Source organism: Lentzea sp. CC55, assembly GCF_021056325.1.
Lineage (GTDB): Bacteria > Actinomycetota > Actinomycetes > Mycobacteriales > Pseudonocardiaceae > Lentzea > Lentzea jiangxiensis.
This window is the reverse complement of sequence record NZ_JAJCXE010000027.1, coordinates 55,437-111,751: the sequence shown is the minus strand read 5'-3', so window position 1 is coordinate 111,751 and position 56,315 is coordinate 55,437. Positions and strand designations below refer to the sequence as shown.

Here is a 56,315-nt window from a genome sequence, read left to right as displayed (position 1 = left end):
CGCACCGCTGATCCCGGCCGCGCCGGCGGCGGAGCTGGGCAGGCGGACCGCGCCGAGGCGGCGGGACGAGCGCACGGGCGGATCGGTCGTGCAGCAGGCGTTGCGGGACATCCCGCGGCTGACCGCGGAGCGGTTGCTCGGTGCGCTGGAACTGGCGGTGGCGGAGCTCGACGTCGTCGCCCCGCACGAGCTCGTAGCCGGACTGCGGCCGGTCCCGGCCGGGCACACGTTCTCGTACCTGACCTCGGGCGGCGAGAGCGCGATGCAGGTCCCGATGACCCTCGTGGAGGGGATGCACCCCGGTGCGAGCGATCTCGTCGTCGACCAGGTGCTCGCGCTGCTACCCGACCTGAGCGGGCTCGACGGCGACGAGGCCGCCATCGCCACCCGGCGCGGCGCGGTGCACCTCTCGACCGCCGTAGCGGTGTCCAGGGCGGTCCTCACCGCGCTCGGCTCCACGACGGCGGCCGACCCGGCGGCGGTCGTCGGGATCGCGCTCGGCGCGGCTTCGGAGGTCCTGGCGGAGAGCCCCCTGCCGCACGCCTACGAGCAGGCGTTGCTGGACAAGCGGCGCGCGGAGTACCGGGGCTCGTCCTGGAGCACGGTCGTCCCGGTCTTCGACCACGAGTTCCTGCTGGTCGAGGAACTGGGGCCGAGCACGCCCGACTTCACCGCGACCGGTCTCGCCGCTCCGGTGGACACCGGGTTCGCGGTCCGCACCGGCATCGCGCGGGGCGAGGTCCCCGTGTCGGTGGCCGTCCTGCTGGAGGAACCTCCCGAGCCGCTGCCGGAGGGCTGGGACGAGATCGCCGAGATCAGCTACACCGCGGCGCGCGGCGGGGCGAGGTTCGGGCGCGGCTCCACCCCTCCCTGGGGAGGACCGTTCCGGGTGCGGGTCAGCGCGACCGGCCGCGACGAGGGAGACGAGCGCTACGAGCTGCTGATCTGGCCCGCGCCGATCGCGGACCCGGTGCTGCGCCTCAAGACCGACCGCGTCGGCCACCTCGTGCGAGGGGAGCCCGCTCCCCCGCCGATCGTCCGGCCGGAGGCCCCGCACCGCTGGCTGAAGCGGTTGCTGGAGGTGGCCGCGACCGTCACCGTCGCCCGGGGCGTCACCGACGTGGCGGGCGAGTTCGACGAGGACGCCGTCGTCGTGGAGATCGACGGCGGTGTGGTCGTGGTCGAGGACAACAACTACCGGGGCACACGACCGGAGGTGCTGGAACGCCTGTCCCGCAACGGGAAGGCCGCCAGCCACTTCTGGAACGTCAACAGCGACCGGCAGTTGTCGTTCGCCCGCGGCGGTCAGGTCCTGTGGAGCGGTGACGTGCTGGACGAGGACGACTTCGGCGACGACCCCGAGGTGCTGCGAGCCGTGGAGGGACTGGACTTCACCGACTGGCGCCACCTCGACGCCAAGGGGATCACGGCGGTGGCGCGGTTCACCGGCGCCGCGGTTCCCGAGGACGCCGTCCGCGCCGCCGTCGAGGAGCGGTATCAGTAGTCCGGGAGGTCGAGGCCGGTGACGACGGCGGCGAAGTCCTCCGCGGGCGCGCCGCCGTTCGCCTGGTTCTTCAGCGCCATGTCCTGGTTCGCCACGACGTACGGCCGCAGGATCTCCTCGTAGCGCCGGAAAGCGTGCGAACGGTCCTTGGCGAGCTCACCGGCGAGCACGTGGGCGCCGACGAGCGCCGTGCTGGTTCCCTGACCGGACAACGGTGATCCGCAGTAGCCGGCGTCACCCAGCAGCACGACGTTCCCGCTCGACCACGAGTCCATCCGGATCTGGCTCATCGAGTCGAAGTGGAAGTCCGGCGCCTCCCACATGTGCTCCAGCGCGGCCGGCCAGATCCAACCGGCGCCGGCGAACTTCTCGGCCACCAACCGGCGCTGCGCTTCGACGTCGCGGTGGTCGAACGACACCTCGCCGTAGAACCCCATGTAGACACGGCATTCCGCGTTGGACCGGGCGCTCATGACGCCACCTCCGACGACGTCTCCCTGCTGGAAGACCTGCCAGTGGTCGAGCCCCAGGAAGTTCGGCGCGGTGAAGACGGCGAGGTTCGTGCCGAGGTGCGTGGCGAACTCCGGCTCGGGCCCGAAGACCAGTCCGCGGACGTTCGAGTGCAGGCCGTCGGCACCGACGACGACGTCGAAGTCGCGCGGCGGCGCCTTCTCGAACGTCACGCGGGTGCCGTCGATCGACGTGATCGTGTCGCCGAACAGGTACTCCACACCGTCCACGGCGTCGAAGAGCAGACGAGCCAGGTCGTCGCGCAACAGCTCCACGTCGGGGCTCGCGAGGTCGCCCCCGCTGAGGGTGTGCGTGGTGGAGCGGAACAGCTCGGTGCCCTCGGCGTCGACGACGCTCATGCCGCGCATGTTCGTGCCGAACGACCGCAGCCGCTCGCCGAGGCCCATGCGCTCGACCACGTCCAGCGCGGGTCCGCGCACGTCGACGGCCTGGCCGCCGGGACGCGGGCCGCGCGCCGGCTCCACCACGGTGACGTCGAAGCCGTGGTGGCGCAGCCAGTACGCGAGCGCCGGTCCGCCGATGCCGGCGCCGGAGATCAGGACGTTCGTCATGGTGGTGCCCCCCTGTGGGTCGGTGTGCCCACAAGGTGCCGGGCGGCCCTGACCGTCGGCTGACCACCGGCAGCCCGGGTCTGTCAGCGCCTCCGGCCGGGTGCGGAGGTGAGCCGGTAGGACGAGGTCCCGATGCCGGACGGTCCCCGCCGGAACACCGGGAGCGCGCCCGCCTCGTCGTAGCGGCTGGTCTCCCGGTGCCAGTGGACGATCCCGGCGATCCAGTCCTCCAGCTCGTCGGCGTACCGGGTCAGCCCGGCCCGTGCGCCGGAGTCCAGCGACAGGTCGTCGAAGAGCTTCGGCAGGTCGGTGTCGACGGACCGGACGAACTGGCCCAGACGCGCGTCCATCAACTTGTAGGTGATCTCGAAGGCGCGGGCCTGCGGCACCTGCAGGAAGTTCTCGACCACGCGGACCATGTTGTGCACCTCGCCCTCGTGCTGGATCTCCTTCGAGTACGAGAAGACGTCGTTGAGCATCGTGCAGTAGTCCATGGCGGACCGTTCCATGGTCCGCACGACCCGCGTTCCCCACAGGTGCGCGGGAACGGTCGCGGAGTGCGAGAACCGCGACAACGACGTCGTGAGCTCGGAACCGAACGTGCTGCGCCGCATCTCCACGTAGTCGACCGGATCGGGGATGCGGTTGAAGTGCATGTTGACCACCTCCCACACCCACGCGTCGAGCATCGCGTCGACGGTCTCGCGGAACGTGGTGCGGAAGGCCGGGGTCATCGGTGCCGCGGTCCGCTGCCACAGGTCCGCCAGCGAGAGCTCCATGGCGTTGGCCGGGACGGCGGTCTGGACGAGGTCCAGCGGCATGCAGGCCTTGAGCCTGGCCGTCTGCGTCTTCAGCGCCGGGAGGGTGCGGGTCTGGCCGAACCACAGCGGGTAGACGTCGTCGGCGTAGGTGCCCCAGGTGAGCCAGCAGCCGGAGAGGAACAGCTCCTGCGGGGTCGCGTCCGGGTCGATGCCCGCCGAGCACAGCGGGAAGTCGAACCCGCGCACCTGGCGCTCGTCCCAGACGCCCTCACCCGTCATGCCGTGCTCGACGGCCCAGGCGACGACCTGCTCCCTCGTCTGGTCGAGGTGCGGGCTCAGGGTGAGCGTGAACGGGACGTCGAACTCCGGCAGCACGTACGGCTCGACGGTCTTGGGCGTGCTGGAGAACTGCCGGATCCGCTGCGGCAGGGTCCTGGCGAACGAGCCGAGGACGTTCGTGCCGCTCCGAGCGCCCTTGTTCATGTACCGCGACGACCGCAGGTGCCACTCGTGGCTGCCCGCCTGCCAGTCCTGCAGGCCCTTCACGTACCCGAGGACGGCCGCGCGGCCGATGGGGTCGACGGCCTGCTCGTCGAGCAGGACCGGCACCTCCGTGAGCGCCGTGTGCTCGAACTGGTGCAGGCGTGAGGTCAGCAGGTCGTTGACGGCCTCCGCGGCCTGCTGGGTGGGCAGGTCGAGGAACTTCTCGAACACCAGCACGCCGTTGGACAGCTCGCCCTCGTCGAGCACCTCGCGTTCGTACGAGAACAGGTCGTTGCGCAGGTGCACGGCGTCGCTGAAGGTGTCCCGGAGCACCCCGATCGGGCGGGACGGGGCGATCCGCGCCGGCACTTCGAGGCCGACGGCGTGCTCGACGAGGTTCGCGCTCCACGGCGCACCGCCGACCTTGCGCCGCATCTCGATGTACTCGACGGGGTTGCTCAGGCGGCGGGAGCTGATGTTGTGCAGTTCCCACATCGACTCGTCGAGCAGGTGCTTCGTGTTCGCGGCGAACCGCTCGCGCCAGTCCCGCGAGTGGGACGGGACGGTGCGGCGCCAGAGGTCCGCGAGGCCCTTCTCGACGGGGTTCCGCGGTGGCTCGGTGATGGCGCCGCCGACCGGCATGAACAACGGCAGCCGGTCGAGGTGCGCCTGTGCGCCCTGGAGGTCCGGGTCGCGCTTGTAGAGCTCGACGAAGTGGTCGTCGAAGTAGAAGACCCAGACGTACCAGTCGGTGATGAGGTCGAGCGCGTCACCGCCGCAGTCGGGGTGGGTGTAGGCGCAGAGCAGCGCGTAGTCGTGCGCTTCGAGGTCGTCACCGGTCCAGATGACGGTGCCGTGCTGCGGCACGTCGACCATGTCCATCTCACGCGCCCAGGCCCGCGCGTGGACGCGGGCGCGCTCGAGGTTCGGGTTCAGCCGGGCCGGGTGGGGCGTGTAGAACTCCGGCAGCTGGAACGGCTGCATGTGCTGTGGACCTCCGCGCGGTGGACTCGTACGCGGTGCACGCAACCAGCCGACCGGCGGGAGGCGCCAGGTGGTGAGACCTTGATCCACACGTTCGTAGAGCGGTGTCGCCCGTTCAGCTCAACTCGTGTCGCACGGTGAGCACTCAGCGCACGAGCCGGGCGGACCCCGGCGGTGCCATTGGACAAGACTGATCCGGTTCCCACGACTCGCAAGCCCCTTTTGGCCGACCTCGCACCACTGCGCGCGCTCGTCTCCGTCACCACCGTCCCGCAGGGTGAACGACGGCTGGTCCTACCGTGGACGGCACCACCCGGTCGGCGCAGCATCGTGGTCGCAATCAAACGATTGGCTGATTTTCGATCAATTTTCAGGCGATTTCCGGTAACGTGACGCGCCCTGCCAATTGCTCGCGAATGCGACCCCAAAGGAATCTTACGAGGCCGCCGAGCACTCCATTGGATCAATACCTCACGAATACCTCACCCTCCGGTGATCAAAACGCTTTCCGCGCATTCCCCTAAGAAAGTGTGTGATCGGGGTGGGGACGGCGTGGGGACGGGCTCCCCGACCCTCGGTGGCGACACCACCGAGGGGAGCAGGGGATGCGCAGGACCGGTGACAGGGTGCAGCAGTGGGTGGCGTTCGCCGTGCTGGTGGCGGCCGTGATCACGCTGGTGGCACTGGGGCTTTCGCTCTAGCGAGGGTCTGGCGCGCGAAGGCGAGGGTACGGGGCTGGTGGCCGCGTTCCGCGGCCTCCACCGCCTGCCGCGCGAACCGGAGGGCGCTCTCCCGGTCGCCGAGCTCCAGGTAGGCGGCGGCGAACTGCTGGAAGACGCGTTCGTCGCTCCACCAGCGGCGCACCTTCCCGAGACGCTGGAACCGCCGCAGGTAGCCGATCGCCTCGGCGGGCCTGCCATCCGTCAGGGCGTCGAGCGAGAGGGCGACGTACAACGTCATCTGGCCGACGTGGTCACGGACGTCGTTCATCGCCGCCAGCACGGCCTCGTCGTCGGGCAGGTTCGTGTACTCCCTGCAGAGCCTTGCGACGTCCCGGGCCTGCTCACCCGCGACGGCGAGGTGGCCCATCTCGTAGCGCCAGCGGGCGAAGTCGGCCAGGGCGAGCGCCTCGCCCCGCTTGTCGCCGCACTCCCGGTAGGCGGCGAGCGACCGTTGCATGTAGACCAAGCACTCGTCGTCGTTGAAGGAGTCGACGTGGACGTGGGCGATGTTGTGCAACGTCACCGCGAGTTCGCGGACATCACCCCGCTCCTCCACGATCGCGGCGGCCTCCCGCATGTACGCGAGGGCTTGCTCGGTCCGCCCCAGCTCCGCGTGGTTGATGCCGATGTTGTGCAGCGCGTTGGCCACTCCGGTGGGCGCGTCCGCCTGCCGCATGAGCACGAGCCCGCGTTCGAAGTGCTCCATCGACCTGTCGTACTCGCGTCGTTCGCGCGCGACCATGCCGAGCAGCCCCATCGCGGACGCCTCACCCCGCAGGTCACCGATCTGCCGCGTGAGGTCGACCGCTTCGCGCAGGTGCTCCTCGGCCTTCGGGTTGCCGTCGTCCATGTAGGCCGCGCCCAAGCCGCGCAACGCTTCCGCTCGCGCTTTCAGGTCACCGAGCGCGTGCGCGGCCGCGAGCGCGACGCTCTGCACCTCGACGCGTTCTCTCCCCGACCCGCTCAACCACAGGTAGTGCGCGAAGTGGGCTGGCAGCTGCCAGGCGTGCTGGTAGTGCCCCTCGTACGCCGCCAGGTACACGGCGGCCTTGAGGTTCGACCGCTCCGCCCCCTGCCACGCGAGAGCCTCGACCGGGGTGGCGAACACGGGCGGGTCGACCGGTTCGCGGGTGACGGCGGAGTGGAACCCCGGCCGGCCGGGGGCGATCTTGCGGGCGGAGTCCTCCGCGCCGCGCAGGTAGAAGTCGAGGATCCGGGTGATCGCCTCGCTGCGCTCCCCCGGTTCGACCGCCGCCTTCGCGTGGTCGGCCAGCAGGTCGTGCAGGCGGTAGCGGCCGTTGTCCTTCTGCTGCACCAGGTGCACGTCCAGCAGCTCGTCCAGCAGGCGTTCGGCCTCCACCCGCGTCGTGCCGGCGACCGCCGCCGCGAGGTGGGCGTCGAAGTCCTCTCCCGTGTGCAGGCCGATCCGCCGGAACAACCGCTGCTGGCCGGCCGTGAGTTGCCGGTAGGACAACGCGAACGCGCCCGCGACGCTGCGTTCTCCCGCCGTCAGCTCCGTCAGGCGTTGCCCGGTGAGGCGGCGGACGACGTCCCGCGCGGACCACGCCGGTCTCGTGCGCCAGCGGGCACCGACGATCCGCACGGCCAGCGGGAGGTACCCGCAGAGCCGCACGACCTCACGGCAGTCCTCGCCGTCCCTGCGGGCGGTGCTCGCGAGCAGGGCCAGCGCGTCCGCTTCGGACAGCACGTCGAGCGAGACGGTGTGGGCGGCGTCGAGGTCGACGAGCCGGCGCCTGCTGGTGACGAGCACCAGGCCCGTTCCGGGCAGCAGCGGGCGCACCTGGGCGGCGCTGCCCGCGTTGTCGAGCACCACGAGTGCTTTGCGGTGGGCCATTTCCGCGCGCCACCGGGCGGCGCGGGCGTCGAGGTCGTCCGGGATGTCCTGGGCGGGCACGCCGAGCGCGGTGAGCAACGTCAGCAGGGCGTCCGACGGTGTGCGGGGTTCGACGCCGTCGGTGTAGGAGTGCAGGTCGACGAACAGCTGGGCGTCCGGGAACCTGCCGGCGAGGCGGTGGGCCGCGCGGACGGCGAGCGTGGTCTTGCCGATGCCCGCCATGCCGTCGATGGCGGTGATCGCGACGCACCCGGACGGCACGGCGGCGAGGATCTCGTCCAGGTCCTCGGCACGGCCCGCGAAGTCGGCGATGTCGCCGGGCAGGTCGTTGCGGCTCTTGGGCCTGTTGTCGGCCGTGAGCACCTGCCGGTGGGCCTCCTGCAGGTCCCTGCCGGGGTCGAGGCCGAGCTCCTCGGCGAGCCGGCGGCGGATGTCGTCGTACGCCTGCAACGCCTCGGTCTGCCGGTCGCAGCGGTGCAGCGCGACGACCAGCTGCGCCCACAGCCGTTCCCTAGCCGGGTGCTGCCGGGTGAGCGAGCGCAGCTCGGGGACGAGCCGGTCGTGCTCCCCGGCCGCGAGGTCGGCTTCGATCCGCGCTTCCAGCGCCGTCAGGTACTTCTCGGTCAGCGCGGGCACGTGGTCGCGTTCGAGCGCGTCGCTGCCGATGTCCGCGAACGGACGGCCGCGCCACAGCTCCAGCGCCGCCCGCGGTTCGAGCCGGTCGAACAGGTGGACGTCGACCTCGTCGGGCCGCACGTCCAGCAGGTAGCCGCCGGGTCTGGTGCGGACGAGCCCGGGCAGCGCCTCCCGCAACCGCCCGACCGTGGTCTGCAGGGCGTGGCGCGACCCGCCGGCCAGCTCGACCAGTTCGTCGACGCCGACCACCTGCCCCGGCCGCAGCAGCAGCGCGGCGAGCACGACCCGCCGCTTGCCCGGCGGGACGTGGACGCGGCACCCGTCGAGCACCACGTCCAACGGCCCGAGCAGGCCGAACGACCTCACTTCCACCGGCCCCAGTGCACGACCTCGTCGAGCGGCTTGCGCCGGCGCGTGCGGGGCGAGGCGCCCTCGGAGATGCCGTCCTCCGCCGGGTGCCCGATCGCGATCATGCCGATCGGCACGTACATGTCCGGCACGCCGAAGGCGGCGCGCAGCGCGGGCCAGGTGTCCCTGTCGGTGCCGAAGAAGACGGCGCCGAGGCCCTCGTCGACGGCTGTCTGCAGGATCAGCAACGCCGCCATGCCGGTGTCGATGTCCCAGTAGGGCACCGGCCAGTGGTCCTCGCTGCGGTCGGTCCACCCCTTGTCGGCCTGCGCGTACCGGTCGAGGTAGACCTCCTTGGCCGAGAAGGGGATGACGACGACCGGCGCCGTCTTGGCGTCCTCCCCGCCCCACCACTCGAACATCCCGGCCAGCCGCTCGAGCTGCTCCCCCTGCAGCACGAGGAACCCCTGCCCCTGCGAGAAGCCGGCGGACGGGCCGCGCACGGCGTTGCGCATGATCCGCTGGATGCTCTCGTCGCTGACCGGCTCCCCGGTGAACTTCCGCACCATTCGGCGGCGGCGGACGACGTCCTGGAACTCCACGCTCTACCTCCCCAGATGTGATCCCGACCGTAGCAGCGTCCGGGGAGGTGGACGGGCCCTACAGCCGGCGCAACCCCGCCAGCACCCGCTCCAGCAGCACCCCGTCCGGCCTGTCCCCGCCGTACGACGACGCGGTCCGGTGCACGTCGACCAGCCCGTGCCCCGCCATGTCCCCGAGCAGCACCTTCGTGACGCCGAGCGGCAGGCCGCGCAGGGCGGCGATCTCCGCCACCGAGCGCGGTTGCACGCACAGCGCCAGCACGTCCTGGTGCTCGGGACGCACGGCGGTGGCCGAGAACTCGTTCACCGAGACCAGGGTCTCGATCTCCAGGTGCACGTCGGAGGTGGTGCGGCCACCGGTCCACGCGTAGGCCCGCACGATCGAGGACGACGTCTCGACGCTCGTCTCGACCGACGGCAGCGGCGGGACCGGTTCGAACGCCGTGGTGGCGTACGGGTCCGGTTCGCGCAGGGGTTCCGGGGCCCGCTGCTCCGCCTTGTTCTTCTTGCCGCGCTTGCGGATCCGTTCGCTGTCGAAGCTGAACCCGCTGATCAGGTCGCCGAAGCTGACCTGGTCGCCGGAGTCCCCGCTCATGCCAGCTCGGCCCGCAGCTCGGGCGTGAGCAGCTGGCCCACCTGCCGCACGACGACCGTCATCTCGTACGCCACCTGCGCGACGTCCGCCGACGACGAGGCCAGCACGGCGAGGACCGAGCCGTCGCTGATCGAGGACAGCAGCATCACGCCCCGGTCCATCTGGACGACGGTGCGCACGACCGCCTCGCCGGCGAAGCACTGCGAGGCCGACTCGGCGAGGGACACCACCCCGGCGACGATCGCCGCGAACTGCGGCGCGACCTGGGCCGGCAGCTTCGACGTCGAGACCAGCACCAGCCCGTCCGCCGAGATGACGACGGCGTGCTCGATGCCCGGTGTGCGTTCGGCGAAGTTGGTGACCAGCCAGCCGAACTGGTCAACCTGCGTGCTCATCGACTCTCCTGGTGGTCGGGGAGGCCGCGCTGCACTCCTCGCTGGAACGCGTCGAGGAAGCCGCGGGCCGACTCCGGCGTCTGGCGTGCGCGTGCGGGGGGCGGGGGCGGTGCGGCGGCGGACGTCTGCTGGAACCACGACGCCTGCTTCCGATCGATCGCCTCCCCCCGGAAAGACTCCCAGGACTCCTCGCGTCGTGGTGCCAGTTCGGCGGGAACCAACACGATCGCGCGAGTGCCCTTGCCTTGTTTCGCATCCAGGCGTACCACGATCTGGTGGCGCGCGGCGAGCCTGCCGACGACGAAGAGACCCATCTCGCGGGAGACCTGGACGTCCACGCCCTCGCCCGCGGCCTCCAGGCGGTGGTTCACCGCCCCCAGGGCCTCGGGGTCGATGCCGATGCCCTGGTCGACGACGTCGATCTCCACGATGCCGCCGGCCTCGATCGACGCGCTGATCGCGACCTGGGTGTGCGGCGGTGAGAAAGCCGTTGCGTTGTCGAGGAGTTCGGCCAGCAACCGGACGAGGTCGCTCGCCACGTAGCCGACCACTTCGGCGTTGGGCGCCGTGTGCACCATCACCCGCTGGTACTGCTCGATCTCCGCGGCCGCCGCGCGCAGCACGTCGGTGAGCGGGATCGGCTTGTGGAACCGGCGCGCCACGTCGCCGCCGGAGAGCACCATCAGGTTCTCGTTGTTGCGGCGCATGCGGGTGGCGAGGTGGTCGAGCTTGAACAGGTTCGCGAGCTGGTCCGGGTCCTCCTCGTACTTCTCCAGCTCCTCCATCAGCTTGAGCTGCCGTTCGACGAGGCTCTGGCTGCGGCGCGAGAGGTTCACGAAGATGTTGCGCATGTTGGCGCGCATGCTCGCCTGCTCGATGACCGACTTCACGGCCTGCTGGTGCACCGCGTCGAACGCGCGCGCCACCTCGCCGAACTCCTCGGTCGTGTGCACCGGCACCGGCTCGACGTCGGTGCTGCCCCGCCCGGTCGCGACCATCTCGGGGAGCTTGTCCCAGGCCACGTCGAGGGCGGAGCGGCGCAGCTCGTTCAGCGAGCGCAGCAGGTAGCGGCCGACGACGAACCCGACGGTGGCGGCCAGGACCAGGCTGGCGAACAGGATCGCGGACGCCGTGCCCGCCGCGTCGCTCGACTCGTCGCGCAGGCGGTCCGCGGTGGTGCGCAGGTCGTCCTGCAGACCGGTGACGACACCGCCCATCGCCGCCGCCACGGCACCGGAGGCCCTGCTCCAGTCCGCTGCCGCGATCGGCAGCGGCTGCTGCCTGGGCCTGCCGGTGTTCGCCGCGTCCGACGTCGGGTGCAGCACCGCGGTGGCGAGCATCGTGCGCTGCGCCTCGACGTCCGGGCCGCTGAAGTTCTTGCCGTAGGTCTTCATCTGGTCCGGCGTGGCGAGCGCGGCGAACTCGTCCGCGATGTAGCCGAGCTTCACGTTCGACTCGACCAGGGACCGCACCTCGGCGGTGGTCAGCTGACCGCGGGCGAGCCCGGACAGCACGACGGCCTGCTGGTACAGGACCTGGTCCCGCACGTGCACGACGTGGTGCAGGCCCATGGCCGTGCGCAGCAGCGCGGCGTCGCCGAACTCGCTCGCCAGGACCTCGTCCACGTCGAGCAACGAGTCGGCGAGCTCGCTGTAGCTCCCGATCACGGCCGGCACGTCGCCGCCCGCCCGCTCGCGCAGCGCCGGCAGGTCGCCGATGCCGGCCTGCACGTCGTTCATGCGGGCGGTGACGACCTCGCTGAGCGAGGTCTTCGCGATCTGGGCGCGCAACGCCGCACGGGCGTCGTCGGTGCGCTTGACCTGCTCGGCGAGGACCCGCGGGCCCGCGCCCTCGGCGACGATGCGCCGTTCCTCCTGCACGCCGTCGATCACGGGGATCAGGGCCGCGCGGACCTTCACGAGCCGTTGCAGGGCCGAGTAGGAGTCGGCGCGGTCGATCTGCGTGCCGATGTGCAGCACGCCGGCACCCACCGCGATGGCGACCGGGACGATCAACACCGCGGCGAGCTTCACCGGCAGGCGCCAGTTTCGCCAGTTGACGAGCGAGTCGAACATCAGACGAAGAGCTTGGCGGCGTTCAGGAACAGCCGGTACAGGCCGTAGGCGAGCGGGAGGCCCACCCACAGCCACGCACCGACCAGCAACAACGTGCTCGACCGGTTCTCCAGGGGTGAGCTCACTTCTTCACCACGCCTTCCGCGTCCTGCTCCTCGGCGGCGTCGGCCGCCTCTGCCTCGTTCCACTTGGCGACGGTGTCATCGTCACCGCCGGGTGCCGGCTCCTGCGCCCGCACGGCGGCCTCGGGCTCGTGGAACCTCGGGTCGACCGGGCGGATCAGCTCGTTGGCGATGAAGCCGACGACCAGCAGCGCGATCATGATGTAGAACGACGTGGCGTACAGGTCGGGTCCGGTGTGCCCGGCCTTCTTGCCCGCGTCCGCGATGGCGTTGACGATCAGCGGCCCGAGCACACCGGCCACGGACCACGCCGTGAGCAGGCGGCCGTGGATCGCGCCGACCTGGTAGGTGCCGAACAGGTCGCGCAGGTACGCCGGAACGGTCGCGAAGCCCGCGCCGTAGAACGACAGGATCACCATCGCCGCGATGACGAACAGCGGGGTGCTGGTCGAGCCGACCGTCAGCAGCACCAGGTAGAGCAGCGCGCCGACGCCGAGGTAGAGGCGGTAGATGTTCTTGCGGCCCACGACGTCCGAAGTGGACGACCAGACGAACCGGCCGGCCATGTTCGCGGCCGACAGCAGCGCGACGAAACCGGTGGCGGCCGTCGCGGCGACCGGCGTCGAGGACTCCTTGAAGAAGTCGACCAGCATCGGCGCGGCCTTCTCCAGGATGCCGATGCCCGCGGTGACGTTGAAGCACAGCACGACCCACAGCAGCCAGAACTGCGGCGTCCTGATCGCGTTGTTCGCGGAGACGTTGTGGGCGACGCCCGCCTTCGGCCTGTCCCTGAGCAGCGCCTCCTTCTCCGCGGTGAACTCCGGGGAGGGCAGGCGGATCAGCAGCACGCCGAGGCTCATGAAGACCGCGTAGGCGATGCCGTGCACGAGGAAGGCCTGGCCGATGCCGGACGTCGTGGAGCCGAACGCCGACAGCATCGAGGTGGACCACGGCGACGCGATCAGCGCACCGCCGCCGAAACCCATGATCGCGATGCCGGTCGCCATGCCCGGCCGGTCGGGGAACCACTTGATCAGGGTCGAGACCGGCGAGATGTAGCCGATGCCGAGGCCGATGCCGCCGACGAGGCCGTAGCCCACGACGACGACCCAGTACATGCCGGCCCACACGCCGACCGCGGAGATCAGCAGGCCGGAGCAGAACGCGAGCAGCGACATGAGCATCGCCCAGCGCGGGCCCCTGCGCTCGACCGTCGTCCCGAGCACCGCGGCGGAGAGCCCGAGCATCACGATGCCGAGCTGGAACGGCAGGGCGGACTGCGTTCCCGTGATGCCCAGCGATTTCTCCAGAGGCGTCTTGAAGACGCTCCAGGCGTAGGCCTGACCAATGGAGAGATGAATCGCCAGCGCCGCGGGCGGAACGAGCCAGCGGTTCCATCCGGGAGGCGCGACTTGGCGTTCGCGCGCTAAGAACCCCACTTTATCCCCAACCGTCACCAATAACGCGGACCGATCGATCCTAGGCCAGGCGCACACGTGCGACAACGTTCAGGCACAAGGCTTCGGTGTTGCGTGCAGCGCAACGCTCCAGCTCTTGTTGGTACAAGACACGAGACGTACCATTTGAGACGAATGGAGTGCCCGGCATTCAGTCCGGCACCGGTCCGGTTTGGACCGTTTCCGGGGTCTTCGTCACGTTGACTGCACACGTGAGAGCGCTACAGTGGGCGCCGCACACGAGGGGCAGGGGTACATGACCAAGGCGATCCGGTCGCCTGGCGAAGCGCAGCAGGGGTACCGGGAAATCCGGGGTTTCGCGTCGTTCGACGACCCCGAGACTTTGTCGTACGTGGATTCCGACGGCAACCCGAAGTTCGAGCTGATTCGGCAGACCGACGAATTCCGCACTCTCCGTCGTCGGCTCACGACGTTCATCTTCCCGATGACCGCCCTTTTCCTCGCGTCCTACCTCACCTTCGTGCTGCTGTCCGCGTACGCGAAAGAACTGGTCAGCACCAAGGTGATCGGCGTGATCAACCTGGGAATCCTGCTGGGCCTCGGGCAGTTCGTGACTTCGATCATCATCACGCTCGGTTATGCCCGTTACGCGAAGCGACGGCTGGACCCGCAGCGCACATTGCTCGCCGAGAAGATTGGCGTCGAGGAGTAAGGCATGCCCACCACCGGCAACCCGGTGCTGAACCTCAGCGTCTTCGCGGTGTTCGTCCTGATCACCCTCTACGTCGTCTACCGCGTCTCCAGCCGGAACGTGACCGCGTCGGACTACTACGCCGCCGGCAGCTCGTTCACCGGCGCCCAGAACGGCGTGGCGCTGTCCGGTGACTTCCTGTCCGCCGCGTCGTTCCTCGGCATCTCCGGCGGCATCGCGGCGCACGGCTACGACGGGTTCCTCTACTCCGTCGGCTGGGTCGTCGCGTGGCTCGTCGGCCTGCTGCTGATCGCGGAGGGCCTGCGCAACACCGGCCGCTTCACCGTCGGCGACGTGCTGGCGTTCCGGATGAAGCAGCGCCCGGTCCGCGCCGCCGCGGCGAACGCGACCCTGGTGATCTCGTTCTTCTACATGATCGCGCAGATGGCGGGCGCCGGCGGCCTGATCGCGCTGCTGCTCAACGTGACCTCGAAGTGGGGCCAGGCGGTGCTGATCGCCCTGGTCGGCATGATCATGGTGCTCTACGTGCTGGTCGGGGGCATGAAGGGCACGACCTGGGTGCAGATCATCAAGGCCGTCCTGCTGCTGCTCTGCGTGACGATGATGAGCATCTTCCTGCTCGGCAAGTTCGGCTTCAGCCTGTCGGCGATCATGCAGCAGGCCACCGAGATGAACACGCTCGGCGAGGCCGTTCTCGACCCCGGCGCGAAGTACGGCTTCAGCGCGATGTCCAAACTGGACTTCGTCTCGCTCGCACTCTCCCTGGTGCTGGGCATCGCGTCGCTGCCGCACGTGCTGATGCGCTTCTACACGGTGCCGAACGCCGCCGAGGCGCGCCGTTCGGTCGTGTGGGCCACGTGGACGATGGTCATCTTCTACCTGTGCACGCTGGTGATCGGCTTCGGCGCGATGGCGCTGGTCGGCTCGGACAAGATCGCCGCGGCACCGGGTGGCGAGAACTCCGCCGCACCGCTGCTGGCGTTCGAGATCGGTGGCGCGGTGCTGCTCGGCATCGTCTCCGCGGTGGCGTTCGCCACGATCCTCGCCGTCGTCGCGGGCCTGACCCTGGCGGCCTCCGCCTCGTTCGCCCACGACGTCTACGCGAACGTCATCAAGCGCGGCAACGTCGAACCCCGCAGGGAGATCCGGGTCGCACGGCTGACCGCCGTCGTCGTCGGCATCCTGTCGATCATCGGCGGCATCGCGGCGAACGGCCAGAACGTCGCGTTCCTCGTGTCGCTGGCACTGGCGCTGGCGGCGTCCGCGAACCTGTCGACGATCCTCTACACGATCTTCTGGCGGCGCTTCAACACCACCGGCACGCTGTGGAGCATCTACGGCGGCCTGGGCTCGTGCCTGGTGTTGATCATCTTCTCGCCGGTGATGTCCGGCGCGAAGACGTCGATCTTCCCGGACGTCGACTTCGCGTGGTTCCCGCTCGGCAACCCGGGCCTCGTCTCGATCCCGTTCTCGTTCCTGTGCGGGTTCCTGGCGACGGTCTTCTCGAAGCGGGAGCCGGAGCTCGACGCCAAGGCCGCCGAGATGGAGGTCCGGGCGATCTCGGGCATCGGCGTCCGCACCTGACCGGGGTCAGCTCGCCGGGATGATCCCCGACTCGTGGGCGATGATCGCCGCCTGCACCCGGTTCTTCACCCCGAGCTGGCGGAAGATCGTGCTCACGTAGACCTTCACCGTGCCCTCGACGACGTGCAGGCGTGCCGCGATCTCCGCGTTCGACAGCCCGGCGCCGAGGAGCCCGAGCACCTCGCGCTCCCGCGCGGTCAGGACCTCGATGCGCCGGGCCGCGAGCGGCCGGGGGTGGGCGCGGGACAGCTGGTCGACGACCCGCTTGGCGACCAGCGGGGACAGGAACGCCCCACCGCCCGCGACGGCGCGGACGCCCGAGATGATCTCCTGCGGGTCGCCGGTCTTCAGCACGAACCCCGCCGCGCCCTCCCCCAGCGCCCGGCTGATGTAGGAGTCGTCGGCGAACGTCGTCAGCACCAGCGTCTTCGTGCCCGGATGGCACTCGCGGATCACTTTCGCCGCGTCCAGCCCGTCCAGCACGGGCATGCGGATGTCGAGCACGGCGACGTCCGGCCGATGCCGGGCCACCTTGTCGATGACCTCGCTGCCGTTCTCCGCCTCCGCGACCACCTCGACGTCCCCCGCCGTCGCGAGGACGGCCTTGACGCCGAACCTGACCACCGGTTCGTCGTCGGCGAGCACGACCCTGATCACCCGGTCCTCCTCGCGAGCCACTGCTTCGACACGAGCCGATCATCCCGGAAGCACAGCTGGTGCAGGTCGTGGCGGTCGCCGTCGAACGGGTTGGGGTGCGTGCTGTAGTAGCGGCACTCGGTGCCGGGGGGCGCGGTGACGCCGAGCGGGTTGTCGACGCGGGTGCGCAGCGGCAGGTCGAGGTCGTCCTCGCGTTGCCCGAGTTCTGCCCGCTCGAACTGGTGCGGTGTGAGCACGGACGTCACGGCGTCGAACACCATGTAGCCCGGCACGCCGATCGCGATGCCGGCGCACACGACCGACGTGATCAGCACTGTCCTGCGAGCGCTCTTGCGGATCTCCTCCTCCGTGCGTTCGCGGCGCACGTGGGTGGGCGTCGTCCTCGCTCGCGGCCGTTCCGGGAGCTTGGCCCTGACCTCGAAGCCGCCGTCGTCGGACGGTGCCGCCTCGAACCAGCCGCCGACGAGCGCGACGCGTTCGGCGAGGCCCACCAGTCCCTTGCCGCTGCCGACCGCCTGGGTCTTCGGGGCCGGGCCGTTGGTGATCCGCAGCTCGAGGTTCGCGGTGAGGGTCACGGCGACCTCCGCGCCGGGGGCGTGCTTGATCACGTTCGTCAGCGCCTCGGCGACCACCCGGTGCACGGTCCTCGCGATGATGCCGTCGATCGCGGTCCTGCGGTTGTTGGTGAGCTCGACGTCGAGCCCGCTCCTGGCGACGACCTCCTCGATCGTCGCCACGGGCTCGTCCTCGTCGGCGCGCAGCACCTGCATGACGTCGGCCAGCCGTTCCGCCGCGGCCGTGACGCTCGCCCTCGCGGTCCTGGCCGCCTCGCGCTGCGGTGCCGTGAGCGTCGGTTCCAGTTCCAGCGCGCCGACGAGGAGCGCGGCCCTGGCGAGCTCGTGTCCGACGAGGTCGTGCATCTCGCCGGCAAGGCGTGCGCGTTCGGAGTTGCGCGCGTTGTCGACGTCGCGCTCCAGCAGTGCCGCGTGTTCCCAGCCGACCTCGCGCAGCTCGGCGAACCGGCGCCGGAACCGCCCGAACGCCCACGGCACCACGCCGAGCACACCGACGCCGGAGGTGACGGCGAGCGCGGTGTCCGAACCCCCGCGCTCGGTCAGGGCGACGACGACACCGGCGACCTCGGCCACGGTCAGCGCGATCGCCGTGGGCCGCGGATCGGCGGCGTGCCGGCCCGCGAGGAAGCTGAGCAGCGCGAGTGCGGGAGCGAGCGCCACCACCCTGACGTCGAACTCGACGCTGATGAGGTAGCAGACGAGCCAGGCGCCCAGTGCGGTGCCGAGAGCGACCGCGGGACGGGTGCGCACGAGTACGAACGCCAGGACGAACAGGAGCAGGTAGAGCAGGACCTCCCACACGGCGCCCATCATCGCAGTCGCTGCAGCACCACGGTCGGCGCCTCCGCCTCCTCACGCCGTTGCCGAACCGGCAGCCTCTTCGCCAGCAGCACCGCGATCCCCCACGACACCAACGCTCCGAGCGCCAGCCCTGCCATGACGTCGTGTACGTAGTGGACACCCACGACGACGCGGGAGGCAGCCGCCGCGATCGCGCACACCGCGGCGATCCAGCCGTAGGTCCTGTGCAGCGCCCAGATCGCCATCGCCGAGGCACCCGCGATCACCGAGTGGTTGCTGGGGAACGACCAGTCGCCCGGCGCCGGACACTCCGCGATCGACGGCGCCGTGCGGCACGGCCGTTCCTCCCGCACGACCAGCTTGACGACCTCGCTGATCGCGTAGGCCACCACGACACCCGCTCCGGCGAGGAACGCCCTGAGCCGGTGCCGCAACCACAGCAGCGCGAACATCACCGCGAACACACCGAGCACCGCGTCGGTGCCCACAGTCAGCCAAGTCACCCAGCCGAAACTACGAAGGTCCCGGCCGGCGCGCCCCTGCCCATCGGAACCGATCGGCACTAACTTTCGACAGGGGTGTCCGTGCCCGGCGCTCCGGCCATGCGCAGGACCAGGTCGTAGTAGCCGTCGGGGTTGTCCGCGCCGGACCGCCCGTCGACGAGCTCCCGCACGACGTCGCAGTGCCCGGCGTGCTGCGCGGTCTCCGCCACGACGCGGACCAGCAGGTGCCCGAACGTCGTCTCGCGCTTGTGCTCCGCCCACCACGGCACCGACGCCGGGGCGTCCAGCGGCAGCTCCGCGATGGAGGCGTCCGTGTGCCGCCAGGCCTCGCGGTAGAGGCCGACGAGGTACTCGCGGCTCTCGGTGGGCTTGGCCCACATGTCGCCGTTCTCCCAGACCGACCCGTCGTTCCACGGCAGCACCACGGGTGCGGGACGGCCCACGGAGTCGCCGAGGTAGCCGAACTCGATGCCGACCAGGTGCTTCACCAGGCCGAGCAGGTTGGTGCCGCTGGGAACGAGCGGGCGGCGCACGTCGTACTCGCCCAGGCCGTCCAAAGAGGACAGCACCGAGTCGCGGGAGGCCTGGAGGTAGCGCTGGAGGTCCTCGGCGATCATGGCTCGACCCTAGCGTCGTCGCGCGACGACGTCCTCCGGTTCCGCCACGACCTCCCGCGGCGGTCGCGCGGTCCGCCGACGTTTGCGCGCCCGGTTCGCCGGAAACACGAGGGCATGACTGAGCACCAGTTCACGACCCCGCTGGGTGGCGGCGAGCCCGTCGACGACGAGCCGGACGCGGTCGCGGTCGAGGAGGCCGGTGGGCACGTGACCGCGCCGGAGGAGACCGCGATGCACATCGAGGAGACCGAGGACGGCGGCGGCCGCGTGGACCGCCCGGACGACGGTTACCTGGACAGGTGATTCGTCTCGTCCGACTGACTCACGGAGAGTGACATCAGGTCACCGCAAGATCGCTCGAACGCAGCTCGAAATTCACTGGAGCGGCCGTTCGTCTAGGACACAACCTGGCCTCAAGTGATCCTAGAGTCCTCCGTGTAGGACAAAAGTTGCGGAGGACAGAAGCAATGACCACCACCGAGACCCTCACCGGCGAGCGCGCGGACCTCCTCGAGACCCTGCGGCAGCACCGCTGGTTCCTGAGGTTCACCGCGCAGGGGCTGACCGACGAGCAGGCGGCGTCGAGCCCGACCGCGAGCGCGCTGAGCATCGGCGGCCTGATCAAGCACGTCGCCGCGGTCGAGGAGGGCTGGGTCAGGTTCGTCGAGCACGGCCCGTCCGCGATGGAGTTCGACCCGGAGTCCGTCGAGCACCACCAGCGCAACTTCCGGATGGAGCCGGGCGAGACGCTGGAGAGCATCCTCTCCCGCTACGACGAGGTCGCGGCGTACACCGACAAGCTGGTCGAGACGGTCGACCTGGACCTCTCGCACCCGCTGCCGTCCGCGCCGTGGTTCCCGGAGGGCAAGACGCGGTCGGCGCGGCGCGTGTTCGTGCACATCGTCGCGGAGACCTCGCAGCACGCGGGCCACGCGGACATCATCCGCGAGACGATCGACGGCCAGAAGACGATGGGCTGATCAGGGCCGGGGCGGGCTGAAGGCCGAGAGGAACTGGTCCCGGAAGTCGCTCATGCGCGACACCGGGGCCGACGTTCCCGGCCTGATGCCGTCGTCCCACCCCCAGCCCTCGACCCGCTGCAACACGGCGGGGTCCCGGGCGACGACGGTGATCGGCACGTCCCGCGACGCTCCCTCGCCCGTCACCACCTGCGCGGGCTGGTGGTCCCCCAGGAACACGAAGACGAGGTTCTCGTCGCCGTAGGTCTCCAGGTACGAGATCACCGACTCCAGCGAGTACGAGACGGAGTGCGCGTAGTCGGCGCGCACGGCGGCCGGGTCGCGGCCGAAGATCGACTCCGGCGGGTCGTCCGAGGCGGGCATGGTCGAGTAGACCGAGCCGTCGCCCAGCTCCTCCCAGCCGACGAAGTCCGGCGTAGGCGACCAGGGCGCGTGCGAGGACACCATGGGGATCGCCGCCATCACCGGGCCGTGCTGCTTCGAACGGACGTTCCGCTGGAACGACTCCAGGGTGAACTGGTCCGGGGTGGTCGCGTAGCCGAACCGCGGCCCCCGGTACCCGAGGTCCTGGGCGGCGTAGATCTCGTCGTAGTGGAAGAAGTCACCTTCCGGCCACGCCTGCGTGATGCCGGGGACCACACCGACGGACCGCCACGACGCCTCGCGGAACGCCCGCGGCAGCGTGAGGCGGTCGGACGCCACCAGGTTGCGGTAGCGCTGCTGGTTGTCGATCCACAGCCCGGACAGCAGCGTCGCCTGCGCCATCCAGCTGCCCCCACCGGCGGTCGGCGAGGTCAGGTAGGCGGATTTGGCCGTGTACCCCGCCGCCTCCAGACGCGCGTTGCCGTCGGCGAGCTTGGCCGCCACGCCGGGCATGTCGAGAGCGGACCTGCCGTAGCTCTCCACGAACGTGAAGACGACGTCCTTGCCCTGCAACGAGGACAGCAGTCCGGGGTGGCCGCGGTACGCGTCGACCGAAGCCTCCGCCGCGAACACCTCCTGGTCGTGCAGACCCGCCTGGACGCGCCGCGCGTGGTCGGCCAGCGAGGTCGCGGCGGCGTCGGAGTGGACCGGAACCCCCGGCACGGCAAGGGAAACACACGCCACGGCCACCAGTGCCACCGCGCGGACCGCGACGGGACGCCGTGCCGAGGCCGCGGAACTGAGGCGCAGCACCGAAAGCGCGGCCAGCCACACGACGCCGACGACCAGGGCCACCGCGAGCCCGACGGCCAGCACGGAGGCCAGGCGGCCGAACGTCACGTCCACGAAGTCGACGGCGGGCACCAGCAACGGCCAGTCCAGCACGAGGTCGAACGGCCGGTACAGCACCATGTCGAAGCCGATGTCCATGATCTTCACGACCGTGAACAGGCCGAGGGCGACCCCGCCCGCGAAGGCGACCGGCCTGCGGAGCCGATCCGGCAGCAGCACCAGCGCCATCACGCCGATGAGGCCTTCGAGCGGCACCCGCAGGAACGCCTCGAAGGAGAACTTCTCCAAGTCGCTCGGTGCGATGAGCACGAACAACACGAACAGCCCCGCCAGGACCGTGACCGTCCGCCGCAGCACCATCTTCACCGGGAAACCCCTTTCAGAACCTATGAGGTAAACGCGGCACGACCCGCACCCGGTTCAACTGCACTACCATCGGTTTCGTGACTCGCCCGCACGTTCTGCTGAGCGTCGCCGTCAGCATCGACGGCCACATCGACGATCGCGGCGCGGAACGCTTTCCGCTTTCCAACGCCGAGGACTTCGACCACGTCGACAGGCTGCGCGCGGAGTCCGACGCGGTTCTGGCCGGCGCCGAGACGTTGCGCCGGGACAACGCGCGGCTGCTCGTCTACAGCGACGAGCGGCGGAAGCGCAGAATCGCGGCCGGAAAGCCCGAGTTCCCGCTGCGGGTCACCGTCACGCGGAGCGGCGATCTGGACCCTGAGCTGCGGTTCTGGCACTGCGGCGGCGAACGGCTGGTCTACACGAGGAGCGCGACGACGACCGTCGGCCACCTGGCGGAAACGAAGACCTTCACCGATTTCCCCGAAATCCTGGACGACCTCGGGGCGCGGGGCGTGGGAAAGCTCATGGTCGAAGGCGGCACGAGCATTCACACCGAGTTCCTGCGCGCCGGACTGGCCGACGAGATCCGCGTCGCGGTGGCGCCGATGCTGATCGGGCAGGCGACGGCCCCGCGTTTCGTGAATCCCGCCGAATTCCCCGGTGGACCGGCACGCCGATTCCACCTGGAGGACGTCGCGAAAGTCGGGGACGTCGCGGTGCTCCGCTACCTCCCGAAAGTCACTTCCTCTTCACGAGGCTGAGCGCGCCGAGGATCTGCTCGCGGCGGTAGACCGCGATCACGAGCGCCCACACCATGAAGACCAGCGGCATCGTCGCGTCGTCGATGCCCCCGTTCGTCACGAGGAGCATCTCGGTGAGCGCGGCGCCGGCCATGATGCCCGCCAGCGCGAGCGCGGCGAGGCCGCAGATGCGCGGGATGAGCAGGCCGACCGCGGTGGCGATCTCCAGCACGCCGGTGAGGTACCGGAACCACTGCCCGAAGCCGATGTCGTCGAACTTCGCGACGAACTGGTCGGTGAACAGGGCGTAGCCGTTCAGGAAGAACTGCACGGCGAGCGCGATCTGCAGGATCCAGACGACGACGTTGCCGGCCTTCGCCGCGGTAGAGGTCTGCTCAGACATGGCGGGATTGTCCCACCGCGGCAGCGCTGGTGGTCCACAGCCAGAGCACGTCGCGACCGAACGACCACACCAGCGACGCCAGCGCGAGACCGACGAGCACGCTCGCGAACGGCAGGAGCCCCGACGCCGCCACGACCAGGAAGATCCCCTGGACCGCGGCCACGACCTTGCGCGCGTAGCTGGCGGGCAGCGGCGCGTTCATCCAACGGAAGCGCCACGAAGCGGCGACGAACACGTACCGCATGAGGCCGATCGCGAGCACCCACGGACCCATGTGCACGGCGACGTACGCGCTGAGCACGAGGATCAGGAAGGCGTCGACCTCCATGTCGAACCTCGCCCCCAGCGCCGTCGAGGTGCCGGTGCGGCGAGCGACCTGGCCGTCCACCCAGTCGAGCGACAGCGCGACAGCCGCGAGGGTCACGACCAGCGCCACCGGCACGTCCTGCCCGGCGCGGTCGGCGACCAGCGCGGTCACGGCGCCGACCATCAGGCCGCGGGCCAGCGTGACGCGGTCAGCGGGCCCCAGCGACCTGGTGCGGTGGCGTTGCATGCCGTAGCCGAGGAACGCCCACGTGGCGAACCCGTAGGCGAGACCCGCGGCCCAGCCCATCGGCCCGAGGCCCGCGGTGGCGGCCACCACACCCAGCAGGAGGGCCTGGGCGAGGGCCCAGGCGGCAGGCTCCCGCACGACGGCGGGTGCCCCGGTGTGCTGAAGTGTGATCATCAGGTGCCCCTAACGAACATCGCGGCGGAGGTGTTGTGAGTGACACGTACGGCGAGTGCCTTTTGGCTCAACGGATCCGGGAACGGGGAGGTTCGGCGGGTCGCGCTGGCCGAACCGGGTCCGGGTGAGGTCGAGGTGCGCACGCTGTTCTCGGGGGTCAGCCGCGGCACGGAGACGCTCGTCTTCCGCGGTGGCGTGCCGGAGAACCAGTACTCGGTGATGAGGGCTCCCTTCCAGGAGGGCGACTTCCCGTGGCCGGTGAAGTACGGGTACCTCAACGTGGGCGTCGTCGAACACGGACCCGAACGGCTGCGCGGGCGCACGGTGTTCTGCCTCTACCCGCACCAGACCCGTTACGTGGTGCCCGAATCGGCGGTCACGCCCGTTCCGGACGGCGTTCCCGCTGCTCGGGCGGTGCTCGCGGGCACCGTGGAGACCGCGGTCAACGCCGTGTGGGACGCGCGTCCGCTGGTCGGCGACCGGATCGCGGTGGTCGGTGGTGGCATGGTCGGGTCGAGCATCGCCGCGGTGCTCGCGACGTTCCCCGGCGCGCGGGTCGAGCTCGTGGACGCCGATCCCGCCCGTGAGTCGACCGCCCGTGCCCTCGGTGTCGGCTTCGCCCTGCCGGACGACGCCCTCGACGGCTGCGACCTCGTCTTCCACGCCAGCGCGACCGAAGCCGGTCTCACCACGGCGCTGAACCTGCTCGCTCCCGAGGGCCGCGTCGTCGAGCTGAGCTGGTACGGCGACAGGAAGATCTCCGTGCCGCTGGGCGAGTTCTTCCACTCGCGCCGGCTCACGATCCGCAGCAGCCAGGTCGGCGCGGTCGGCCGCCCGGACCGCACCTACGCCGAACGCATGGCCGTCGCGCTGGACCTGCTGGCCGACGACAGGTTCGACGCGCTGATCACGGGACACAGCGCGTTCGAGGAGTTGCCGGACGTGATGCCGGGACTGGCCGACGGTGCGATTCCGGCGCTGTGCCACCGGATTGACTACGGTCGGGGCCATGTTCCCGAGTGACACCACGGTCGACGTCCGCGACCAGCGCGTGGCCGTGCTCCCGGTCGGCAGCACCGAGCAGCACGGCCCGCACCTGCCGCTGGCCACGGACTCGGTGATCGCGTGGACGATCGCGTCGGCGATCGCCGCGCGGTACCCGGTCCGGCTGCTGCCGCCGCTGCAGTTCTCGTGCTCGCAGGAGCACGCCGACTGGGCCGGCACCGTCAGCATCACCGCGCGCACGCTGATCTCAGTGGTCGAGGACATCGCGGACTCCCTGCGGCGCACCGGTGTCACGAACCTGGTCCTGGTCAACGGCCACGGCGGCAACTACGTGCTGTCGAACGTCGTGCAGGAGGGCGAGGGGCTCGCGCTCTTCCCGGGCCGCGACGACTGGGCGTTCGCGCGGGAGAAGGCCGGCATCGAGACCTCGGCGTACAGCGACATGCACGCGGGCGAGCTGGAGACCTCGATCCTGCTGCACGCCCACCCCGATCTGATCCGTCCCGGCTACGACAGCGCCGACCACCTGGCGGAGGACCGGCGGCACATGCTGACCCTGGGTCTGGCGCCGTACACCGGGTCCGGCGTCATCGGTCGCCCCTCGCTCGCGTCAGCGCGCAAGGGCGAGCTCCTGCTCGCGGGTCTGACCGAGTCGTTCGGCCACTACGCCGCCCTTTTCGGTCTTGGCGCGGCGTGAGAGGAAGAGCACGACCGCGCCGGGCAGGGCCGCGATGAGCGCGAGCACGCCGTAGACGATGCCCGTGGTGAAGCCGTGCTGGGCGCCCAGACCGGCGGCGCCGAACGCCACCGCCAGGAACGCCTCGCGCGGGCCGAACCCGCCGATGTTCACCGGGATCGCCATGATCAGCAGTGCCAGCACGACGACCGGCGCGAGCTGGGTGGTCGTGGCGTCCGACCCGGCGGCGCGGGCGGCCACCAGGAACAGCGCGACGTAGCCCGCGACCGCGGCGGCCGAGAGCGCGACGACCGCGGGCCAGATCTTCAGCGAGAGCAGCCGGATGCCGTCCGCCAGGGTGGTGACGAGCGCCCTGCGCACGGGCTTGACCCGCCACCCGGCGACCACGGCCACGACCAGGCCCGCGAGGACGAGTGCCGCGGTGGTGGGGTCCGGAGCGGGGCCGAGGCCGGGCGCGGGGTGCGTGAGCAGCACCGCGAGCCCGATCCCGATGAGCACCATCTGGCCGGCGAAGCGTTCGAAGAACACGGCGCGCACGCCCCGTCCGATGTCGCCCGACTCCCGGCCGTGGTTGACCGCGCGGTGCACGTCGCCGAGCACGCCCGCGGGCAGCACGGCGTTGACGAGCTGGGCGCGGTAGTAGTCGCCGACCGCGGTGCGCAGGGTCAGCGGCAGGCCGAGGCGGCGCGCGACGAGGACCCAGCGACCCGCGCTGAGCACCGTCGTCACGAACCCGATCGCCAGGGCGGCGGCGACGGAGAACGCGTCGATCGCGCGCAGTCCGTCGACGAACGCCCCGGTGCCCAGGCGCAGGCCCAGGGCGAGGAGGATCCCCGCCGCCAGCACCAGGCGCAGCCACGGCCAGAACTTCTTCATCACACAGCTCCCGGTAGTGCCAGCAGGTCGACGTGGTGGACCACCGCGGAGGCCGTCGACCTGCGGCGCAGGTACTCGGACGCCTCGGAGGCGAGTGCGGGTTCCTGCTCCACCGCCGCGCCGACCCAGCCCTTCAGCCACTCCGACCGCAGGGCGCCGGCGTGCAGGCGCCAGGGGCTCCGCGCCGTGCGGACCGAAGCGCCGAGAGCCGCGAACGCCTCTTCCGCGACGGCCGGGGCGTCCGGTCCGAGCAGACGACGCCCGTCCACGACGCGACGCTGGTGGGCGTTGAACGCGTCCTGGAAAGCGGCGTCGAGCGGCTCGGCCGGGTCGAGTTCGATCCGGCCTGCCACCGAGAGCGTGAACAGTGCGGGCACATGAGCTTCTACGCAGGCAGCGGCCAGAGCGTTCATCTCCTCGGCGGTGAGCAGGTCCAGCAGCGCGGAGCAGGTGACGAGGTCGGAGCCCTCGAGGTCGGCGGCCCGCAGAGACGTGAGGTCGCCCTCGCGCGTCTCGGCGGTGACGTTCTCCAAGGCGCTCATGCCGGCCTCCGCGAGGCCGAGCAGCCGTGGGTCGCGGTCGTGCAGCACCCAGTGCTGCACGCCGCCGAGCCGCCCGGCGAGCCACCGACCCATCGATCCCGTTCCACAACCGAGGTCACGGATCGTCAGGGGGTTTCGGTTCACCAGAGTTTCGCGGAGGGTCTCCACGAGCTCGGTCGAGCGCGCCTGGGCGTCGGCGCTTTCCCGCAGTGCCAGCCATTCCGGGGCGAAGGTCATGCCCGCAGAGTAGCCAGCACCCTCCGCAGGTCCTCTGTGGATTCGTCCCAAGTGGACAGGACGGCTCTTCTGGCGAGCGCCCTGGCCCGCAGCCCCGAGCGGAGTTCCTGATCTTGGAACCAGCGCGTCAGTGCAGCTTCCCACGCGTTTTCGTCCCCGGCGGGAACGAGCAGACCGCCGTCGCCGAGTGCGTCCGGGACAGCGCTCGCGATGACCGGCAGACCGTGCGCGAGCGCCTCGGTGACCACCATGCCGTAGGTCTCGGCGCGGGAGGCCAGCACGAACAGGTCGGCCTGGAGGTAAGCGCTGGTCAGCGCCTCGCCGGCGAGTGGTCCGGGGAAGCTGACGCGCTCGTCGGGCGGGAGTTCGCCCAGGAACGGCCGGTGCGGGCCGACGCAGGTCAGCCGCCAGTCGCGGTCGATCCTCCGCAACGCCCTGAGCAGCACGTCGTGGCCTTTGCGGGGTGTGATGGACGCGACGCAGAGCAGGTGGTGCACGCCGTCGGTACCCGTGGCGACCGGCGCCGGATCGGTGCCCGGCACGACGACGTGGACGTGCCCGAGCCCGTGCCTGGCCCGGATCTCGCGCGCGGCCGTGGGACTGGTCGCGATCACGGCGCTCGCGGCCCGCAGGACCTGGCCCTCCTTCTCGTCCAGGAGTGCGGCCGTCGCCGGGTCGAGCCCGGTCTCGTCGGCCAGCGGCAGGTGCACGAGGACGGCGAGCCGCAGCCGCCGGGCGTGCGGGACGACCACCTCGGGCAGACCGCAGCCCACCAGGCCGTCGAGGAGGACGACCTCTCCGTCCGGAATCCGCGCAAACGTTTGCTCCAGCGCGGTGGGGTCGGACGGACGCGGCCAGTCACCAGCGACGGTCAACAGCTCCATCCCCGCGCTCACGCGGAGGTCGTAGACGTTGCCGCCGCTGGGACCGGCCGGATCGCCGACGTCAGCCGGCAGGACGAAGCGCACGTTCATAGCTCGCCCACGCCACGTGCGACTCGTGGAGTGTGACGGCGATCGCATCGATCCCGTGAGCGCCCTCACCTAGAGCACCCTCGGAGATCTTCTCCGCGAGCTGGTCGGCGATGTGCTTCGCGAGCCACTCCGTGGACGTGTTGATGCCCGCGAACTGCGGTTCCTCGTCCAGGTTGCGGTAGTTGAACACGGCCAGGACCTTGCCCAGCTCCTGCGTCGCGAGTCCGATGTCGACGACGATGTTGTCGGAATCGAGTTCAGCGCGTTTGAACGTTGCGTCCACCAGGAACGTTGCTCCATGCAGACGTTGCGCTGGACCGAAGACCTCGCCGCGGAAACTGTGGGCGATCATCACGTGATCGCGAACGGTGATGCTGAACAGGATGACCTCCGCTGTGCGGTCGGGTTACGGTGCGACCTCCATCCGAGCGTAGCTGCACGTTCGGAAGGCGTTCTGTGACGAGGGGACCGAGATGTTCGAACAGGCCTTCAGCGAAGAGGACGTGGCCGAGTCCGACCTGGTGACACGACGTGGCACTTTCCGCGCGGTGGCGTTCCGATCGAACGGTCACGAGCACATGGCCCTCGTCTACGGGAAGACCAAGCTGCGCGAGAACGTGCTGGTGCGCATCCACTCCGAGTGCATGACCGGTGACATCTTCGCGGCCATGCGCTGCGAGTGCGGAGAACAGCTCGACGCCGCGTTGAACACCATCGTGCGTGAGGGCAGCGGAATCCTCGTGTACCTGCGCGGGCACGAGGGTCGCGGGATCGGTCTGGTGTCGAAGATCCGCACGCACGTGTTGCAGGACCAGGGACTGGACACGCTGGACTCGGCGACGTCGCTCGGCCTGCCGGTCGACGTCCGCGACTACTCCCCCGCGGCCCGCGTGCTGAAGCACCTGCGGGTGCAGTCGGTGCGGCTGATGTCCAACAACCCCGACAAGATCGCGGCGCTCGAGGAGAACGGCATCTCGGTGACCGCACGCGTGCCGTCGTTGATGAAGCCCAACGCCCACAACATCGCGTACCTGACGGCGAAGCGCGACCGGCTGGGCCACGACCTGCCCCAGGTCGAGGAGTTCACCCCGCTCCCGCACGCCCGCTGACCGTTGCTTTCCCAGCACGTGGAGCTCACACTGTCCGGGTGCTGGCACTGCGGGCGGGGCGTGCCTTCGACGGTGAGCGGACGCTCGCCGGCCCCGTCACGGTCATCACCGAGAACGGCACGATCAAGGCCGTCGAACAGGGCCACCCGGACGTCGCGGGTGCCGAGGTCGTCGACCTCGGCACCGCCACCGTCCTACCGGGACTGATCGACACCCACGTGCACCTGTGCGCGGACAGCGAGAACGGCGCGCTGGACCGCCTGCCCGAGTTCACCGAGGACCACCTCGACGAGGTGGTCGAGGACGGTCTGCGCCGCCACCTCCTGGCCGGTGTCACGACAGTCCGCGACCTCGGCGACCGCCGGTGGTCCGTCGTGGAGCAGCGGTCGAGGCACCGGCAGCGCGTCCTCGCGTCCGGCCCGCCCATCACGAGCCCGCGCGGCCACTGCTGGTCGATGGGCGGTGAGGCGTCCGGCGACGAGGCGTTGCGCCGGGCCGTGCGCGAGCGGGCCGAGCGCGCGGCCGACGTCGTCAAGATCATGGCCAGCGGCGGGTTCGCCACCCCCGGCACGGCCGTCGACGACTGCCAGTTCACCGAGCACGAACTGCGCGTGGTCGTCGAGGAGGCCCACGGGCTCGGCCTCCCCGTGACCGCGCACGCCCACAGCCTCGCGGCGGTCCAGCGCGCCGTGGCCGCGGGCGTCGACGGCGTCGAGCACTGCACGTGCCTGTCCCGCGGGGCGGTGGTGCTCCCCGCGGAACTGCTGGACGCGCTGGCGGAAGCCGACATCGCCGTCTGCCACACCCTGGGCTCCACGCTCGAACCGCCCCCGCACGTCAAGGAGGCGTTCGAGCGCATGGGGATGAGCCTCGCCGCCAAGCTCAACGCCGTCGGCCGCATGTACGACCACGGCGTTCGTGCCGTGTCCGGGACCGACGGCGGCATCGGTGCCGGCAAGGGGCACGGGATCACCGCCCACGCGCTGGGCGACATGATCGACGCGGGCCTGCCGAACCGCGCCGTGCTGGCGAGCGCGACCAGTCAGGCCGCCAGGGCGTGCGGGGTGGGCAAGGGGATGCTGAGAGCCGGCTGGGACGCCGACGTCATCGCCGTGCCAGGAGATCCCCTGCGGGACATCACGGCGCTGCACCACGTGACGACCGTGGTGATCGGCGGTCAGGTCGTGACGACGACCTTGCCGAGCGCCCGCCGCGAGTAGACGTGCTCGATCGCGTCGAGTCCTTCGGAGAGCGGGAACTCGCGCTCCACCGGGGCCTTCAGGCTGCCCGCCTCGACCAGCACGCGCAGTTCCTCGAAGACGTCGGCGCGTTCGGCCGACATGAGGGGGACGAGCTTCTGCGGCACGAACAGGTTCAGCACGACCGCGGCCAGTGACCGCTCGAACCCGCCCGTGACCGCGCCACCGGTCTCGGAACCGACGAGCACCAGCGTGCCTCGCGGCGTGAGCATCTTGCGCGTCTTAGACAACGGCCTGTTGCCACCGCAGTCGAGGATGAGGTCGTAGGTGCCGGTGAAGTCCGCGACCGTGTAGTCGACGACCTCGTCCGCACCCAACGAGCGCACCAGCCCTACCTTGCGCGTGCTGCACACACCGGTGACGTGCGCACCGAGCGCCTTCGCGATCTGCACCGCGTACGACCCGACGCCACCGCCGGCGCCGAGCACGGCGATCCGTTGTCCCGCCCGCACTCCCCGCAACCCCTGCAGCGCCGTCCCACCCGAGATCGGCAGGGCGGCCGCCTCCGCGAACGACGTCCCGGCGGGCTTGCGCGCCAGCCGGGAGACGGGGGCGACCGCGTACTCGGCGAACGACCCCTCGCACGTGCCGAACACCTCGTCGCCGACCGCGAACTCCGTGACACCGGGCCCGAGCCGTGTCACGACACCGGACACGTCCCGTCCCGGCACGGGCGACTTCGGCCCGCGAACCCCGAACCCGATGTAGCGCACCAGGTACGGCTTGCCGGTGAGGAGGTGCCAGGTGCCCATGTCAACACCCGCCGCCCGCACCTCCAGCAGAACCTCACCCCGTCCGGGCACGGGCACGTCCAGCTCACCGAACACCGCCGATCCGTATCTTCGTTGCACGACAGCCTTCACAGCTCACTCCTCCGGGTACTGGAACACTTCTTCGAGCGACACCCCGAACACTCGGGCGATCTTGAACGCCACCTCCAGCGAGGGCGAGTACCTGCCCTGCTCGATGGCGATCAGCGTCTGCCGCGTGACACCGATGGCCGAGGCGAGGTCGGCCTGCTTCATCTCGCCGTGCGCGAACCGCAGGGCGCGGATGGAGTTCGTGACTTTCGTGGGCTTCACAGCGTTCCCCGCCGGTAGAGCGCGATCTTCGCGGCCGAGCCGAGCACCGCGGACAGCACGAAGCAGAGGTACAGCACGTTCGCGATCCAGAAGTGCGACGCCTCGAGCACCGCCAGCACCATCGCGGCCATACCGCCGATGACGACGAACGACTGCCCGACGTGGTCACCGAGCCGGCCGATCTCCCTGTCCCGTTCGTCGATCTGCAGCCCGTCGTTGCGCGCCGCGACGCCGAACCAGATGCCCGACACGATGCCGGCGACGATCCCGAGCCCCGTGGTCCACAGCAGGACGTCCGCGTACGACACGTCGACCAGCGACCGGCCCGCGGCACGACTCAGGACAACCACCGCGTACACGGCGTACCCGACCATGGCGATGACCGCCAGGGCCCACGCCCGCTTCTCCTCGAACGCCACGGTCCCGCTCCTGATGTCAAAGAAACCTGACACGCCCAAGGTAAAACGAAGCCGACATCGTGTCAAACATCTTTTACATATCCGGCAACCTGGTCGACGCGTCCGTCTGGCGGTCGACCGCCTCCGATCGCCCCAATAGCGTGCGGCGCATGCTCCGTCCGATCCTCGTCGCGTGCGCGCTCGCCCTGACGGCGTGCGGCCACGCCGTGACGGCGGAACCTCCCGTCGCGGCCCACACCCCGGCCGCGGCACCTCTCGTGGCCGCGCCGGAGGCCTGCCCGCTGCCCGACAGCGGGTTCCAGTGCGAGTTCCAGAGGCGCCTCGAGGCCGCCGAGGACTACGCCGAGACCAGGCCGGGCACCGTGGGTTTCGTGCTGCGCGACCGCACGACCGGCGCGATCTGGCGCAACGGCCACGCGAACGACCTGACGTGGACCGCGTCGACCATCAAGCTCGCCATGGTCGTGAACCTGCTGGAACGCCACCGCAGCGGCAAGATCGAGCTGAGCGGAGACGACCGCACGCTCATGAGCGCGATGCTGCACACGTCCGACGACGACGCAGCGGACACGCTCTGGAAGCGCTACGGCGGCACGACGTTCAACACCGCGTTCGCCCGGTACGGCATGACCGGCCTGGTGGCACAAAAGGGGTACTCCACCGCGTTCCCCTACTGGGGCTTCGAGAAGTGCACGGCGAACGACCTCGACCGCCTGATCAACTACGTCCTCGACGCCGTGCCGGCCGAGGACCGCGCCTACGTCGTCGAGCAGATGCGCGAGGTCGGCCCGCCGCAGCAGTGGGGCGTCTGGGGCCCGGACTCCGGTGCGAAGAACGGCTGGTCGGAGGAGGACGGCGGCTGGGTGGTGAACTCCGTCGGCTTCGTCGGTCAGGACGAGCGCTACACCCTCGCCATCATGAACGACCTCAAGGGCGAAGGCGCCTACGACGAGGGCCGCGCCACCGACACCGAGATCACGCGCATCCTGTTCCGCTAGCCCGTCACCTGCGAGGAACGCCGCCCCGTCGCCGACGAGCACGTCGGCGTGGCGGCGCGGCCCTCAGCCTCCGACCGGCTCCTCAGCCGACCCCTCGTCGTCGCCGGCGGGCTGCTCGAACCCGGCCCCGCTCATCGCGCGAGGTCGGGCACCTGGGCCACCAGCTCTTCCGGCGCCGTCAGCCGCCACGCCTCGAAGACCAGCTCGCCGAGCTCGTCGGCGTCGACGCCCTCCAGGTGCGCCACGACCCAGCCGAAGCCGCCGGAGGTGAACTGCACCTCGAACACGTCGGGGCGTTCCGCCACGAGCGCCAGCTGCTCCGACAGCGTCTGCTTGAGACCCACGGTCTGCGTGCGCGGCCAGTAGTAGCCGAACACCTTGCCCCGCACGCGGAACATGTCGTACTGCTGACCGGACGAGCGCTGCGCCTCGGCGAGCCCGTCCACGATCGTGAACAGCTGCTTGTTCGATGTCGCCACTGCCGACCCCCAAAGCCGAAGGCGGAAAGTATAAATCCGGGGTTTTCAGGACGCGGTGAGCCTCCTCAGGTGGCCGGCGACGAGAGCGGCATGGGACAGCGGCGTGCTCACGTCCTCGACGTCACCGTTGGTGGTGTAGTCGAGCAGCACGACGTCGGAGGACCGGGCCAACTCGTGCAACTGCTCGACCTCGGCTCGCAACCGGTGGTCGAGGACCCAGCGGTACGCCGGCAGGTAGATCTCGCGGCGGGCCGTGCGGTAGTCGAGCAGGTGCTCCCCCGCCAGGCCCGCGCGGTGGCCGCGGACCTGACCGAAGCGGCGGACCGTCCGCTTCAGGCCTTTCATGGACCTCACCGCGAGCTTGGCGGGATCGACGCCGGCCGACTCGAAGACCTTGAGCGCCTGCCACAAGCCCTCGACGGATTCGCTCGTGACGCCCGGCGACAACGGCACCGGAATCCCGCCGTGCGGGTAGAACGGGCTGAAGCGCACCCACGGCTCGGGACCGCGGGAGGTCACGTCGACGACCACCGCGTCGGGGCGCTTCACCTTGCGGCGCTTGCTCACGACTTCGATCGGCACGGGTCGAGCATGGCAGGGAGGTCTGACAATTCCGGTGGGTCAGCGCACCGGCTGGGCCGTTGCCGCCGTGGGCGACGTGGCACGGTTGCGTTGGGTCAGCACCACACACACGAGAACGACCGCGGCCGTGGCGAGTGCCGGCCAGCCAACGTGTTCACCGAGCACCACGGCCGACCACAGCAGCGTCAGAACCGGTTGCGCCAGCTGGATCTGCCCGATCTTGGCCACCCCTCCCGCGGCCAGGCCCGCGTACCAGGCGAAGAAGCCGAGGAACATCGAGATCAGCGACACGTACCCGAAGCTGAGCCAGACGACGCCGGTCGCGCGGGAGAAGTCCGCCGTCCACAGGGAGACCGGGACCGTCACCGGCAACGAGACCACCAGCGCCCAGCACACCGTCCTCGCCCCGCCGAGCTCGCGGGACAACGCGCCGCCCTCGGCGTAACCCAAGCCGCACAACACGACGGCGACCACCAGGTAGAGGTCGGCGACGCCGAACGAGCCGGAGAGACCGCCACCGGCGGCCACGAACGCCAGCACCGCGAGCAGACCGGCACCGCTGGAGAGCCAGAACGCGACGGGCGGGCGTTCCGAGGCGCGCAGGACCGCCCAGATCGCCGTCGACATCGGCAGCACGGCGATCACGACGGCGCCGTGGGCCGAGGTCTGGGTGGTGAGGGCGAGAGAGGTGAAGAGCGGGAAGCCGATCACGATGCCGAGCGCGACGACGACGAGCCGCCGCACCTGTGCCACCGTCGGGCGGGGCGCGCGCGACAACGCGAGGTAGCCGATCGCCAGGACACCGGCGACGAACGCGCGTCCGAACGCGACGAACCACGGGTCGAGTCCTGCCACCGCCAGGCGGGTCGCGGGCAGGGAGAAGCTGAACCCCAGCACGCCCAGCGCACCGAGTGTTACCCCCGCTGGCACGATAACGTTACTCTTGACTCTCATGAATGAGGATAACGCAGCCATCCGCGTTATCGAGGACCTCAGGGCGGCCGCCCTCGCCGGTAGCGCCGGAGACCGCATGCCCTCGGTGCGTGACCTGATGGCACGGCACCGCGCGTCGCCTGCGACGGTCCAGCAGGCGATCCAGCGCGTGGCGGCGGAAGGCCTCGTCGAGGTGCGGCCGGGCCGGGGCAGCTTCGTCGCCCCGCGGACGGGTGCGAGCAGTCACGACCTGTCGTGGCAGGCCGTCGCGCTCGGCGAGGGCAGGCCCGGCGAGGACCTGGTGGCGAACCTCGTCGCGGTGCCGAAACCCGAGGCGATCCCGCTGACCAGCGGTTACCTCGACCCCGACCTGCAGCCCACCGACGCGCTCGGTGCCGCGCTCAGCCGGGCCGCCCGCAGGCCCGCGTCGTGGGGACGCGTGCCGGTCGAGGGCAGGGAGGAGCTGCGCGCGTGGTTCGCGAAGGAGGCGGGCGGCGAGCTGCGGGCCGGTGACATCACGGTCTGCGCGGGCGCGCAGGAGGCACTGGCGACGGTGTTCCGCGGGCTCGGCAGCCGGGGCGACACCGTGCTCGTCGAGTCCCCCACCTACCTCGGCGCCATCGCCGCCGCACGCGACGCCGGGCTGGGGGTCGTGCCCGTCCCCGCCGACCACGACGGCGTGCGGCCGGACCTGCTGCGGGCCGCGTTCGACCGGACCGGCGCGAAGGTCTTCTACTGCCAGCCGTTGCACGCGAACCCGCACGGCGCGGTGCTGTCGGACGAGCGGCGCACCGAGGTCATGCGGACCGTCCGCGAGGTCGGCGCGTTCCTCGTCGAGGACGACTGGGCACGCGGCTTCACGATCGACGGCACCGCGCCGCCAACGCTGGCCTCGCAGGACACCGACGGCCACGTCGTCTACGTCCGCTCGCTCACCAAGGTCGCCGCGCCCGGACTCCGCGTCGCGGCGATCGGGGCGCGCGGGCCGGCGGGCACACGCCTGAAGAACACCCGTTCCCGGCAGGACCTGTACGTCGCGGGGCCCCTGCAGGAGGCGGCGATCGACTTCGTGACCTCCCCCGCCTGGCGGCGGCACCTGCGCACGCTCCAGCAGTCCTTGAGGTCCCGCCGCGACGCTCTGGCCCGCGCGGTCGGCGAGCACCTGCCGGAGCTGCGGATCGCGAAGTCGTCGGGCGGCCTGCACCTGTGGGCGGCGTTGCCCGACGGCGTCGACGACCTGGAGCTGACGACGGCCGCGGCGGCGCGGGACGTCGTGGTCTTCCCGGGACGGCCGTGGTTCGCCGCTGAACCGCCCGGGAGCTTTCTCCGTTTGACCTACGGGGGCGCACCCGAGCACGTGCTCGCCGAGGGTGTGCGTCGGCTGGCGGAAGCCGTGTCGGCCGTGCGGCGGTGACCGCGCCGGTAGAATTGCACCGTTCATTAACTTGACTCAATCCAGAAAAGACGGCAGGGTGGTGTCCGTGCCCACGGCTTCCGATTTCGAGCGCATGTTGCGTGGAGCGTCGCTCCGGGTGACGGCTCCGCGGATGGCAGTGCTGTCCGCGGTGCACTCCCACCCGCACGCCGACACGGACTCGATCATCGGTGTCGTGCGTCAGAACCTCGGCGCTGTCTCCCACCAGGCCGTGTACGACGTGCTCCGTGCACTGACCGGAGCCGGCCTGCTGCGCAAGATCGAGCCCCAAGGCTCGGTCGCGCGCTACGAGGCCCGCGTCGGGGACAACCACCACCATGTCGTGTGCAGGTCCTGCGGTGCCATCGCCGACGTCGACTGCGCGATCGGCCACGCACCGTGCTTGGACGCGTCCGACGACCACGGGTTCGTCATCGACGAGGCCGAGGTCATCTACTGGGGCACCTGCCCTGAGTGCACGACCGCCGCGAAGAGTTCTTGAACACCCGGAAGGATTCCTGTGTCCGACAGCACTGACGCCAACGTGAGCGAGTCGAAGGGCGAGTGCCCGGTCGCCCACAACCGGCGCAGCCACCCCACCGAAGGCGGCGGCAACCGCGACTGGTGGCCCAAGCAGCTCAACCTCCGGATCCTCCGCAAGCACCCCGTCCAGGCCAACCCCTTCGGGGGCGACTTCGACTACGGCAAGGAGTTCCTGACCGTCGACCTCGACGAGCTGGCGCGCGACGTCGACGCCGTGCTGACCGAGTCGAAGGACTGGTGGCCCGCCGACTTCGGGAACTACGGCCCGTTCATGATCCGCATGGCGTGGCACAGCGCGGGCACCTACCGCACCCACGACGGCCGCGGTGGCGCCGGTGCGGGCATGCAGCGCTTCGCCCCGCTGAACAGCTGGCCGGACAACGGCAACCTCGACAAGGCCCGCCGTCTGCTGTGGCCGGTCAAGAAGAAGTGGGGCCGCAAGGTCTCCTGGGCCGACCTCATGATCTTCACGGGCAACCGCGCCCTGGAGACCATGGGACTCAAGACCTTCGGCTTCGCCGGCGGCCGCAACGACGTGTGGGAGCCGGACGAGGACGTCTACTGGGGCCCCGAGACCGAGTGGCTGGGCGGCGACACCCGCTACAGCGGTGAGCGCGAACTGGAAGCGCCGCTCGCGGCCGTCCAGATGGGTCTGATCTACGTCAACCCCGAGGGCCCGAACAGCAACCCGGACCCGGTGGCCTCCGCCCGCGACATCCGCGAGACGTTCGGCCGCATGGGCATGAACGACGAGGAGACCGTCGCCCTCATCGCCGGCGGCCACACCTTCGGCAAGGCGCACGGCGCGGGCGACCCGTCGCTCGTCGGCTCCGAGCCCGAGGGCTCGCTGATGGACGCGCAGGGCTTCGGCTGGATCAGCACGCACGGCACCGGCAAGGGCCGTGACGCGATCACCTCGGGCCTCGAGGTCACCTGGACCCAGAAGCCCACCGAGTGGACGAACCTGTTCTTCAAGAACCTGTTCGAGTTCGAGTGGGAGCTCACCAAGTCCCCGGCCGGCGCCCACCAGTGGAAGCCGAAGGGTGACGCGGGCGCCAACACCGTCCCGGACCCCGAGGACGGCACGCTCAACCGCCAGCCGATGATGCTGACGACGGACCTCGCGCTGCGCTTCGACCCGATCTACGAGCCGATCTCGCGCCGGTTCGCCGAGGACCACGAGGCCTTCGCCGAGGCGTTCTCCCGTGCGTGGTTCAAGCTGACCCACCGCGACATGGGCCCGATCCAGCGCTACCTCGGCCCGCTGGTGCCGCAGGAGGAGCTGATCTGGCAGGACCGCCTCCCGGTCCGCGACCACGAGCTGATCGACGCCTCGGACGTCGCGGCCCTGAAGGCCAAGATCCTCGAGACCGGCCTCTCGGTCTCCCAGCTGGTCAAGACGGCGTGGGCCTCGGCCTCGTCGTTCCGCCAGAGCGACAAGCGCGGCGGCGCCAACGGTGCCCGCATCCGCCTGGAGCCGCAGCGCAACTGGGAGGTCAACGAGCCGGACCAGCTCGCGCGGGTCCTGCCGATCCTCGAAGGCGTGCAGGAGGCCTTCAACAGCTCCGCGACCGGCGGCAAGAAGGTCTCGCTGGCCGACGTGATCGTCCTCGGCGGCGCCGCGGCGATCGAGCAGGCAGCCAAGGCCGCGGGCCACGACGTCGAGGTGCCGTTCCTCGCGGGCCGCACCGACGCCACCCAGGAGCAGACCGACGCCGAGTCGTTCGCCGTCCTGGAGCCCACCGTCGACGGCTTCCGCAACTACGGCAACAAGGCCACGCCGCTGCCGTCGGAGTACCTGCTGATCGACAGGGCCAACCTGCTCGGCCTCTCCGCGCCGGAGATGACCGTGCTGGTCGGCGGCCTGCGCGTGCTGGGCGCGAACCACGGCGGCTCGACCGCCGGCGTGCTCACCGCCAAGCCGGAGACGCTGACCAACGACTTCTTCGTCAACCTCCTCGACATGGAGACGGAGTGGAAGTCGGTCACCGAGGACCAGGAGAACTTCGAGGGCCGCGACCGCGCCACCGGAGCCGTCCGCTGGACCGCCACCCGCAACGACCTGGTGTTCGGCTCGAACTCCGAGCTGCGCGCCGTCGCCGAGGTCTACGCGAGTGACGACGCCTCGACGAAGTTCGTCCAGGACTTCGTGTCCGCGTGGAACAAGGTCATGAACGCGGACCGCTACGACGTCTGATCCCGTTCTGCCCCGGTACCCCAGGCCACTCCTCCGGCCTGGGGTACCGGCGTTTTCAGGGTGTGGCGGCTCGGGTGTGGCGGCTCAGGTGGTGAGGCGCGGGTCTGGCTGAGGGGCAAGGTGCGGTCGGCCGGGCGGCGGGACGTGTGGTTGCGCGGGCCACGGGCGGCGACCCGGGTGAGGCGCTCGAACGGTGAGGCGCAGGTCTGACTGGGAGACCATGTGTTGGGCCCGTCGGCGGCGGGACGTGTGATCGTGCAGGTGGTGGGCGCGGGCCTGGTTAAGCGCTCGAACGGTGAGGCGCGGGTCTGACCGAGAGGCAGGTACTGGCCGGCCGAACGCTGGAGCGCAGGGACTCGGGTCGTCGCGGCGCGAAACCGGCGGCGCTGCCCTCTCCGGTGACGCGCGACCTGAGGCTTGCGGCGCCGCCTGCACGGGAACGGCGGCCGTTGTCGGACAAGCAGCGGTAGACGGACAGCGGCGGCGGGCCCGAACTCGCGGGCCGATAGCGGTCCCAGATCGACCACGGAAGCAGGGTCCCGTTCGGACAGTAGAGCCGAAGCACCATCACAACAGGCAATGGCCCGCCTAACGGCGCACTCTTGAACCACCACGGCGCACCCTGCCCGCACGTCTCTGCCCGCACGTCCCTGCCCACATCTCCCTGCCCACATCTCCCTGCCCGCACCTCCCCTGCGCCGCGCCTCTCTGCCCGCACCTCCCCTGCGCCGCAACGTCATCGGCGGACGCGAGGCATCACCACCGTCTCCTCCGGATCGCCCGTGGAGCGCTGGCGCAGCCGCGTCACCACGAACAGCGCCACGGCAACCACCACGGCGGCGATGACGAGCTTCTGGAAGATGCCGGCGTACGACTCGACGCGGTGCCAGTTCTCGCCGAGCAGGTAGCCGGCGCTGACGAACACCGTGTTCCAGATCAGGCTGCCGGCGGTGGTCAGCACCAGGAACTTGGGGAAGTTCATGCGTTCCACGCCCGCGGGCAGCGAGATGAAGCTGCGGAACAGCGGCACCATGCGACCTAAGAACACCGCCTTGGTGCCGTGGCGGGTGAACCAGGCCTCCGTCCTGTCGAAGTCGGACACGCGCACCAGCGGGAGGCGCGAGACCAGGCGACGGGTCCGGTCGCGGCCGAGGAGCAGGCCCGCCAGGTAGACGACCACGGCGCCCAGCACCGAGCCCAGCGTGGTCCAGAACAGGGCCGCCGGGAAGCTGAACACGCCCTTGCTCGCGGAGAAGCCCGCCAGGGGCAGGACCAGTTCGCTCGGGATCGGCGGGAACAGGTTGTCGAGGCCCACGACCACGGCCGCGCCCACGCCTCCCAGCGACTCCATCAGCGAGACGGCCCACTCTGCCAGCATCGGATTCTCCCTGCGTTGCAACGGATTTGTCGTGGTCAACGCTAGGAAGCGGGTCGCTTGAGGACCATGAGGTCGACCGTCGGGATTCGTGTGGGAAGCCGCAGGGCAAGAGTGCGGTAAACCGCAATGCCGGGGCTCGGGTGGGTCAGTACCGTGATCCACGTGCACCAGGATGAGCAGCTCAGCGCGGGTTCGTTGGTGCGCGGCTGGTTCCGGGCGTTCTTCGGGGTGCTGCTGGGGATCGCGACCGCGCTGCCGGGCCTGCTGGTCGCGATGCTCGGGGTCGGCACGGTCAGGATGACCGAGTTCGAGCTCCGGCGGATCGAGCGGTGGAGCGGCGCGGCGCACGCCGACCCGCTGACGCCGCGGCGGTGCCAGCGTTACCTGGGCGTGCGGTGGATGGTAGGTGGCCTGGGCTTCGGCGTGGTGCTGATGCTGCTGCTCTACCTCACCACCGCGGCGTCGATGGTGACGGCGTGGCTCTTCGACGGCTCGTGGGGGCTGGTCAAGGACGGCGACGTCGTGAGCGGCGAGTTGATCGCGGTGGCGACGCTGCCGGGCACCCTGCTCATCTTCGTCACGCTGGCCGGCGTGACGGGTGTGGCGGTGCTCGACCGGTGGCTCGCGACGGCGATGCTCGGCCGCAGCCAGCAAACGATGCTGCGGCAACGGGTCGCGGAGCTGACCAGCACGCGGGCGGAGGTGATCGAGGCGATCGACGACGAGCGCAGGCGCATCGAGCGCGACCTGCACGACGGCGTCCAGCAGCGGCTCGTCGCGCTCGGCATGCTGATCGGCAGAGCGAGGCGGGCCAGGGGCGAGGAGCAGGTGCAGCAGTTGCTGGAGCAGGCGCACGACACCGCGGGCGAGGCCATCGACGAGCTGCGCGAGGTCGCGACCCGCGTGTACCCGGCCGTGCTCGACGACTCGGGGCTGGGCACGGCGCTCGAGGTGCTGGCGGAACGGTCGGGCGTGCGCGTCGAGATCCGCAACGAGCTGCGATCCTCACCGGGCGCCGCACTGGAGACGGTGATCTACTTCGTGGCGTCCGAGGCGGTCAACAACGCGGCCAAGCACGCCGGCGCCTCACTCGTGGAGATCTTCGTGCAGCAGGTGCCGGGCGGCATCACGGTCGTGGTGCGGGACGACGGCGTCGGTGGCGCCGACCCGTCCGGCACCGGGCTGTCCGGGCTCGCCAGGAGAGTCAAGGCGGTGGACGGGGTGTTCGAGGTGATCAGCCCGAGCGGCGGTCCCACCACGATCGGTGCGAGGGTGCCGTGCGGGTGATCCTGGCCGAAGACTCGACGCTGCTGCGCGAGGGCCTGGTCCGGCTGCTCGCCGAGGAGGGCCACGACGTCGTGGCAGCCGTCGGCACCGCGCCCGAGCTGCTCAAAGCCACCGAGGAGCACCGGCCGGACGTCGTGGTCACCGACGTCAGGATGCCGCCGGACCACAGGGACGACGGCATGCGGGCCGCGCTCGAGATCCGCGAGCGGTGGCCCGAGGTCAGCGTGCTGGTGCTCTCCCAGTACGTCGAGAACCGCTACGCCACCGAGCTGATCACCAGCACCGGCGGCAAGGTCGGCTACCTGCTCAAGGACCGGGTCGCCCAGGTCGACGAGTTCCTGGAGGCGCTCGAAAGGGTCGCGGCGGGCGGCGCGGCCTTCGACCCGGAGGTCGTACGGCGGCTGCTGACGAGGACGACGCACGTCGACCCGCTCGAAACGCTGACACCGCGGGAGAAGGACGTCCTGGAACTGATGGCGCAAGGCCTCACGAACGCCCGCATCTCCACCCAGCTGCACATCTCGCAGAGCGCCGCCGAGAAGCACATCAACGCGATCTTCGACAAGCTCGGCCTCTCCGGCTCGACCGGCGTGAGCCGCCGCGTGATGGCCGTCGTCCGCTACCTGGGCAGCTGATGGCCGGCCTCGCCGAACTGCTCAGCACACCGGGTGCCGAACTGGCGCGCGGCACGTTCAACGACGCCGTCGTGCTGGAAGGAGAATGGGTAGCCCGCTTCCCCCGCACCGACCTGGCCGACGCGAGACGCCGTGCGAAGGCACTCGCGAACATCGGAAGGCTGGCCCTGCCGTTCGCCGTGCCGCAGGTCCTCGAGAACAGGCTGGACCTGCCACTCGGCCAAGCCCACGTCGTCATCTCGTACCTGCCCGGCACCCGGTCGAGCACGGCGAGCGACGACGCGGTCCGCGAGGTGCTCGACGCTCTCGCCGGAGTCGAACCGGACGCCGAACTGGCCGGTCTGCTCGACGAACCGCTGCACCACGCGGGCGGCCTGCGAGCAGCCGAGACGATCGCCGAGCTCGTCTTCCCGCTGCTGACCGGCGACGAGCGGAGCCAGGCCGAGGAAGTGCTGCGGCGGTTCGCGGAGCTGCCGCCCGCGACAGGGTTCGTGCACGGCGACCTGGCACCGGTCAACCTGCGGTGGCACAAGGGGAAGATCAGCGGCATCCTCGACTGGGACTTCGCCTGCGCCGGCGACCCCGCGCTCGACGCGGCCGCGTTCGCGAGCTACGGCTGGCCGCTGGTCCGCCGGGTGCGGCCGGAGCTGTACGACCGAGCGCTCACGCACGCCGCGATGTTCCCGCTGACAGGCGCGGTGTCCGCGCTCCGGCAGGGCAGCGACCCGGCGAGCTTCCTCACCTGGTTCCGCCGCCGCTGCGCGGTCCGCGAACACCCGCCCACCAGCGGGAAGACCTAGCCCAGAGCACCGGGGACGAGAACCGCGGAGGCGACCGGCACCGCCAAGGCCGCCTGCGAGCTCCCAGCCGCGAAGATCAACGACAACACCTGTGCTCACCATCACAGGACCGAGGAAGTCGCCGATGAACTCCGAGGCGTTCGCCGAGGTGTCCAGGGCGTCGCCGACAGACTCGACGACCTCGCGCTCACCCGGGTTCGTCCTGCTCAGCCGTACCGGAGGCGCCCGGCACGGCAGGTCCGCCCCAGCGGTGCAAGCCTCACGGTCCAAGCCCCGCCGCCCGCGTTCCGGCCAGGAAGGCCGGGTAGCGCCACAGCGTCTCCCCCAGCGGCGCTGATCCGCCGGAATCGTGCGGTTGGGCAGCGGCGTCACGCTCCGCACGACCGCTCGCGGGACTCATCGCCGAGGTATGAACCGGCCCTGCGACAACGGACTTCACCCGACCGGAGGAGTTGATCACTATGATGGGTGGGTGCCCCTGAGTCGCCGACCTCCCGCGTTACTCGCTGCGCTCGCACTGCTCAGTGCGGTCACCGCGTGCACGAACGCGGCGGTCGGTGACCCGGTCGGCGTTCCCGAGGAGCCGCAGACCAGCACGTCGACGAAGAAGACGCCGCAGGCCGCACCGCCCAGGAACAAGATCAGGCTGACGCTGGAGAACGGCCGGCAGAGCGCCGGGACGGTGATCGCGGGCTCCGGGGACGCGCCGTACAACTACGCACCGGCCGTGATGGTGGACAAGGGGCGCATCCGCGCCTGGTGGTGCAGCCAGCTCAGCGCGGCACCGCCCGGCGGCGACGACATCCTCTACAGCGACGGACCGTCGGTGGGCGGCCCGTTCAGCACCGCGATCCCGGTGTTCTCCGGCAGCGGCGGCAGCTTCGACGCGATGCACACGTGCGACCCGTCGCTGGTCAAGGTCGGTGACAAGTACTTCATGTACTACACCGGCGCCGCGCGGGACAACCACGCGAACGGCAGCTCGGTGGGCGTCGCGTCGAGCTTCGACGGCATCACCTGGACGCGGGAGAACGGCGGCCAGTCGATCGTGGCCCCGGCCGGCGACAACATCCGGGAGAACACCTACGGCGCCGGTCAGCAGTCGGCCGTCTACGTCGACGGCTGGGTGTACCTGATGTTCACCGACACGACCGGCCTCGCCTCGCACCAGAACGGCGCCGGTCAGTACGTGCTGCGCTCGCGCGACCCGCTGTTCACCAAGGGCGTCGAGGCGCTCGGCCAGCAGGGCTTCAAGCCGGTGACGTCGAACAACCAGCCGCGCACCCGGTCGGTCGTCGAGGCGTTCAGCGCGGACTGGATGTGGATCGAGGCGGTGTCCTCGTTCGCCATCGCCCACGAGACCGACGACGGCACGACCGTCACGTTCTGGAACAAGGACTTCACCCGTCACCCGTTCGAACCGGTGCTGATCCCCGGTGTCTGGGAGGAAGGCCCCGGCCTGGTGCGCACGCCGGAGGGCCACGCGCCGGTCGACCTCAAGGACCCGTGCGGCCGGGTGGCGCTGGACGTGCTGCGCGGCACCTTCGAGGGTCCGGCGGGGCCGACGAACATCTCGCACTTCGGCCTCGACGCCGTCGGGATGAAGGGCTGCACCACCGGACCCGAGGCGCACGTGCTCAACGGCTATGCGGTGCCGTCCCCCGAACGCACGCTGGACGTCGTCATCGGCGGCAACGTGATGCGGTTCGAGCGCCGTTCGGTGGCCGAGAAGTTCGCCCGCGGCGTGCTGAGCACCCGTCCCCTGGGCGTCGACTCGCTGAAGCTCGCGGTCACGGTTCCCGCGGGCGCTCCCGCGGTCGCCAACCCCCAGGGCGAGGTCGGGTTGCTGCTCGACGACAAGCTGTGGGTGGTGACGGCCGAGGTCGCGGCGCTGAACTCGTCCAAGGTCACGCCGGTGTCCGCGGAGCAGTGGACCCGCTACCAGCGCCTGCCGGACCTCGCCCGCCGCTGACCGGATACGTTCTCCCGGGTCGAATCGGACATGGGGGACCGAGTGGTGGCGATGACGGCGCAACGGTCAGCAGCGCTCGCGGACGGCGTGGTGCCGCTGCCGGACGAGCCCCGGCACGAACGGGCCTGGCTGGGCCTCCTGGCCGGGTTCCTGGCGTCGATGGCGTTCCTGCTGCTCGTCCCGGCCGGCTGGTCCCGGCTCGACCACCTGTGGGCCGAGGACGGCGCCCGGTTCCTGGTCGACGCGGTGCGCTCGCCGGCGCTGGAGGACCTGGTCACCCCCTACGGCGGCTACCTGCACGCGCTGCCGCGCCTCGTGGCCCAGCTGGTCGCGCTGCTGCCGGTCGAGTGGGCCCCGGCGGGGTTCGCGGTGTGCGCGGCGGTGCTGCGGGCGCTGATCGCGTTGATCGTGTTCGCGGCCTCCAAGGCCTACCTGCGCTCGGCGCCGCTGCGGTTCGCACTGGCGGCGCTCGTGGTCGTCCTGCCCGCGGGCAACTCCGAGACGCTCAACAACATGACGAACCTGCACTGGTTCCTGCTCTTCGGCGCCTTCTGGGCGTTGCTGTGGCGCAACGCCCCGCGTGTGCCGGTCGCCGTGTTCGTGGTCCTCGCCGCCCTGTCCAGCCCCTTGATCTTCCTGCTGACGCCGATCGCGCTCGTGCGGCTGTTCCAGCCGCGCAAGGTGGTGCCGATCGCGTTCCTCGCCGCGACGGCCGTGCAGGGTCTCACGATGATGTTCACCTCCCGCACGCCGTACTCGCACGACGAGGTCGACCCGGTGCAGGTGCTGCTCGCAAGCATGCTGCGGGTGCCCGTGGTGGCGTTCACGGGCTCGGAGCGCGTCAGCCAGTTCTACCCGGCGCACGGCAACCTGGTGGTCCTCGGCGCGCTGCTGGTGGCCGCCGTGCCGATCGCGGCGGGCCTGCGGTTCGGTGACCGGGCGGGGCGGGCGCTCGTGCTGGTGTCGTGCGTGTTCAGCGTGGTCGTCATCGTCGCGTGCCTGGTGCTGAACTGGACGCAGGTGCTGCAGGTGCAGGCGCCGGAGGTCGTGATGGCCGGTCAGCGCTACAGCATCGCACCGTGCCTCTTCCTGTTCACCGCGATCTTCGTGGGGCTCGACGCGACGCCGGCGAAGACGTGGGAGCGGCTCGCGGTGGCCGGCAGCCGCTACCTCGTCGGCATCCTCGTGGTGGTCAGCGTCGTCGCCCACATGCGGGTGCCGAGGACGGTGCTGTCAGGCATTCCGTGGGACGAAAGCCTCACTCGCGCGCGCACGGAATGTGCGACCGGCGCACCGGAAGCACGCCTGGAGCACGAGCCCTCGGGCTGGTTCTTCATCGCGCCGTGTGAATCCATACGCCCGTAGGCGTCGAAACGCGGATCCGCGATGGCCGCACAACTCCACTTTGGACCGTGTCCTACGCGGTGCTCGTTCGCCTGATGAAGTCCCGGAACGACCGGGCGGGCCTGCCCGTCACGTCCTCGACGGTCGTGGTGACGCGGTCCTCCGCCCCGCCGCGGATGTCCTCGTCGAGACCCGCGAGCAGCGCGGCGAACTCGGCCGGCAGCCAGGAGGACAGGCGTTCGGTCAGTTCCTCGGTGCTCACCGAACGGTGCCGCACGGGCTGCCCGGTGACCTCGGTGATGACCGCGGCGGCGTCGGCGTAGCTGAGGGCCTCCGGACCGGTGATCAGGTGGTCGGTGTTGTGCGGCAACGGGTCCGTGAGCGCCCGAGCGGCCACGGCGGCTATGTCGGCGGCGTCGACGAACGCGACCCTGCCGTCTCCGGTCGCGGTCACGATCTCCCCGGCGCGCACACCGGCCGCGACCGCGTGGTCGCCGGTGAAGTTCTGCATGAACCAGGACGGCCGGAGCACCGTCCACTCCGGCATCGCGCGCACGAGTGCGGGGAGAGCGCCCATCCCCGAGACGCTCTCCGCCACCGCGGACGAGCTCAGCAACACCGCTCGTCGCACGAACCGCGCCCGTGACAGGAACGACTCGACCACCGGCGCGGGGTCCGCGACACCGACCGGGGGGATGAGGTAAATGCTGCTTATCCCTTCCAGCGCCGGTTCAAACGTCTCCGGATCGTCCCAGTTGAACAGAACGTGCCGGTCGTGCGCGGGTTTCCTGGTCGCCACGAAGGAATCGGGCAGCAGGGACGCGAGCAGGCTTCCGGTTGTGCCGGTGCCACCGATGAGCAGCGTGCTCATGCCGTCAGCTCCTGCGCGAGCAGCGGGTTCCAGTAGTCGCGGTAGTGCGCGATCTCGCCGTCGCGGGTCGTGATGACGGCGATGTACGAAGCCCGGTACGGCTTGCCGGTCGCGACCACGACCCCCTCGGCGTCGAACTCGGCGATCAGCACGCCGGTGTCGGTGGTCCGGTGCACGACCTGCTTGGGGAAGCCGCGGATGTCGAGCATCTCCGGGTAGTCGCGCAGGTAGTCCTCGATCGCGGCACGGCCCTCCAGCCGTGCGGGCCAGCCGGGCGGGGCGAACGGGAACTCCATCACGCCGTCCTCGGCCCACAGACCGGCGAACCCGGCCATGTCCTTGTCCAGCAGCAGCTGCAGCGCCCTCGGGATGAGATCCACGGATGTCCTCCGAACGAAATGGACGAGACGGTCCCGTCCCGTCCACAACAGTAGGCGGGACGGGACCGTCTCGTCCAGTCCTATGATGTGCGCCATGACCAAGCGCACCCCGACCGGCGCCGCCGTCCTGCAGCCCCAGGTGACGCGGGCGATCACCGAGGCCGTGTTCGACGAGCTGGCCCTGCACGGCTACGGCCGGTTGTCGATGGAGGCGGTGGCCAAGCGCGCCGAGGTCGGCAAGAGCGCGCTGTACCGGCGCTGGCCGTCCAAACAGGACATGGTGGTCGCGGCGCTGTCGGAGTTCTCCGTGCCGCTGGCCGAGGTCCCGGACACCGGGTCGTTGCGCGGCGACCTGCTGGCGACCGTCACGGCGGTGCACGACTGGCTGACGCACCCGCGGTTCGCGACGATCCTGCCCGACCTCACCGCCGAGGCGGTCCGCAACCCGGCGCTGTCCGAGGCGATCGCGGCGACGATCGGCGAACCCCGGCGCGCGCTCGGCGCGGCGACGCTGCGGCGGGCGGTCGACCGGGGCGAGCTCCCCGCGGATCTCGACGTCGAGATCGCGCTCGACCTGGTCGCCGCACCCGTCTACTGGCGGCTGTCCGTCCGCCGCGCCGAGGTCGGGCCCGACTACCTCGAACGGCTCGTCGACCACCTGCTGCGCGCGCTTCAGTGCTGATAGCTCGGGTAGTCGATGAACCCGCGGGGTGCCTGGAAGTACGTCTCGCGGTCGGCGCTCACGAGCGGCAAGCTGAGCCGGAACCGTTCCACGAGGTCGGGGTTGGCGATGTACGCGCGGCCGTAGCTGATCAGGTCGGCGCCGTTGGCGAGCCAGCGCTCCCCCTGCTCCCGCGTGCTCTCCCGCGGGCCGATCTGGCCGCCCGGGTTGAGGATGAACGCGGTCGGCCACGCCTTGCGCAGGCCCATCAGCACCTCGTCGTCCACGGTCGCGACCAGGTGGACGTAGGCGATGTCCGGCAACGCCTTCAGCAGCTCGCCGTAGAGCACGGGCACGTCCTCTTCGACGATGCCCTGGATCTCACCGCCGGGTGAGAGCCGGATGCCGACGCGCTCCGGCCCGATGGCGCCGGCCGCCGCCTCGACCGCCTCGACGGCGAACCGGATGCGCCCGGTGACCGAGCCGCCGTAGCCGTCGGTGCGCCGGTTGGCGCTGGAGGACAGGAACTGCTGGATGAGGTAGCCGTTGGCGCCGTGCAGTTCCACGCCGTCGAACCCGGCGTCGACGGCCCGTCGTGCCGCGTCGGCGAACGCCTGGACCTGCTCGCCGACCTCCGCGGTCTCCAGGGCGCGGGGCACCGGCGCGGGAGCCGTGCCCGCGGGCGTGAAGACCTCGGTGCCGGCCGCGACCGCCGACGGGCCGACGGGGTGGTGCCCGGCGACCTGGACGTGGCCGATGCGGCCGCCGTGCATGAGCTGGGCGAAGATCCGGCCGCCGTTGGCGTGCACGGCGTCGGTGACCCCGCGCCAGGCCTCGACCTGCTCGTCGGTGTGGATGCCGGGCATGAACGGGCCGGCCTGGCCGACGGCGTTCGGGTGTACGCCCTCGCTGACGATGAGACCGGCGGTGGCGCGCTGGGCGTAGTAGGTGGCCATTTCCGCGGTCGGTTTGCCGTCGACGGCCCGTGCGCGGGTCATCGGCGCCATGACGAGGCGGTTCGGCAGGGTCAGGTGTCCGAGGCGGTAGCTGGTGAGGAGCATGGGAGCTACGCTAGAAACCTGACGTTGACGTCAGAGGTAGCTTTTGTGGCGGAGGTCTCATGCGGATCGGTGAGCTGGCGGAACGCACAGGCGTGAGCGTGCGCGCGCTGCGCTACTACGAAGAGCAGGGCCTTCTGACTTCGGAGCGCAGCGAAAGCGGGCAACGGCGCTATGCCGGGAACGCCGTCGACCGGGTGCGGCTGATCCAGCAGCTCTACGGCGCGGGCATCTCCAGCGCGTCGATCCTCGAGATGCTGCCGTGCGTGCTGTCAGGGGTGGCGGCGCCGGACGTCCTCGCGAAGCTGCACGGGCACCGGTCGTCGGTCGTCCGGCAGATCGAGGAGCTGCAGGAGACCCTCCTGCGGCTCGACTCGGTGATCGCGGGTGCCACGAAGGCCTACGCGACCGGCAAGCCGTGCCCGCCGCAGTGAGCGGGCACGGCGCCGGACCTCAGATGGTCGAGGCGTCGATCACGAACCGGTACCGCACGTCGCTCGAGAGCACGCGCTCGTAGGCGGTGTTGACCTGGTCGGCGTCGATCAGCTCGATCTCGGCGCCCAGGCCGTGCTCGGCGCAGAAGTCCAGCATCTCCTGGGTCTCGGCGATGCCGCCGATCATCGACCCGGCGAGCGTCTTGCGGCCGCCGAGCAGGCCGAACAGGTTGATGGAGACGGGCTCCTCCGGTGCGCCGACGTTGACCAGGGCGCCGTCGGTCTTGAGCAGGCCGAGGTAGGCGGTCAGGTCGAGCGGCGCGGACACCGTGGAGACGATCACGTCGAACTGGCCGGCGAGCTCGGTGAACGTGGCCGGGTCGCTGGTGGCGCGGTAGTCGTGGGCGCCGAGCTTGAGCCCGTCGTCCTTCTTGCGCAGCGACTGCGACAGCACGGTCACCTCGGCGCCGAGCGCGGCCGCGATCTTGACGCCCATGTGGCCGAGACCGCCCAGGCCGACGACGGCGACCTTCTTGCCCGGCGCGACACCCCAGTGCTTGAGCGGGGAGTAGAGCGTGATGCCCGCGCACAGCAGCGGCGCGGCCACGTCCAGCGGCAGCGCGTCCGGGATGCGCACGACGAAGTTCTCGTCGACCACGATCTGCCGCGAGTAGCCGCCGTAGGTGACGTCACCGCGGCGGTCGACGCCGTTGTAGGTCATCGTGCTGCCGTTGGCGCAGTACTGCTCCAGGCCGCGCAGGCAGAACTCGCACTCGCGGCACGAGTCGACCATGCAGCCGACGCCCACCCGGTCGCCGACGGCGTGCCGCGTGACCTCGGAGCCGACCTCGACGACCACGCCCGCGATCTCGTGGCCGGGGACCATCGGGAAGATGGCCTCGCCCCAGCCCTCGTTGACCTGGTGGATGTCGGAGTGGCAGATGCCCGCGAACTTGATGTCGATCAGGACGTCGTGCGCGCCGACCGCGCGACGCTCGATGGTGGTGCGCTCCAGCGGTGCCTTGGGTGCGGGAGCGGCGTAGGCAGCGACGGTGCTCATCGGGTTCTCCTCGGTTCGTCGTGTCGCTTCCCGACACTGCTCCGGTTCCGGGGACGCACCCAGACACCTGGTTTTCGTACGACTGGCGTGCCTACCACCGGCAGTGGCAGGCACGACCTCCGCGGCACGGGGATACTCGGGCTCATGACCGATCCGCGCACCGAGCTGAGCGAGTTCCTGCGCAGCCGCCGGGCGCGGCTGTCCCCGGACGACGTCGGGCTGCCCCGCTACGGGCGCACCCGCCGCGTCCCCGGCCTGCGCCGCGAGGAACTGGCGCAGCTCGCGGGCGTCTCGGTCGCCTACTACACGCGTCTCGAACAGGGCAACGGCCGCAACGTCTCGGACGAGGTCCTCGACGCGATCTCCAACGCGTTGCAGCTCAACGACGCCGAGCGCACACATCTGCGCAACCTCTCGTCGTGCCCGCACGACACGAGGAAGAAGAAGGTCGCCACCACACGTCTGCGGCCGGCGCTGACGAGCCTGCTCGACCACGTCGGCGTGCCCGCGTACATCGGCGGCCGGCGCTCCGACGTGCTCGCGTGGAACCCGATGGCCGCGGCGCTGTTCGGCGACTGGTCCAAGGTGCCGCCGCGGGAACGCAACTGGGCGCGGTTCATCTTCCTGCAGCCCTCCTACCAGCAGCTCTTCGTCAACTGGGAGAGCAAGGCCGCCGACGTCGTCGGTTTCCTGCGGATGGACGCGGGCTGCTACCCGAACGACCCCGAGCTGGCCGCGCTGATCGGTGAGCTGTCGGTGAAGAGCGACCTGTTCCGCCAGCTCTGGGCGAAGCACGACGTCAAGGAGAAGAGCTTCGGCACGAAGGTGTTGCGGCACCCGCTCGTGGGCGAGATGACGCTGTCCTACGAGACGCTCCGGATGCCCAGCGAGCCGGACCTGTTCCTGACGACCTACCACGCCGACTCCAAGACGCCCTCCGGCGAGGCGCTGCAACTGCTGGCGAACTGGGGTGCCGACGCGACCCGGTCCGGTACCTCGGTTGAATCGCAGGCATGAGAACACCGCGTCTGGAGATCGAGTACTGCACGCAGTGCCGCTGGCTGCTGCGCGCCGGCTGGACCGCGCAGGAGCTGCTGACCACGTTCACCGCGGAGCTCGGCGAGGTGGCGCTGATCCCCGGCACCGGCGGCGTGTTCGACGTGCGGCTCGACGGCGAGGTCCTGTGGTCGCGCAAGGAGCGGGACGGGTTCCCGGACCTGGCCGTGCTCAAGCAGCTCGTGCGGGACAGGGTGGCGCCGGAGCGTTCGCTGGGGCACACCGACCGCAAGAACTCCTGAGCCGCGCCCGCGGCGTGGACCCCAGCGCGGCAAAGTGATTTCGCGACGGCGTCACCCGTCCCACCCGTCGGACCTCCACCACCCCTCGAGCCCGTTCCGGTAAACCTCTGCGGCTGCCCACTCCCCGCTCCGCTCCAGCAGGTTTCGAGGCGCCACCAATACGTTCGGCAACCAACCAAGAACGCCCTCGCACCTGCTGACCGCTTGGGGGATTTCTGAGATGTCGCAAGAAGCTGAAGTCGACGGCGGCTGCCTCCCGGACCTGCTGCGCAAGCAGGTGAAGGAACACCCCGATCGCACGGCCGTCGTCTTCGGTGACCAGAGCATCACCTACGGCGAGCTGTTCGAGCAAAGTTCCGCGCTGGCCACACATCTACGCCGGCTCGGCGTCAGCACCGACGACTGCGTCGGCATGTTCGTCGAGCCGTCGCTCGACCTCGTCGTCGGCGCCTGGGGAATTCTCTGCAGCGGCGGCGCCTACCTGCCGCTGAGCCCCGAGTACCCGGAGGAGCGGCTCCGGTACATGATCGAGGACTCCCGCACCAAGGTCGTCGTCACCCAACCCTCCCTGAAGCACCGTCTCGCCGAGCTGGCGCCCGCGACGACGAGGATCGTCACGCTGGACGACTGCGACGAGGCGTTCGACGACGGCTTCTCCCCCGCGCACGACAGCCTCGCCTACATCATCTACACCTCGGGCAGCACCGGGCGGCCCAAGGGCGTGATGATCGAGCACCGCAGCATCGTCAACCAGATGCGGTGGCTGCACGACGTGCACGCCATCGACGGCACGAAGCGCGTGGTGCAGAAGACGCCGATGAGCTTCGACGCGGCGCAGTGGGAGATCCTCGCGCCGTCGGTCGGCAGCACCGTCGTGATGGGCCGTCCCGGCATCTACCGCGATCCCGAGATGCTGATCGAGACCATGCGCGAGCAGGGCGTTACGACGCTGCAGTGCGTGCCGACGCTGCTGCAGGCGTTGATCGACACCGAGGAGTTCCACACCGTCACGTCGTTGAAGCAGGTCTTCAGCGGTGGCGAGGCGTTGTCCCGCACGCTGGCGCAGAGCTTCGTCGACACGATGCCCGGCACCGCTCTCATCAACCTCTACGGCCCGACGGAGACGACGATCAACTCGTCGTCGCACGTGGTCGACCCCGCCGAGCTCGCGGAGGCCCCGAAGTCCATCTCGATCGGGCTGCCCGTCACGAACACGACGTACCTCGTGCTCGACCAGAACCGCGACCTGGTCACGCCGGGCGAGATCGGTGAGCTCTACATCGGCGGCGTCCAGGTCGCCCGCGGCTACCTGCACCAGCCCGAACTGACCGAGGACCGGTTCGTGGACGGCATGTTCCGCACCGGCGACCTCGTGACGCAGAACCTCGACGGCACCGTGCAGTTCGCCGGACGGGCGGACAGCCAGGTCAAGCTGCGCGGCTACCGGGTGGAGCTCGACGAGATCCGGCTCGCGATCGAGACGCACGACTGGGTGCGCAACGCGGCGGTGATCGTCAAGGAGGACCAGCGCACCGGGTTCCAGAACCTGATCGCGTGCGTCGAGCTGAACCCCAAGGAAGCCGCCCTGATGGACCAGGGCAACGCGGGCGCGCACCACCAGTCGAAGTCGAGCCGCCTGCAGGTCCGCGCGCAGCTGTCGAACCCCGGCGTGCGCGACGACCTCAGCGGCAGGCAGACCTTCGAGCTGCCCGGCGAGGAGGCCTCCTGCCTGCAGCGCAAGGTCGTCTTCAGCCGCAAGTCCTACCGCTTCTACGAGGGCGGCCAGGTCACCGACGACGACCTGCGGCGGTTGCTCGAGCGCAAGCCGATCGGGGCCGGCTCCCAGGACCCGAAGTCGATCCACTTCGCCGAACTGGGCGAGATCCTGCGCTACTTCGGCGCGCACTTCAGCGACCAGCGGCTGCTGCCGAAGTACGGCTACGCCTCGCCCGGTTCGCTCTACGCGACGCAGCTGCACCTGGAACTGCACCACATCGCGGGCCTGCCGTCCGGGCTGTACTACTACCACCCGCTGCGCCACCAGCTCGTGCTGGTCAAGGAGCTCCCGGAGGGCTTCGAGGCCACGGTGAAGCTGCACTTCATCGGGCACAAGGCCGCGATCGAGGCGGTGTACCTCAACAACATCCAGGAGGTCCTGGAGATCGAGACCGGCCACATGGTCGGGCTCTTCGAGGAGGTCCTGCCGGGCTACGGCCTCGACGTCACGGCGTCCGCGTACGCACCGGAGACCAAGGACCTGCTCGACGTCGCCGACGAGGACTACTACCTCGGCACGTTCGAGCTGTGCGCCTACACCGGTGTCCGCGAGGACGACGTCGAGGTCTACCTGCAGACGCACCCCGGCCGCGTCGCGAACCTGCCGGGTGGGCTCTACCGGTACGCGGACGGCGAGTTCGAGCGCGTGTCCGACGACCTGTTGCAGCGCAAGCACGTCATCGCGATCAACCAGGCCGTGTACGAGCGGGCGAGCTTCGGCGTCAGCGCCGTCGCGAGGTCGGCGGAGGGCTGGCGGCGCTACGTCGACCTCGGCCGGACCATGCACCGGTTGTCCGCCAACGACGTCGACCTCGGCTTCATGTCGTCGGGCTACAGCTCCAAGTCCGACAACGACCTCCCGTCCGCCAAGCGCATCTGCGACATCCTGAAGGCAGCGGGCGAGCAGGACGGCCCGTCGTACTTCTTCCTGGGCGGCAAGGTCTCCTACGAGCAGCGCCGCAGCCCGGGCATGAAGGAAGACGTCGTCCACATGAAGGGCCCGGCCGAGCTGATCCGCGACGACCTGGTCAACTTCCTGCCGGACTACATGATCCCCAACAAGGTCGTGGTGCTGGACGCCCTGCCGGTCACCGCGAACGGCAAGATCGACGTCAAGGCGCTGGTCGCGTCGGACAAGACGAACGTCGACGACCAGGACCGGCCGTTCGTCGCGCCGCGCACCACCACCGAGCGCCGCATCAGCGAGATGTGGAAGAAGCTGATGAAGCGCGAGACCGTCTCGACGCACGACGACTTCTTCGAGACGGGAGGCAACTCGCTGATCGCGGTCGGTCTGGTCAACCGGATCAACAAGGAGTTCGGCACGAGCCTGCCGCTGCAGGTCCTGTTCGAGTCACCGACGATCGAACAGCTCTCCCGGCGGGTCGACGGCCTGCACGAGGGTCCGATCTCGCGACTGGTCCCGTTGCAGCCCAACGGAGATGACGTGCCGGTGTTCTGCTGGCCCGGTCTCGGCGGCTACCCGATGAACCTGCGCACGCTCGCAAGCCGTTCCGAGCGCCCTTTCTACGGCGTTCAGGCGCACGGCATCAACGAGGGCGAGACGCCGTACAGCACGATCCGCGAGATGGCCGCGGCCGACATCGAGGCGATCAAGGAGGTCCAGCCGCAGGGCCCGTACACGCTGTGGGGCTACTCCTTCGGCGCGCGCGTCGCGTTCGAGACGGCCTACCAGCTGGAGCAGGCGGGCGAGAAGATCGCGAACCTGTACCTGATCGCGCCGGGGTCGCCGAAGGTCCGGTCGGAGCGGGACAGCGACGAGGCGTCGTACACCAACAGCGCGTTCGTGACGATCCTGTTCTCGGTGTTCGCGGGCAGCATCACCGACGCGCGGCTGGCCCGGTGCCTGGAGGTCGCGCGGGACGAGGACAGCTTCGCGGCGTTCGTCAGCGGCGAGTTCCGCGACCTCGACAGCGAACTGGTGCGGCGGATCATCAGGATCGTCACCGAGACCTTCTCCTTCAAGTACACGTTCGGCGAACTGGCCGAGCGCACGATCACCGCGCCGCTCACCATCTTCAAGGCGCAGGGCGACGACTACTCGTTCATCGAGGGCAGCGAGGGCTTCTCCGTCACCGAACCGGCCGTCGTCGAACTGCGGGCCGACCACTACAGCCTGTTGCGCGAGCCCGACATCGACGAGCTGCTCGCGTCCATGCGGCGGCGCAACACCGTGCAGGCGGAAGTCGCCCATGTGCCGGTGCTGCTGTCCAACGAGCAGATGTCCGAACTGATCGCCGCCGTCACCAAGGCCGTCACCCTCGCCATCGCCGGTGGCCAATCCTGAGGAGTCAGTCGTGCCGCACGTGAACATCAAGCACTTCCCCGCACCGCTCGACGAAGAGCAGGCGTCCGAGCTGGTGGCGGCCATCACCGAGGCGGTCACCCGCGCGTTCGGCTGTGACGAGGGCGTGGTGTCCATCGCCCTCGAACCGGTCCCCCAGCAGGCGTGGCAGGAGCAGGTCTACGCGCCGGAGATCCTGCGACGCGGCGAACTCCTGCGCAAGGCCCCGACCTACTGAGGGCTCGGATGCTCATGCACTGTGGATG

At 70.3% G+C, this 56,315-nt stretch carries 56 protein-coding genes and 1 pseudogene (2 of these 57 cut by a window edge); 26 read left to right on the top strand and 31 right to left on the bottom strand.

Annotated elements, in window-relative coordinates:
* Nucleotides 1-1,504, top strand: the 3' portion of a protein-coding gene (locus L6E10_RS23150; protein ID WP_236221627.1) for a DUF6461 domain-containing protein. Its footprint begins 44 nt before the window's first position; the window shows 1,504 of its 1,548 coding nt (coding positions 45-1,548); its start codon lies beyond the left edge, outside the window; the stop codon is at nt 1,502-1,504.
* On the opposite strand, the gene L6E10_RS23145 is transcribed toward L6E10_RS23150, so the two are convergent.
* The 9 genes and pseudogenes from L6E10_RS23145 to L6E10_RS23110 form a co-directional block, all read right to left on the bottom strand.
* The gene (locus tag L6E10_RS23145) at nt 1,498-2,586 is read right to left on the bottom strand and encodes an FAD-dependent monooxygenase (RefSeq protein ID WP_236221626.1); all 1,089 of its coding nucleotides are present in this window, start codon (nt 2,584-2,586) and stop codon (nt 1,498-1,500) included. The two genes, L6E10_RS23150 and L6E10_RS23145, sit on opposite strands and share 7 nt — an antisense overlap.
* Nucleotides 2,587-2,669: 83 nt before the next feature.
* Nucleotides 2,670-4,814 (bottom strand): germacradienol/geosmin synthase, encoded by a 2,145-nt coding sequence (locus tag L6E10_RS23140; RefSeq protein ID WP_236221625.1) that lies wholly within the window; start codon nt 4,812-4,814, stop codon nt 2,670-2,672.
* A 669-nt stretch (nt 4,815-5,483) separates the two neighbouring features.
* Complete coding sequence (locus L6E10_RS23135; RefSeq protein ID WP_236221624.1) at nt 5,484-8,399, bottom strand: BTAD domain-containing putative transcriptional regulator; 2,916 nt, start codon at nt 8,397-8,399, stop codon at nt 5,484-5,486.
* On the bottom strand, nt 8,390-8,977 hold the full coding sequence (locus L6E10_RS23130) for a nitroreductase family protein (RefSeq protein ID WP_236221623.1): 588 nt from the start codon (nt 8,975-8,977) through the stop codon (nt 8,390-8,392). Before L6E10_RS23130 ends, L6E10_RS23135 begins: the two co-directional genes overlap by 10 nt.
* A gap of 58 nt (nt 8,978-9,035) precedes the next feature.
* Nucleotides 9,036-9,572 carry a DUF742 domain-containing protein gene (locus L6E10_RS23125; RefSeq protein WP_236221622.1) on the bottom strand — a complete coding sequence of 179 codons (537 nt, stop codon included), beginning with the start codon at nt 9,570-9,572 and terminating at the stop codon, nt 9,036-9,038.
* A complete protein-coding gene (locus L6E10_RS23120) occupies nt 9,569-9,967 on the bottom strand; it encodes a roadblock/LC7 domain-containing protein (RefSeq protein WP_090098471.1) in 399 nt (132 codons plus the stop codon). The genes L6E10_RS23125 and L6E10_RS23120 overlap by 4 nt, the downstream gene beginning before the upstream one ends.
* Entirely contained in the window at nt 9,964-12,042 is a 2,079-nt protein-coding gene (locus L6E10_RS23115) for a nitrate- and nitrite sensing domain-containing protein (RefSeq protein ID WP_236221621.1), read from the bottom strand. Before L6E10_RS23115 ends, L6E10_RS23120 begins: the two co-directional genes overlap by 4 nt.
* Nucleotides 12,042-12,167 carry a hypothetical protein gene (locus L6E10_RS40430; RefSeq protein ID WP_275676943.1) on the bottom strand — a complete coding sequence of 42 codons (126 nt, stop codon included), beginning with the start codon at nt 12,165-12,167 and terminating at the stop codon, nt 12,042-12,044. Before L6E10_RS40430 ends, L6E10_RS23115 begins: the two co-directional genes overlap by 1 nt.
* Before the next feature lie 122 nt (nt 12,168-12,289).
* Nucleotides 12,290-13,603 (bottom strand): annotated as a pseudogene (locus L6E10_RS23110) (OFA family MFS transporter); the annotation flags it as partial.
* 274 nt (nt 13,604-13,877) lie between these two features.
* Here L6E10_RS23110 and L6E10_RS23105 point away from each other — a divergent pair.
* A complete protein-coding gene (locus L6E10_RS23105) occupies nt 13,878-14,294 on the top strand; it encodes a DUF485 domain-containing protein (RefSeq protein WP_236221619.1) in 417 nt (138 codons plus the stop codon).
* A 3-nt stretch (nt 14,295-14,297) separates the two neighbouring features.
* Complete coding sequence (locus L6E10_RS23100) at nt 14,298-15,878, top strand: cation acetate symporter (RefSeq protein ID WP_236221618.1); 1,581 nt, start codon at nt 14,298-14,300, stop codon at nt 15,876-15,878.
* 6 nt (nt 15,879-15,884) lie between these two features.
* Here the strand turns inward: L6E10_RS23100 and L6E10_RS23095 are convergent, their stop codons facing one another.
* The 4 genes from L6E10_RS23095 to L6E10_RS23080 are packed head-to-tail and all read right to left on the bottom strand — an operon-like array spanning nt 15,885 to nt 19,031.
* On the bottom strand, nt 15,885-16,535 hold the full coding sequence (locus L6E10_RS23095) for a response regulator transcription factor (protein ID WP_236221617.1): 651 nt from the start codon (nt 16,533-16,535) through the stop codon (nt 15,885-15,887).
* Nucleotides 16,532-17,911: a sensor histidine kinase gene (locus tag L6E10_RS23090; protein WP_236221616.1), complete on the bottom strand. Its 1,380-nt coding sequence runs from the start codon at nt 17,909-17,911 to the stop codon at nt 16,532-16,534. The genes L6E10_RS23095 and L6E10_RS23090 overlap by 4 nt, the downstream gene beginning before the upstream one ends.
* A gap of 8 nt (nt 17,912-17,919) precedes the next feature.
* Nucleotides 17,920-18,414, bottom strand: a complete 495-nt coding sequence (locus L6E10_RS23085; RefSeq protein ID WP_236221615.1) for a phosphatase PAP2 family protein — start codon at nt 18,412-18,414, stop codon at nt 17,920-17,922.
* A gap of 59 nt (nt 18,415-18,473) precedes the next feature.
* On the bottom strand, nt 18,474-19,031 hold the full coding sequence (locus L6E10_RS23080; RefSeq protein WP_236221614.1) for a DinB family protein: 558 nt from the start codon (nt 19,029-19,031) through the stop codon (nt 18,474-18,476).
* Nucleotides 19,032-19,145: 114 nt separating this feature from the next.
* Here L6E10_RS23080 and L6E10_RS23075 point away from each other — a divergent pair, with 114 nt between their 5' ends.
* Both L6E10_RS23075 and L6E10_RS23070 read left to right on the top strand, forming a co-directional pair.
* Nucleotides 19,146-19,334 (top strand): hypothetical protein, encoded by a 189-nt coding sequence (locus L6E10_RS23075; RefSeq protein WP_236221613.1) that lies wholly within the window; start codon nt 19,146-19,148, stop codon nt 19,332-19,334.
* Between the two features lie 164 nt (nt 19,335-19,498).
* On the top strand, nt 19,499-20,011 hold the full coding sequence (locus tag L6E10_RS23070) for a DinB family protein (RefSeq protein WP_236221612.1): 513 nt from the start codon (nt 19,499-19,501) through the stop codon (nt 20,009-20,011).
* Here L6E10_RS23070 and L6E10_RS23065 read toward each other — a convergent pair whose 3' ends face one another.
* Nucleotides 20,012-21,586 carry a sulfatase-like hydrolase/transferase gene (locus L6E10_RS23065; protein ID WP_236221745.1) on the bottom strand — a complete coding sequence of 525 codons (1,575 nt, stop codon included), beginning with the start codon at nt 21,584-21,586 and terminating at the stop codon, nt 20,012-20,014. It abuts the gene before it with no gap.
* An 83-nt stretch (nt 21,587-21,669) separates the two neighbouring features.
* On the opposite strand from L6E10_RS23065, the gene L6E10_RS23060 reads away from it, so the two are divergent.
* Nucleotides 21,670-22,335 (top strand): dihydrofolate reductase family protein, encoded by a 666-nt coding sequence (locus tag L6E10_RS23060; RefSeq protein ID WP_236221611.1) that lies wholly within the window; start codon nt 21,670-21,672, stop codon nt 22,333-22,335.
* Here the strand turns inward: L6E10_RS23060 and L6E10_RS23055 are convergent.
* Together L6E10_RS23055 and L6E10_RS23050 are read right to left on the bottom strand one after the other, a co-directional pair.
* Nucleotides 22,313-22,717 (bottom strand): DoxX family protein, encoded by a 405-nt coding sequence (locus L6E10_RS23055; RefSeq protein ID WP_236221610.1) that lies wholly within the window; start codon nt 22,715-22,717, stop codon nt 22,313-22,315. The two genes, L6E10_RS23060 and L6E10_RS23055, sit on opposite strands and share 23 nt — an antisense overlap.
* A complete protein-coding gene (locus L6E10_RS23050) occupies nt 22,710-23,444 on the bottom strand; it encodes a CDP-alcohol phosphatidyltransferase family protein (protein WP_236221609.1) in 735 nt (244 codons plus the stop codon). The genes L6E10_RS23055 and L6E10_RS23050 overlap by 8 nt, the downstream gene beginning before the upstream one ends.
* Nucleotides 23,445-23,483: 39 nt before the next feature.
* Between L6E10_RS23050 and L6E10_RS23045 the strand changes: the two genes are divergently transcribed.
* Together L6E10_RS23045 and L6E10_RS23040 are read left to right on the top strand one after the other, a co-directional pair.
* Nucleotides 23,484-24,467: a zinc-binding alcohol dehydrogenase gene (locus L6E10_RS23045; RefSeq protein WP_236221608.1), complete on the top strand. Its 984-nt coding sequence runs from the start codon at nt 23,484-23,486 to the stop codon at nt 24,465-24,467.
* Nucleotides 24,454-25,146, top strand: coding sequence for a creatininase family protein (locus L6E10_RS23040; RefSeq protein WP_236221607.1), 693 nt, complete (start codon nt 24,454-24,456; stop codon nt 25,144-25,146). The genes L6E10_RS23045 and L6E10_RS23040 overlap by 14 nt, the downstream gene beginning before the upstream one ends.
* On the opposite strand, the gene L6E10_RS23035 is transcribed toward L6E10_RS23040, so the two are convergent.
* The 4 genes from L6E10_RS23035 to L6E10_RS23020 are packed head-to-tail and all read right to left on the bottom strand — an operon-like array spanning nt 25,060 to nt 28,157.
* A complete protein-coding gene (locus L6E10_RS23035; protein WP_236221606.1) occupies nt 25,060-26,022 on the bottom strand; it encodes a lysylphosphatidylglycerol synthase transmembrane domain-containing protein in 963 nt (320 codons plus the stop codon). The genes L6E10_RS23040 and L6E10_RS23035 overlap by 87 nt on opposite strands.
* A complete protein-coding gene (locus L6E10_RS23030) occupies nt 26,022-26,801 on the bottom strand; it encodes a class I SAM-dependent methyltransferase (protein WP_236221605.1) in 780 nt (259 codons plus the stop codon). The genes L6E10_RS23035 and L6E10_RS23030 overlap by 1 nt, the downstream gene beginning before the upstream one ends.
* Nucleotides 26,798-27,775 (bottom strand): glycosyltransferase family 4 protein, encoded by a 978-nt coding sequence (locus L6E10_RS23025; protein ID WP_236221604.1) that lies wholly within the window; start codon nt 27,773-27,775, stop codon nt 26,798-26,800. Before L6E10_RS23025 ends, L6E10_RS23030 begins: the two co-directional genes overlap by 4 nt.
* Entirely contained in the window at nt 27,747-28,157 is a 411-nt protein-coding gene (locus L6E10_RS23020; protein ID WP_236221744.1) for a 6-carboxytetrahydropterin synthase, read from the bottom strand. The genes L6E10_RS23025 and L6E10_RS23020 overlap by 29 nt, the downstream gene beginning before the upstream one ends.
* Nucleotides 28,158-28,248: 91 nt before the next feature.
* Here L6E10_RS23020 and ribA point away from each other — a divergent pair, with 91 nt between their 5' ends.
* Nucleotides 28,249-28,884, top strand: coding sequence for a GTP cyclohydrolase II (gene ribA / locus L6E10_RS23015; RefSeq protein ID WP_236221603.1), 636 nt, complete (start codon nt 28,249-28,251; stop codon nt 28,882-28,884).
* A 38-nt stretch (nt 28,885-28,922) separates the two neighbouring features.
* Complete coding sequence (locus L6E10_RS23010) at nt 28,923-30,104, top strand: amidohydrolase family protein (protein ID WP_236221602.1); 1,182 nt, start codon at nt 28,923-28,925, stop codon at nt 30,102-30,104.
* Here the strand turns inward: L6E10_RS23010 and L6E10_RS23005 are convergent.
* From L6E10_RS23005 to L6E10_RS22995, 3 genes are read right to left on the bottom strand one after another with little or no spacing between them, the layout of a single operon-like run.
* The gene (locus L6E10_RS23005) at nt 30,062-31,006 is read right to left on the bottom strand and encodes an NAD(P)-dependent alcohol dehydrogenase (protein ID WP_236221601.1); all 945 of its coding nucleotides are present in this window, start codon (nt 31,004-31,006) and stop codon (nt 30,062-30,064) included. The two genes, L6E10_RS23010 and L6E10_RS23005, sit on opposite strands and share 43 nt — an antisense overlap.
* Nucleotides 31,007-31,009: 3 nt before the next feature.
* Nucleotides 31,010-31,225 (bottom strand): helix-turn-helix transcriptional regulator, encoded by a 216-nt coding sequence (locus L6E10_RS23000; protein ID WP_308102855.1) that lies wholly within the window; start codon nt 31,223-31,225, stop codon nt 31,010-31,012.
* Entirely contained in the window at nt 31,222-31,644 is a 423-nt protein-coding gene (locus L6E10_RS22995) for a hypothetical protein (RefSeq protein WP_236221600.1), read from the bottom strand. Before L6E10_RS22995 ends, L6E10_RS23000 begins: the two co-directional genes overlap by 4 nt.
* 149 nt (nt 31,645-31,793) lie before the next feature.
* On the opposite strand from L6E10_RS22995, the gene L6E10_RS22990 reads away from it, so the two are divergent.
* Entirely contained in the window at nt 31,794-32,642 is an 849-nt protein-coding gene (locus L6E10_RS22990) for a serine hydrolase (protein WP_236221599.1), read from the top strand.
* 131 nt (nt 32,643-32,773) lie between these two features.
* On the opposite strand, the gene L6E10_RS22985 is transcribed toward L6E10_RS22990, so the two are convergent.
* The 3 genes from L6E10_RS22985 to L6E10_RS22975 are packed head-to-tail and all read right to left on the bottom strand — an operon-like array spanning nt 32,774 to nt 34,633.
* Nucleotides 32,774-33,121 (bottom strand): MmcQ/YjbR family DNA-binding protein, encoded by a 348-nt coding sequence (locus L6E10_RS22985; RefSeq protein WP_236221598.1) that lies wholly within the window; start codon nt 33,119-33,121, stop codon nt 32,774-32,776.
* Between the two features lie 45 nt (nt 33,122-33,166).
* Nucleotides 33,167-33,703 (bottom strand): hypothetical protein, encoded by a 537-nt coding sequence (locus tag L6E10_RS22980; protein WP_236221597.1) that lies wholly within the window; start codon nt 33,701-33,703, stop codon nt 33,167-33,169.
* Nucleotides 33,704-33,742: 39 nt separating this feature from the next.
* A complete protein-coding gene (locus L6E10_RS22975; RefSeq protein ID WP_236221596.1) occupies nt 33,743-34,633 on the bottom strand; it encodes a DMT family transporter in 891 nt (296 codons plus the stop codon).
* A 22-nt stretch (nt 34,634-34,655) separates the two neighbouring features.
* Between L6E10_RS22975 and L6E10_RS22970 the strand changes: the two genes are divergently transcribed.
* The 3 genes from L6E10_RS22970 to katG all read left to right on the top strand — a co-directional run bounded on the left by L6E10_RS22970 (nt 34,656) and on the right by katG (nt 38,790).
* Entirely contained in the window at nt 34,656-36,050 is a 1,395-nt protein-coding gene (locus tag L6E10_RS22970; protein WP_236221595.1) for a PLP-dependent aminotransferase family protein, read from the top strand.
* Nucleotides 36,051-36,117: 67 nt separating this feature from the next.
* Nucleotides 36,118-36,552 (top strand): Fur family transcriptional regulator, encoded by a 435-nt coding sequence (locus L6E10_RS22965; protein ID WP_236221594.1) that lies wholly within the window; start codon nt 36,118-36,120, stop codon nt 36,550-36,552.
* 18 nt (nt 36,553-36,570) lie between these two features.
* The gene (gene katG / locus L6E10_RS22960) at nt 36,571-38,790 is read left to right on the top strand and encodes a catalase/peroxidase HPI (protein WP_236221593.1); all 2,220 of its coding nucleotides are present in this window, start codon (nt 36,571-36,573) and stop codon (nt 38,788-38,790) included.
* Nucleotides 38,791-39,526: 736 nt separating this feature from the next.
* Here the strand turns inward: katG and L6E10_RS22955 are convergent.
* Nucleotides 39,527-40,168, bottom strand: a complete 642-nt coding sequence (locus tag L6E10_RS22955) for a DedA family protein (RefSeq protein ID WP_236221592.1) — start codon at nt 40,166-40,168, stop codon at nt 39,527-39,529.
* Nucleotides 40,169-40,330: 162 nt separating this feature from the next.
* Here L6E10_RS22955 and L6E10_RS22950 point away from each other — a divergent pair, with 162 nt between their 5' ends.
* The 5 genes from L6E10_RS22950 (at nt 40,331) to L6E10_RS22930 (ending at nt 46,227) form a co-directional block, all read left to right on the top strand.
* Nucleotides 40,331-41,455 (top strand): sensor histidine kinase, encoded by a 1,125-nt coding sequence (locus L6E10_RS22950; protein ID WP_236221591.1) that lies wholly within the window; start codon nt 40,331-40,333, stop codon nt 41,453-41,455.
* On the top strand, nt 41,446-42,090 hold the full coding sequence (locus tag L6E10_RS22945) for a response regulator transcription factor (protein ID WP_236221590.1): 645 nt from the start codon (nt 41,446-41,448) through the stop codon (nt 42,088-42,090). The genes L6E10_RS22950 and L6E10_RS22945 overlap by 10 nt, the downstream gene beginning before the upstream one ends.
* The gene (locus tag L6E10_RS22940; RefSeq protein WP_236221589.1) at nt 42,090-42,890 is read left to right on the top strand and encodes a phosphotransferase family protein; all 801 of its coding nucleotides are present in this window, start codon (nt 42,090-42,092) and stop codon (nt 42,888-42,890) included. The genes L6E10_RS22945 and L6E10_RS22940 overlap by 1 nt, the downstream gene beginning before the upstream one ends.
* A gap of 472 nt (nt 42,891-43,362) precedes the next feature.
* The gene (locus L6E10_RS22935; RefSeq protein ID WP_236221588.1) at nt 43,363-44,862 is read left to right on the top strand and encodes a beta-xylosidase; all 1,500 of its coding nucleotides are present in this window, start codon (nt 43,363-43,365) and stop codon (nt 44,860-44,862) included.
* A 30-nt stretch (nt 44,863-44,892) separates the two neighbouring features.
* The gene (locus L6E10_RS22930) at nt 44,893-46,227 is read left to right on the top strand and encodes a hypothetical protein (RefSeq protein ID WP_236221587.1); all 1,335 of its coding nucleotides are present in this window, start codon (nt 44,893-44,895) and stop codon (nt 46,225-46,227) included.
* Nucleotides 46,228-46,279: 52 nt separating this feature from the next.
* Here L6E10_RS22930 and L6E10_RS22925 read toward each other — a convergent pair whose 3' ends face one another.
* Together L6E10_RS22925 and L6E10_RS22920 are read right to left on the bottom strand one after the other, a co-directional pair.
* Nucleotides 46,280-47,077, bottom strand: coding sequence for an NmrA family NAD(P)-binding protein (locus L6E10_RS22925; protein WP_236221586.1), 798 nt, complete (start codon nt 47,075-47,077; stop codon nt 46,280-46,282).
* Entirely contained in the window at nt 47,074-47,457 is a 384-nt protein-coding gene (locus tag L6E10_RS22920) for a nuclear transport factor 2 family protein (RefSeq protein ID WP_308102854.1), read from the bottom strand. The genes L6E10_RS22925 and L6E10_RS22920 overlap by 4 nt, the downstream gene beginning before the upstream one ends.
* Before the next feature lie 94 nt (nt 47,458-47,551).
* On the opposite strand from L6E10_RS22920, the gene L6E10_RS22915 reads away from it, so the two are divergent.
* Nucleotides 47,552-48,139 (top strand): TetR/AcrR family transcriptional regulator, encoded by a 588-nt coding sequence (locus tag L6E10_RS22915; RefSeq protein WP_236221585.1) that lies wholly within the window; start codon nt 47,552-47,554, stop codon nt 48,137-48,139.
* Here the strand turns inward: L6E10_RS22915 and L6E10_RS22910 are convergent.
* Nucleotides 48,130-49,179: an alkene reductase gene (locus L6E10_RS22910; RefSeq protein WP_236221584.1), complete on the bottom strand. Its 1,050-nt coding sequence runs from the start codon at nt 49,177-49,179 to the stop codon at nt 48,130-48,132. The genes L6E10_RS22915 and L6E10_RS22910 overlap by 10 nt on opposite strands.
* Nucleotides 49,180-49,238: 59 nt before the next feature.
* Here L6E10_RS22910 and L6E10_RS22905 point away from each other — a divergent pair, with 59 nt between their 5' ends.
* Complete coding sequence (locus L6E10_RS22905) at nt 49,239-49,610, top strand: MerR family transcriptional regulator (protein WP_236221583.1); 372 nt, start codon at nt 49,239-49,241, stop codon at nt 49,608-49,610.
* Between the two features lie 19 nt (nt 49,611-49,629).
* On the opposite strand, the gene L6E10_RS22900 is transcribed toward L6E10_RS22905, so the two are convergent.
* Nucleotides 49,630-50,670, bottom strand: a complete 1,041-nt coding sequence (locus tag L6E10_RS22900) for an NAD(P)-dependent alcohol dehydrogenase (RefSeq protein WP_236221582.1) — start codon at nt 50,668-50,670, stop codon at nt 49,630-49,632.
* Nucleotides 50,671-50,814: 144 nt separating this feature from the next.
* On the opposite strand from L6E10_RS22900, the gene L6E10_RS22895 reads away from it, so the two are divergent.
* From L6E10_RS22895 to L6E10_RS40425, 5 genes are all read left to right on the top strand, one after another.
* Nucleotides 50,815-51,687: a helix-turn-helix domain-containing protein gene (locus L6E10_RS22895; protein WP_236221581.1), complete on the top strand. Its 873-nt coding sequence runs from the start codon at nt 50,815-50,817 to the stop codon at nt 51,685-51,687.
* A complete protein-coding gene (locus L6E10_RS22890; protein ID WP_236221580.1) occupies nt 51,684-51,968 on the top strand; it encodes a SelT/SelW/SelH family protein in 285 nt (94 codons plus the stop codon). The genes L6E10_RS22895 and L6E10_RS22890 overlap by 4 nt, the downstream gene beginning before the upstream one ends.
* 220 nt (nt 51,969-52,188) lie before the next feature.
* The gene (locus L6E10_RS22885) at nt 52,189-56,052 is read left to right on the top strand and encodes an amino acid adenylation domain-containing protein (RefSeq protein ID WP_236221579.1); all 3,864 of its coding nucleotides are present in this window, start codon (nt 52,189-52,191) and stop codon (nt 56,050-56,052) included.
* 10 nt (nt 56,053-56,062) lie between these two features.
* A complete protein-coding gene (locus tag L6E10_RS22880; protein WP_236221578.1) occupies nt 56,063-56,287 on the top strand; it encodes a tautomerase family protein in 225 nt (74 codons plus the stop codon).
* Nucleotides 56,288-56,308: 21 nt separating this feature from the next.
* Nucleotides 56,309-56,315, top strand: the start of a protein-coding gene (locus L6E10_RS40425) for a hypothetical protein (protein ID WP_275676894.1). 128 nt of this gene lie beyond the right edge of the window; only the first 7 of its 135 coding nucleotides appear in the window; its start codon is at nt 56,309-56,311; its stop codon lies off the right edge, out of view.

Bases quoted from the DNA above. Each gene is read 5' to 3' on its own strand.
- L6E10_RS23145 (WP_236221626.1), bottom strand. From the start codon at position 2,586: ATGACGAACGTCCTGATCTCCGGCGCCGGCATCGGCGGACCGGCGCTC.
- L6E10_RS23140 (WP_236221625.1), bottom strand. From the start codon at position 4,814: ATGCAGCCGTTCCAGCTGCCGGAGTTCTACACGCCCCACCCGGCCCGG.
- L6E10_RS23125 (WP_236221622.1), bottom strand. From the start codon at position 9,572: ATGAGCGGGGACTCCGGCGACCAGGTCAGCTTCGGCGACCTGATCAGC.
- L6E10_RS23120 (WP_090098471.1), bottom strand. From the start codon at position 9,967: ATGAGCACGCAGGTTGACCAGTTCGGCTGGCTGGTCACCAACTTCGCC.
- L6E10_RS23115 (WP_236221621.1), bottom strand. From the start codon at position 12,042: ATGTTCGACTCGCTCGTCAACTGGCGAAACTGGCGCCTGCCGGTGAAG.
- L6E10_RS23105 (WP_236221619.1), top strand. From the start codon at position 13,878: ATGACCAAGGCGATCCGGTCGCCTGGCGAAGCGCAGCAGGGGTACCGG.
- L6E10_RS23100 (WP_236221618.1), top strand. From the start codon at position 14,298: ATGCCCACCACCGGCAACCCGGTGCTGAACCTCAGCGTCTTCGCGGTG.
- L6E10_RS23080 (WP_236221614.1), bottom strand. From the start codon at position 19,031: ATGATCGCCGAGGACCTCCAGCGCTACCTCCAGGCCTCCCGCGACTCG.
- L6E10_RS23075 (WP_236221613.1), top strand. From the start codon at position 19,146: ATGACTGAGCACCAGTTCACGACCCCGCTGGGTGGCGGCGAGCCCGTC.
- L6E10_RS23070 (WP_236221612.1), top strand. From the start codon at position 19,499: ATGACCACCACCGAGACCCTCACCGGCGAGCGCGCGGACCTCCTCGAG.
- L6E10_RS23065 (WP_236221745.1), bottom strand. From the start codon at position 21,586: ATGGTGCTGCGGCGGACGGTCACGGTCCTGGCGGGGCTGTTCGTGTTG.
- L6E10_RS23055 (WP_236221610.1), bottom strand. From the start codon at position 22,717: ATGTCTGAGCAGACCTCTACCGCGGCGAAGGCCGGCAACGTCGTCGTC.
- L6E10_RS23050 (WP_236221609.1), bottom strand. From the start codon at position 23,444: ATGATCACACTTCAGCACACCGGGGCACCCGCCGTCGTGCGGGAGCCT.
- L6E10_RS23040 (WP_236221607.1), top strand. From the start codon at position 24,454: ATGTTCCCGAGTGACACCACGGTCGACGTCCGCGACCAGCGCGTGGCC.
- L6E10_RS23035 (WP_236221606.1), bottom strand. From the start codon at position 26,022: ATGAAGAAGTTCTGGCCGTGGCTGCGCCTGGTGCTGGCGGCGGGGATC.
- L6E10_RS23030 (WP_236221605.1), bottom strand. From the start codon at position 26,801: ATGACCTTCGCCCCGGAATGGCTGGCACTGCGGGAAAGCGCCGACGCC.
- L6E10_RS23025 (WP_236221604.1), bottom strand. From the start codon at position 27,775: ATGAACGTGCGCTTCGTCCTGCCGGCTGACGTCGGCGATCCGGCCGGT.
- ribA (WP_236221603.1), top strand. From the start codon at position 28,249: ATGTTCGAACAGGCCTTCAGCGAAGAGGACGTGGCCGAGTCCGACCTG.
- L6E10_RS22990 (WP_236221599.1), top strand. From the start codon at position 31,794: ATGCTCCGTCCGATCCTCGTCGCGTGCGCGCTCGCCCTGACGGCGTGC.
- L6E10_RS22970 (WP_236221595.1), top strand. From the start codon at position 34,656: ATGAATGAGGATAACGCAGCCATCCGCGTTATCGAGGACCTCAGGGCG.
- L6E10_RS22955 (WP_236221592.1), bottom strand. From the start codon at position 40,168: ATGCTGGCAGAGTGGGCCGTCTCGCTGATGGAGTCGCTGGGAGGCGTG.
- L6E10_RS22940 (WP_236221589.1), top strand. From the start codon at position 42,090: ATGGCCGGCCTCGCCGAACTGCTCAGCACACCGGGTGCCGAACTGGCG.
- L6E10_RS22930 (WP_236221587.1), top strand. From the start codon at position 44,893: ATGGGGGACCGAGTGGTGGCGATGACGGCGCAACGGTCAGCAGCGCTC.
- L6E10_RS22925 (WP_236221586.1), bottom strand. From the start codon at position 47,077: ATGAGCACGCTGCTCATCGGTGGCACCGGCACAACCGGAAGCCTGCTC.
- L6E10_RS22915 (WP_236221585.1), top strand. From the start codon at position 47,552: ATGACCAAGCGCACCCCGACCGGCGCCGCCGTCCTGCAGCCCCAGGTG.
- L6E10_RS22910 (WP_236221584.1), bottom strand. From the start codon at position 49,179: ATGCTCCTCACCAGCTACCGCCTCGGACACCTGACCCTGCCGAACCGC.
- L6E10_RS22905 (WP_236221583.1), top strand. From the start codon at position 49,239: ATGCGGATCGGTGAGCTGGCGGAACGCACAGGCGTGAGCGTGCGCGCG.
- L6E10_RS22900 (WP_236221582.1), bottom strand. From the start codon at position 50,670: ATGAGCACCGTCGCTGCCTACGCCGCTCCCGCACCCAAGGCACCGCTG.
- L6E10_RS22895 (WP_236221581.1), top strand. From the start codon at position 50,815: ATGACCGATCCGCGCACCGAGCTGAGCGAGTTCCTGCGCAGCCGCCGG.
- L6E10_RS22890 (WP_236221580.1), top strand. From the start codon at position 51,684: ATGAGAACACCGCGTCTGGAGATCGAGTACTGCACGCAGTGCCGCTGG.
- L6E10_RS22885 (WP_236221579.1), top strand. From the start codon at position 52,189: ATGTCGCAAGAAGCTGAAGTCGACGGCGGCTGCCTCCCGGACCTGCTG.